At 34.7% G+C, this 57,289-nt stretch carries 61 protein-coding genes, 2 pseudogenes and 3 riboswitches (1 of these 66 cut by a window edge); of the genes and pseudogenes, 39 read left to right on the top strand and 24 right to left on the bottom strand.

The genetic code is table 11. From position 1 onward, the window contains the following. The 3 genes in view from nagA to phnF are tightly spaced (at most 4 nt apart) and all read left to right on the top strand, a layout consistent with a single transcriptional unit that may run on beyond the window. On the top strand, positions 1-56 hold the 3' end of the coding sequence (gene nagA, locus DM800_RS07755) for an N-acetylglucosamine-6-phosphate deacetylase (protein WP_002107769.1). Its footprint begins 1,087 nt before the window's first position; the window shows 56 of its 1,143 coding nt (coding positions 1,088-1,143); the start codon falls outside the window, past its left edge; its stop codon occupies positions 54-56. Between the two features lie 4 nt (positions 57-60). Then, positions 61-849 carry a glucosamine-6-phosphate deaminase gene (gene nagB, locus DM800_RS07750; protein ID WP_001024205.1) on the top strand — a complete coding sequence of 263 codons (789 nt, stop codon included), beginning with the start codon at positions 61-63 and terminating at the stop codon, positions 847-849. Beyond that, positions 779-1,510, top strand: coding sequence for a phosphonate metabolism transcriptional regulator PhnF (gene phnF / locus DM800_RS07745; RefSeq protein WP_002194085.1), 732 nt, complete (start codon positions 779-781; stop codon positions 1,508-1,510). Before nagB ends, phnF begins: the two co-directional genes overlap by 71 nt. Before the next feature lie 70 nt (positions 1,511-1,580). Here the strand turns inward: phnF and DM800_RS07740 are convergent, their stop codons facing one another. Further along, positions 1,581-2,387, bottom strand: a complete 807-nt coding sequence (locus tag DM800_RS07740) for a Cof-type HAD-IIB family hydrolase (protein WP_046956417.1) — start codon at positions 2,385-2,387, stop codon at positions 1,581-1,583. Positions 2,388-2,552: 165 nt separating this feature from the next. On the opposite strand from DM800_RS07740, the gene glcT reads away from it, so the two are divergent. The 4 genes from glcT to ptsP all read left to right on the top strand — a co-directional run bounded on the left by glcT (position 2,553) and on the right by ptsP (position 7,915). Continuing rightward, positions 2,553-3,401 carry a glucose PTS transporter transcription antiterminator GlcT gene (glcT, locus tag DM800_RS07735; protein WP_001067321.1) on the top strand — a complete coding sequence of 283 codons (849 nt, stop codon included), beginning with the start codon at positions 2,553-2,555 and terminating at the stop codon, positions 3,399-3,401. Between the two features lie 339 nt (positions 3,402-3,740). Next, complete coding sequence (gene ptsG / locus DM800_RS07730; protein ID WP_000473194.1) at positions 3,741-5,804, top strand: PTS glucose transporter subunit IIABC; 2,064 nt, start codon at positions 3,741-3,743, stop codon at positions 5,802-5,804. A 135-nt stretch (positions 5,805-5,939) separates the two neighbouring features. After that, positions 5,940-6,203, top strand: coding sequence for a phosphocarrier protein HPr (gene ptsH, locus DM800_RS07725; protein WP_000411080.1), 264 nt, complete (start codon positions 5,940-5,942; stop codon positions 6,201-6,203). After that, positions 6,203-7,915 carry a phosphoenolpyruvate--protein phosphotransferase gene (gene ptsP, locus DM800_RS07720; RefSeq protein ID WP_088059565.1) on the top strand — a complete coding sequence of 571 codons (1,713 nt, stop codon included), beginning with the start codon at positions 6,203-6,205 and terminating at the stop codon, positions 7,913-7,915. Before ptsH ends, ptsP begins: the two co-directional genes overlap by 1 nt. A gap of 97 nt (positions 7,916-8,012) precedes the next feature. Here the strand turns inward: ptsP and DM800_RS07715 are convergent, their stop codons facing one another. The 3 genes from DM800_RS07715 to DM800_RS07705 all read right to left on the bottom strand — a co-directional run bounded on the left by DM800_RS07715 (position 8,013) and on the right by DM800_RS07705 (position 9,704). After that, positions 8,013-8,381 (bottom strand): DUF3915 domain-containing protein, encoded by a 369-nt coding sequence (locus tag DM800_RS07715; RefSeq protein ID WP_048562405.1) that lies wholly within the window; start codon positions 8,379-8,381, stop codon positions 8,013-8,015. A 196-nt stretch (positions 8,382-8,577) separates the two neighbouring features. Beyond that, positions 8,578-8,796 (bottom strand): hypothetical protein, encoded by a 219-nt coding sequence (locus tag DM800_RS07710; protein WP_000100492.1) that lies wholly within the window; start codon positions 8,794-8,796, stop codon positions 8,578-8,580. Between the two features lie 290 nt (positions 8,797-9,086). Then, positions 9,087-9,704 carry a nitroreductase family protein gene (locus DM800_RS07705; protein WP_000180385.1) on the bottom strand — a complete coding sequence of 206 codons (618 nt, stop codon included), beginning with the start codon at positions 9,702-9,704 and terminating at the stop codon, positions 9,087-9,089. Between the two features lie 330 nt (positions 9,705-10,034). Here DM800_RS07705 and DM800_RS07700 point away from each other — a divergent pair, with 330 nt between their 5' ends. The 4 genes from DM800_RS07700 (at position 10,035) to DM800_RS07685 (ending at position 13,775) form a co-directional block, all read left to right on the top strand. Beyond that, positions 10,035-11,327, top strand: coding sequence for a GGDEF domain-containing protein (locus tag DM800_RS07700; protein ID WP_147786677.1), 1,293 nt, complete (start codon positions 10,035-10,037; stop codon positions 11,325-11,327). Positions 11,328-11,417: 90 nt separating this feature from the next. Continuing rightward, complete coding sequence (locus tag DM800_RS07695) at positions 11,418-12,554, top strand: serine hydrolase domain-containing protein (protein ID WP_147786676.1); 1,137 nt, start codon at positions 11,418-11,420, stop codon at positions 12,552-12,554. A gap of 4 nt (positions 12,555-12,558) precedes the next feature. Further along, positions 12,559-13,437: an NAD(P)-dependent oxidoreductase gene (locus tag DM800_RS07690; protein WP_088064338.1), complete on the top strand. Its 879-nt coding sequence runs from the start codon at positions 12,559-12,561 to the stop codon at positions 13,435-13,437. A gap of 5 nt (positions 13,438-13,442) precedes the next feature. Next, a complete protein-coding gene (locus DM800_RS07685) occupies positions 13,443-13,775 on the top strand; it encodes a DUF3909 family protein (protein WP_147786675.1) in 333 nt (110 codons plus the stop codon). 51 nt (positions 13,776-13,826) lie between these two features. On the opposite strand, the gene DM800_RS07680 is transcribed toward DM800_RS07685, so the two are convergent. The 6 genes from DM800_RS07680 to DM800_RS07655 all read right to left on the bottom strand — a co-directional run bounded on the left by DM800_RS07680 (position 13,827) and on the right by DM800_RS07655 (position 18,851). Then, entirely contained in the window at positions 13,827-14,102 is a 276-nt protein-coding gene (locus DM800_RS07680) for a hypothetical protein (protein WP_000054671.1), read from the bottom strand. 310 nt (positions 14,103-14,412) lie between these two features. Then, a complete protein-coding gene (locus DM800_RS07675) occupies positions 14,413-14,925 on the bottom strand; it encodes a 1,2-dihydroxy-3-keto-5-methylthiopentene dioxygenase (RefSeq protein WP_147786674.1) in 513 nt (170 codons plus the stop codon). Then, positions 14,903-15,541, bottom strand: a complete 639-nt coding sequence (locus tag DM800_RS07670) for a methylthioribulose 1-phosphate dehydratase (RefSeq protein ID WP_000811328.1) — start codon at positions 15,539-15,541, stop codon at positions 14,903-14,905. Before DM800_RS07670 ends, DM800_RS07675 begins: the two co-directional genes overlap by 23 nt. Further along, positions 15,538-16,197, bottom strand: a complete 660-nt coding sequence (locus tag DM800_RS07665) for a 2-hydroxy-3-keto-5-methylthiopentenyl-1-phosphate phosphatase (protein WP_147786673.1) — start codon at positions 16,195-16,197, stop codon at positions 15,538-15,540. Before DM800_RS07665 ends, DM800_RS07670 begins: the two co-directional genes overlap by 4 nt. Next, the gene (gene mtnW / locus DM800_RS07660) at positions 16,194-17,438 is read right to left on the bottom strand and encodes a 2,3-diketo-5-methylthiopentyl-1-phosphate enolase (RefSeq protein ID WP_147786672.1); all 1,245 of its coding nucleotides are present in this window, start codon (positions 17,436-17,438) and stop codon (positions 16,194-16,196) included. Before mtnW ends, DM800_RS07665 begins: the two co-directional genes overlap by 4 nt. Before the next feature lie 64 nt (positions 17,439-17,502). After that, a riboswitch (SAM riboswitch) is annotated at positions 17,503-17,608 on the bottom strand. A gap of 64 nt (positions 17,609-17,672) precedes the next feature. Beyond that, positions 17,673-18,851: a pyridoxal phosphate-dependent aminotransferase gene (locus tag DM800_RS07655; RefSeq protein ID WP_147786671.1), complete on the bottom strand. Its 1,179-nt coding sequence runs from the start codon at positions 18,849-18,851 to the stop codon at positions 17,673-17,675. Positions 18,852-18,865: 14 nt separating this feature from the next. Here DM800_RS07655 and DM800_RS07650 point away from each other — a divergent pair, with 14 nt between their 5' ends. The 4 genes from DM800_RS07650 to DM800_RS07635 all read left to right on the top strand — a co-directional run bounded on the left by DM800_RS07650 (position 18,866) and on the right by DM800_RS07635 (position 22,479). Next, positions 18,866-19,729 carry a carbon-nitrogen family hydrolase gene (locus DM800_RS07650; RefSeq protein WP_179955666.1) on the top strand — a complete coding sequence of 288 codons (864 nt, stop codon included), beginning with the start codon at positions 18,866-18,868 and terminating at the stop codon, positions 19,727-19,729. 71 nt (positions 19,730-19,800) lie between these two features. Next, positions 19,801-19,943: riboswitch (SAM riboswitch) on the top strand. A gap of 91 nt (positions 19,944-20,034) precedes the next feature. Continuing rightward, the gene (mtnK, locus tag DM800_RS07645; RefSeq protein WP_147786669.1) at positions 20,035-21,216 is read left to right on the top strand and encodes an S-methyl-5-thioribose kinase; all 1,182 of its coding nucleotides are present in this window, start codon (positions 20,035-20,037) and stop codon (positions 21,214-21,216) included. After that, entirely contained in the window at positions 21,213-22,274 is a 1,062-nt protein-coding gene (gene mtnA / locus DM800_RS07640; RefSeq protein WP_147786668.1) for an S-methyl-5-thioribose-1-phosphate isomerase, read from the top strand. Before mtnK ends, mtnA begins: the two co-directional genes overlap by 4 nt. A gap of 67 nt (positions 22,275-22,341) precedes the next feature. Next, entirely contained in the window at positions 22,342-22,479 is a 138-nt protein-coding gene (locus DM800_RS07635; RefSeq protein WP_000393345.1) for a YvrJ family protein, read from the top strand. A 94-nt stretch (positions 22,480-22,573) separates the two neighbouring features. Here the strand turns inward: DM800_RS07635 and DM800_RS07630 are convergent, their stop codons facing one another. Next, on the bottom strand, positions 22,574-23,350 hold the full coding sequence (locus DM800_RS07630; RefSeq protein ID WP_000258444.1) for a 3-hydroxybutyrate dehydrogenase: 777 nt from the start codon (positions 23,348-23,350) through the stop codon (positions 22,574-22,576). Between the two features lie 195 nt (positions 23,351-23,545). Here DM800_RS07630 and DM800_RS07625 point away from each other — a divergent pair, with 195 nt between their 5' ends. The 4 genes and pseudogenes from DM800_RS07625 to DM800_RS29830 all read left to right on the top strand — a co-directional run. Then, positions 23,546-23,878, top strand: coding sequence for a PadR family transcriptional regulator (locus DM800_RS07625; protein WP_000107987.1), 333 nt, complete (start codon positions 23,546-23,548; stop codon positions 23,876-23,878). Next, positions 23,878-24,644 (top strand): annotated as a pseudogene (locus tag DM800_RS07620) (DUF1129 domain-containing protein). The gene DM800_RS07625 and the pseudogene DM800_RS07620 overlap by 1 nt, the downstream one beginning before the upstream one ends. A gap of 13 nt (positions 24,645-24,657) precedes the next feature. Next, entirely contained in the window at positions 24,658-25,419 is a 762-nt protein-coding gene (locus DM800_RS07615; protein WP_088064332.1) for a DUF1129 domain-containing protein, read from the top strand. Between the two features lie 10 nt (positions 25,420-25,429). Then, positions 25,430-25,566: pseudogene (locus tag DM800_RS29830) on the top strand (DNA-binding protein); the annotation flags it as partial. A gap of 15 nt (positions 25,567-25,581) precedes the next feature. Here the strand turns inward: DM800_RS29830 and DM800_RS07605 are convergent. Beyond that, a complete protein-coding gene (locus DM800_RS07605) occupies positions 25,582-26,199 on the bottom strand; it encodes a DUF955 domain-containing protein (RefSeq protein ID WP_097917836.1) in 618 nt (205 codons plus the stop codon). Between the two features lie 160 nt (positions 26,200-26,359). Here DM800_RS07605 and DM800_RS07600 point away from each other — a divergent pair, with 160 nt between their 5' ends. The 3 genes from DM800_RS07600 (at position 26,360) to DM800_RS07590 (ending at position 28,528) form a co-directional block, all read left to right on the top strand. Next, complete coding sequence (locus DM800_RS07600) at positions 26,360-26,653, top strand: DUF3928 family protein (protein WP_000288327.1); 294 nt, start codon at positions 26,360-26,362, stop codon at positions 26,651-26,653. Positions 26,654-26,763: 110 nt separating this feature from the next. Further along, positions 26,764-27,213 carry an NUDIX hydrolase gene (locus DM800_RS07595; RefSeq protein WP_147786667.1) on the top strand — a complete coding sequence of 150 codons (450 nt, stop codon included), beginning with the start codon at positions 26,764-26,766 and terminating at the stop codon, positions 27,211-27,213. A 139-nt stretch (positions 27,214-27,352) separates the two neighbouring features. Further along, on the top strand, positions 27,353-28,528 hold the full coding sequence (locus DM800_RS07590; protein WP_000552069.1) for an acetyl-CoA C-acetyltransferase: 1,176 nt from the start codon (positions 27,353-27,355) through the stop codon (positions 28,526-28,528). Between the two features lie 31 nt (positions 28,529-28,559). On the opposite strand, the gene DM800_RS07585 is transcribed toward DM800_RS07590, so the two are convergent. Together DM800_RS07585 and DM800_RS07580 are read right to left on the bottom strand one after the other, a co-directional pair. Beyond that, positions 28,560-29,285 (bottom strand): AAA family ATPase, encoded by a 726-nt coding sequence (locus tag DM800_RS07585; protein ID WP_147786666.1) that lies wholly within the window; start codon positions 29,283-29,285, stop codon positions 28,560-28,562. 10 nt (positions 29,286-29,295) lie between these two features. Next, positions 29,296-29,565 carry a hypothetical protein gene (locus DM800_RS07580; protein WP_000059857.1) on the bottom strand — a complete coding sequence of 90 codons (270 nt, stop codon included), beginning with the start codon at positions 29,563-29,565 and terminating at the stop codon, positions 29,296-29,298. A 148-nt stretch (positions 29,566-29,713) separates the two neighbouring features. On the opposite strand from DM800_RS07580, the gene DM800_RS07575 reads away from it, so the two are divergent. Together DM800_RS07575 and DM800_RS07570 are read left to right on the top strand one after the other, a co-directional pair. Next, the gene (locus tag DM800_RS07575) at positions 29,714-30,442 is read left to right on the top strand and encodes a DUF4184 family protein (protein ID WP_147786665.1); all 729 of its coding nucleotides are present in this window, start codon (positions 29,714-29,716) and stop codon (positions 30,440-30,442) included. Positions 30,443-30,478: 36 nt separating this feature from the next. Continuing rightward, on the top strand, positions 30,479-31,243 hold the full coding sequence (locus tag DM800_RS07570) for a CREC-EF hand family protein (RefSeq protein WP_048546181.1): 765 nt from the start codon (positions 30,479-30,481) through the stop codon (positions 31,241-31,243). Positions 31,244-31,289: 46 nt separating this feature from the next. Here the strand turns inward: DM800_RS07570 and DM800_RS07565 are convergent, their stop codons facing one another. Continuing rightward, positions 31,290-31,721: a DUF3997 domain-containing protein gene (locus DM800_RS07565; protein ID WP_000758773.1), complete on the bottom strand. Its 432-nt coding sequence runs from the start codon at positions 31,719-31,721 to the stop codon at positions 31,290-31,292. Positions 31,722-31,852: 131 nt separating this feature from the next. Here DM800_RS07565 and DM800_RS07560 point away from each other — a divergent pair, with 131 nt between their 5' ends. The 3 genes from DM800_RS07560 (at position 31,853) to DM800_RS07550 (ending at position 33,162) form a co-directional block, all read left to right on the top strand. Then, entirely contained in the window at positions 31,853-32,308 is a 456-nt protein-coding gene (locus DM800_RS07560; protein WP_000769076.1) for an RDD family protein, read from the top strand. A gap of 181 nt (positions 32,309-32,489) precedes the next feature. After that, positions 32,490-32,588, top strand: a complete 99-nt coding sequence (locus DM800_RS07555; protein ID WP_000145657.1) for a hypothetical protein — start codon at positions 32,490-32,492, stop codon at positions 32,586-32,588. A gap of 64 nt (positions 32,589-32,652) precedes the next feature. Beyond that, entirely contained in the window at positions 32,653-33,162 is a 510-nt protein-coding gene (locus DM800_RS07550; protein WP_000218424.1) for an SDR family NAD(P)-dependent oxidoreductase, read from the top strand. Between the two features lie 66 nt (positions 33,163-33,228). Here the strand turns inward: DM800_RS07550 and DM800_RS07545 are convergent, their stop codons facing one another. Continuing rightward, positions 33,229-34,329, bottom strand: coding sequence for an ABC transporter ATP-binding protein (locus DM800_RS07545; protein ID WP_000818929.1), 1,101 nt, complete (start codon positions 34,327-34,329; stop codon positions 33,229-33,231). A 262-nt stretch (positions 34,330-34,591) separates the two neighbouring features. Here DM800_RS07545 and malL point away from each other — a divergent pair, with 262 nt between their 5' ends. Further along, positions 34,592-36,268, top strand: a complete 1,677-nt coding sequence (gene malL, locus DM800_RS07540) for an oligo-1,6-glucosidase (protein ID WP_147786664.1) — start codon at positions 34,592-34,594, stop codon at positions 36,266-36,268. Between the two features lie 40 nt (positions 36,269-36,308). Here the strand turns inward: malL and DM800_RS07535 are convergent, their stop codons facing one another. After that, complete coding sequence (locus tag DM800_RS07535; protein WP_088064328.1) at positions 36,309-38,069, bottom strand: alpha-glycosidase; 1,761 nt, start codon at positions 38,067-38,069, stop codon at positions 36,309-36,311. Positions 38,070-38,392: 323 nt separating this feature from the next. Between DM800_RS07535 and DM800_RS07530 the strand changes: the two genes are divergently transcribed. The 4 genes from DM800_RS07530 (at position 38,393) to malR (ending at position 43,176) form a co-directional block, all read left to right on the top strand. After that, positions 38,393-39,652, top strand: a complete 1,260-nt coding sequence (locus DM800_RS07530; RefSeq protein WP_147786663.1) for an extracellular solute-binding protein — start codon at positions 38,393-38,395, stop codon at positions 39,650-39,652. Positions 39,653-39,716: 64 nt separating this feature from the next. Then, on the top strand, positions 39,717-41,018 hold the full coding sequence (gene malC, locus DM800_RS07525; RefSeq protein WP_001194989.1) for a maltosaccharide ABC transporter permease MalC: 1,302 nt from the start codon (positions 39,717-39,719) through the stop codon (positions 41,016-41,018). Next, positions 41,019-41,861 (top strand): maltosaccharide ABC transporter permease MalD, encoded by an 843-nt coding sequence (gene malD, locus DM800_RS07520; protein ID WP_001022607.1) that lies wholly within the window; start codon positions 41,019-41,021, stop codon positions 41,859-41,861. Positions 41,862-42,144: 283 nt separating this feature from the next. Beyond that, positions 42,145-43,176: a maltose operon transcriptional repressor MalR gene (gene malR / locus DM800_RS07515; RefSeq protein ID WP_048546170.1), complete on the top strand. Its 1,032-nt coding sequence runs from the start codon at positions 42,145-42,147 to the stop codon at positions 43,174-43,176. Positions 43,177-43,180: 4 nt separating this feature from the next. On the opposite strand, the gene DM800_RS07510 is transcribed toward malR, so the two are convergent. Together DM800_RS07510 and DM800_RS07505 are read right to left on the bottom strand one after the other, a co-directional pair. Next, entirely contained in the window at positions 43,181-44,344 is a 1,164-nt protein-coding gene (locus DM800_RS07510; RefSeq protein ID WP_147786662.1) for an aminotransferase A, read from the bottom strand. A gap of 123 nt (positions 44,345-44,467) precedes the next feature. Then, a complete protein-coding gene (locus DM800_RS07505; RefSeq protein WP_000929285.1) occupies positions 44,468-44,668 on the bottom strand; it encodes a hypothetical protein in 201 nt (66 codons plus the stop codon). Positions 44,669-44,977: 309 nt separating this feature from the next. On the opposite strand from DM800_RS07505, the gene kinB reads away from it, so the two are divergent. Then, positions 44,978-46,252, top strand: a complete 1,275-nt coding sequence (gene kinB, locus DM800_RS07500) for a sporulation sensor histidine kinase KinB (RefSeq protein ID WP_000420378.1) — start codon at positions 44,978-44,980, stop codon at positions 46,250-46,252. 52 nt (positions 46,253-46,304) lie between these two features. Here kinB and DM800_RS07495 read toward each other — a convergent pair whose 3' ends face one another. Next, positions 46,305-47,054, bottom strand: a complete 750-nt coding sequence (locus DM800_RS07495; protein ID WP_000387495.1) for a DUF3967 domain-containing protein — start codon at positions 47,052-47,054, stop codon at positions 46,305-46,307. 236 nt (positions 47,055-47,290) lie between these two features. Between DM800_RS07495 and nucA the strand changes: the two genes are divergently transcribed. Both nucA and comJ read left to right on the top strand, forming a co-directional pair. After that, positions 47,291-47,725, top strand: coding sequence for a DNA-entry nuclease (gene nucA / locus DM800_RS07490; protein ID WP_147786661.1), 435 nt, complete (start codon positions 47,291-47,293; stop codon positions 47,723-47,725). A gap of 36 nt (positions 47,726-47,761) precedes the next feature. After that, entirely contained in the window at positions 47,762-48,151 is a 390-nt protein-coding gene (gene comJ / locus DM800_RS07485; protein ID WP_000424016.1) for a competence protein ComJ, read from the top strand. Positions 48,152-48,188: 37 nt separating this feature from the next. Here comJ and metE read toward each other — a convergent pair whose 3' ends face one another. Continuing rightward, on the bottom strand, positions 48,189-50,477 hold the full coding sequence (metE, locus tag DM800_RS07480) for a 5-methyltetrahydropteroyltriglutamate--homocysteine S-methyltransferase (RefSeq protein ID WP_088064326.1): 2,289 nt from the start codon (positions 50,475-50,477) through the stop codon (positions 48,189-48,191). A 128-nt stretch (positions 50,478-50,605) separates the two neighbouring features. After that, positions 50,606-50,793, bottom strand: a riboswitch (cobalamin riboswitch). A 354-nt stretch (positions 50,794-51,147) separates the two neighbouring features. On the opposite strand from metE, the gene DM800_RS07475 reads away from it, so the two are divergent. After that, positions 51,148-51,579 (top strand): NUDIX hydrolase, encoded by a 432-nt coding sequence (locus DM800_RS07475; RefSeq protein ID WP_046957439.1) that lies wholly within the window; start codon positions 51,148-51,150, stop codon positions 51,577-51,579. 190 nt (positions 51,580-51,769) lie between these two features. Here the strand turns inward: DM800_RS07475 and DM800_RS07470 are convergent, their stop codons facing one another. Both DM800_RS07470 and DM800_RS07465 read right to left on the bottom strand, forming a co-directional pair. After that, on the bottom strand, positions 51,770-52,327 hold the full coding sequence (locus DM800_RS07470) for a PadR family transcriptional regulator (RefSeq protein WP_060488391.1): 558 nt from the start codon (positions 52,325-52,327) through the stop codon (positions 51,770-51,772). 91 nt (positions 52,328-52,418) lie between these two features. Further along, on the bottom strand, positions 52,419-53,960 hold the full coding sequence (locus DM800_RS07465; RefSeq protein WP_088064325.1) for an MDR family MFS transporter: 1,542 nt from the start codon (positions 53,958-53,960) through the stop codon (positions 52,419-52,421). A gap of 425 nt (positions 53,961-54,385) precedes the next feature. On the opposite strand from DM800_RS07465, the gene DM800_RS07460 reads away from it, so the two are divergent. Beyond that, the gene (locus DM800_RS07460; RefSeq protein WP_147786660.1) at positions 54,386-54,886 is read left to right on the top strand and encodes a hypothetical protein; all 501 of its coding nucleotides are present in this window, start codon (positions 54,386-54,388) and stop codon (positions 54,884-54,886) included. A gap of 31 nt (positions 54,887-54,917) precedes the next feature. Here DM800_RS07460 and DM800_RS07455 read toward each other — a convergent pair whose 3' ends face one another. Further along, the gene (locus DM800_RS07455; protein WP_000939452.1) at positions 54,918-55,151 is read right to left on the bottom strand and encodes an SPP1 phage holin family protein; all 234 of its coding nucleotides are present in this window, start codon (positions 55,149-55,151) and stop codon (positions 54,918-54,920) included. Between the two features lie 163 nt (positions 55,152-55,314). Between DM800_RS07455 and DM800_RS07450 the strand changes: the two genes are divergently transcribed. Next, positions 55,315-55,956 carry a diguanylate cyclase domain-containing protein gene (locus DM800_RS07450; protein WP_087985096.1) on the top strand — a complete coding sequence of 214 codons (642 nt, stop codon included), beginning with the start codon at positions 55,315-55,317 and terminating at the stop codon, positions 55,954-55,956. Positions 55,957-56,615: 659 nt separating this feature from the next. After that, positions 56,616-57,278 (top strand): YkyA family protein, encoded by a 663-nt coding sequence (locus tag DM800_RS07445; RefSeq protein WP_088608085.1) that lies wholly within the window; start codon positions 56,616-56,618, stop codon positions 57,276-57,278. The last annotated feature ends 11 nt before the right edge of the window (positions 57,279-57,289 follow it).

Raw genomic sequence — 57,289 nt, 5'->3', positions numbered from 1 at the left:
ATTTACATGTATATGATACGGTTCGTTTAGGAATTCATATGAAGGAAGGGAAGTAATTAAATGAATATTCTTGTTGTAAAAACTCCAGAAGAACTAGCAGAAGCAGGATATAAATTAATTGAAGAAGTTGTAAAAACAAAAGAAAATCCAACATTAGGAATGGCTACAGGAAGCTCTCCATTAGGTATTTATGCAGAAATGCGAAAAAATAAACTTGATACAAGCCGTGTAACCACTGTAAACTTAGATGAGTACGTAAATTTACCACATGAAGATAAAAACAGCTATCACTATTTCATGCAAGAACAGTTGTTTGATCATCTTCCATTTAAACAAACTTATGTACCAAACGGGATGGCAAGTGATTTAGAGGAAGAGTGCAAACGTTACGAGGGCATTCTAGCTGCTAACCCAGTTGACCTACAGATTCTTGGAATCGGTGAAAACGGTCACATCGGATTTAACGAACCAGGAACACTGTTTAATTCTCCAACAAACATTGTTGAATTAACAGAATCTACACGCCAAGCAAACCTTCGCTTCTTCGAAAAAGAAGAAGATGTGCCAACGCATGCGATTACAATGGGAATTGGAAGCATTATGAAAGCGAAACAAATTCTACTTGTTGCTATGGGTTCTAAAAAGGCAGAAGCTGTGAAAGAATTATTGCAAGGTGAATATAGCGAAGCGTGTCCTGCTACAGTTTTACAACGTCATCCGAATGTAACCGTAATCGCTGATCAAGAAGCTCTATCTTTATGCAGTGAGGCGATTGCTGATGAACATCGACAAGTATTCACCATTTCCGATCTATTATCAGATTCAAGAGTGGGTGAAACAGCTAATTGAGGACGGCGAATGGAAGCCGGGAGATAAAATCCCATCTGAGAATGAACTTTGCGATAAGTTCGAAGTGAGTCGTATGACAATCAGACAGGCGATTAATAATTTAGTGGAACAAGGTTATTTATATCGGAAACGTGGAATCGGTACGTTTGTCCAACTTCCGAAAGTGGAACAAAAATTGCAAGGAATGACGGGATTCACAGAAGATATGATTTCTCGTGGGATGAACCCAAGTAGTCAATTACTTAGTTTCCGCCTAGTTCCAGCTACTGCGAAAATAGCAGACCGGTTGAGAATACAGGAGGGAGAGTCGGTTTATGAAGTGAGGCGTATACGTTTAGCTGATGATGAACCGATTGCTTTTGAGACGACATATTTGTCGCCAGCTCTTGTAAAAGATATTAACGAAGAAATATTGCAACAATCTTTATATGAACATTTAGAGAAAAAACTGGGCTTTAAACTTGTTAGCGCTACTCAATCAATTGAAGCTTCAATTGCAACGGATAATGAAGCTGAACATCTGCATATTCCTAAAAAGGCGCCAGTGCTTGTAATGCGTCAATGGTCATATTCAGAAGGTGAAGTACCGTTAGAGTATGTGAAATGTATTTATCGTGGGGATCGTTATAAGTTTATTACAAACATCGCACGTAACAAATAATATATTTCAGTTCGTGAAGTACAGTTAATGTCAAATTGTTTAACATGTAAAGAAAAAATACGACTCATCCTTACAAGGAGTGAGTCGTATTTTTATTATGAGTAATTACGTGGTTAACAGCATCTTTAACTGTATTTACTACATAGTGAGCGTGTTCTTTTACTGCTTCATCTGCTTGAGACATAGCAAAACTGTGAGGAGTTAAAGAAAACATCGGGATATCATTATAAGAATCCCCTATGCAAGCAACTTCCTCTGGTTGTAGTTGAAACTCTTTTAATAAAACAGAAATAGCAGCCCCTTTACTAATATTAGGTGGCATTACATCTAAACATTGTTCTGCTGAAATGAATGTACTAACTTTTCCATGGAATTTTTCATCAATTTTTTTCTGAAGGAGTTGTAAGCTTTCCTTTGTTCCACCGACAGAGATTTTATTTGGGAAAATTGTATCATCAATTTTCTGTAATAGATGCGGTTCTTCAACAGAAGTCATCGTTACTTGTTGTTCAAGCTCATGAATGAACGGTGTTTTCTCTTCAATGTAATAATTATGCTCATCACTTACATAACGAAAATAAGGATCTTCATTTGTCATTGCTAACAGATCAGGTAGAATACTCGAATCAAATGTTGCGGATAATAGTTGCTTGTTTTCATGTGTGTACACGAAAACACCATTTACACTAATACGATGGAAATTTGTATTTACAGCTTTCATTAAGTCTGCAATTTCATTATCCAATCGGCCAGAAGCGAAACAAAGAATAACATTTTGCTCAGCAAGACTACGAAGTGCTACAATATCTTGTTCGTCAATTAAACCTCCGTGTTGCATCATTGTACCATCGATATCACTTACAAACATTTTAATCATGTTGTTATCTCCTTTCTATGTACAGTTGCTCTTACATTATACGCATCATATATAAACATGTCTAAAAAATGAATTTTTATGAAATGGTAGATGTTTTACATTGACGACAAAGAAGAATGTTCTGTAACATAAAAGCAGGCTATTTAAGTACGAGGGTGGTGTTATATGAATAATTATCTAGAAATTAAAAAAGTTTTAAATAATAATGTCATCATTGCTAGCCATCCTGAACATGAGGAAGTAGTAGTGATTGGTAAAGGAATTGGATTTGGGAAAAAAGCGAAAGATGTATTGGAGCAAGAACAAATTGAAAAAATGTTTGTTTTAAAAAATGAACGTGATCGTGAACAATACAAACTGTTAGTGCCGCATGTGAGTGAAAAACTAATTGAATTAATGAATGATATTATGTTCTACATTCAAGAAAAAGCAAAATCACCATTGAATGAACATATTCATATCGCTTTAACAGATCATATTTCTTTTGCGATTAAGCGGTTAAAACAAGGACTTACAATTGATAATCCTTTTTTAGTTGAAACGAAAATGCTCTATCCAGAGGAATATGAAATTGCTGAAGGTGTTGTAGACCTTTTAAATTCTCGTTTGCAAATTACATTGCCAGAAGGAGAAATTGGTTTTATTGCACTCCATATTTACAGTTCGCTTACAAATTCAGATTTATCTTCAGTTAATCAAAACTCCCGTCTCATTGCACAGCTCGTATCTTTAATTGAGACAAACTTACAAATTACATTAGACCAAGAAAGTATCCACTATTTACGCCTTATCCGTCATTTACAATACGCAATTGAACGGGTAAAAAAAGGGGAAAAAGTAGAGGAATCACAAAGTTTTGCTGATTTATTAAAGGCAGAATATCCTGTCTGTTATAATTTAGCTTGGAAGCTAGTTAAGGTCATGCAAAAAGAATTGCAACTTCCTGTGTATGAAGCAGAGAGCATATATTTAACGATGCACCTGCAGCGCTTAGTGAAAGCAGAGCATGTGTAAAAAGACATATATTTTTGTCTAAAATGAAAACGTTAAAAAAAATCATTGAATCGCTTACAATAGTTATGTATAATAACTATTGCAAAGTTATACAAATTTCGACAAACACATTAAGGTAAGTAACGAAAACGTTTGCCTTAATTATAGTGAACTTATACGTAAACCTATTTTTGACACGTGTTACTGATTCGATCAGGCATGAGTGGAGAAAAGTAAGGAATGTAAGCTAGAGAAAGGGATATACTACCCTTTGTATAGCTATCGTTCTATCTTTTTTTCCTCATGTCTTTTTGGCGTTTGTCGGAAGGTATCAATATAGATAAGAGAGGAAGGGTTTCCATGTTTAAGAAGATCTTTGGTGTTCTTCAAAAAGTCGGAAAAGCGTTAATGCTTCCAGTAGCGATTTTACCGGCAGCAGGTATTTTACTTGGATTTGGTAATGCATTTCAAAATCCACAGTTAACAAATGTTATTCCTGCTTTAAAAGCAGATTGGTTCGTAATGGTAGCAAAAATTATGGAACAATCTGGTGATATTATTTTCGCTAACCTTGCATTATTATTCGCAGTTGGGGTAGCAATTGGTTTAGCTGGTGGAGACGGAGTAGCTGGATTAGCAGCGTTCGTCGGTTACTTAATTATGAATAAAACGATGAGTGTGTTCTTAGAAGTAGATAAGCTAGTGAAAGTAACAAGTTCTGGAGCAGACCCAGTAAAAATTGGATTTACAGATCCAGCATATGCAAACGTATTAGGAATTCCAACGCTACAAACGGGAGTGTTTGGTGGTATTATCGTCGGTATAGTAGCAGCATATTGCTACAATAAATACTTCAACATTGAATTACCATCATACTTAGGCTTCTTTGCAGGTAAGCGTTTCGTACCGATCGCAACTGCAACATTCTCTTTAGTAGTAGGTATAATCATGTGTTTCATTTGGCCATACATTCAAGGTGGCTTAAATACGTTCTCACATCAAATGATTGATGCGAATAGAACATTAGCAGCATTCATATTCGGTTTAATTGAACGTTCATTAATTCCATTTGGATTACATCACATTTTCTATTCACCGTTCTGGTTCGAATTCGGTCAGTATACAAATGCAGCTGGCGAATTAATCCGTGGTGACCAAAAAATCTTTATGGCACAGTTAAAAGACGGTGTAGAATTAACAGCAGGTACATTTACAACTGGTAAGTATCCGTTCATGATGTTCGGTCTTCCAGCAGCAGCATTAGCAATGTACCATGAAGCACGTCCTGAAAATAAAAAATTAGCAGCTGGTATTTTAGGCTCTGCTGCATTAACATCTTTCTTAACAGGTATTACAGAACCACTTGAATTTTCATTCTTATTCGTAGCACCAGTACTATTCGGAATTCACGCAGTATTCGCTGGTCTATCATTTATGACAATGCAAATTTTAGGTGTTAAAATTGGTATGACATTCTCTGGTGGTTTAATCGACTTTATGTTATTCGGTGTACTACCAGGCCGTACAGCATGGTGGTGGGTAATTATTGTTGGTCTTGTACTGGCAGTTATTTACTACTTCGGATTCCGCTTTGCAATCCGTAAATGGGATTTAAAAACACCTGGTCGTGAAGTAGCAAATGCGAATGACGGCGCAGGTAAAACAGAAGCAGGAGAACTTCCACGTGAAGTATTAGTAGCACTTGGTGGTAAAGAAAACATTGCTTCTTTAGACGCTTGTATTACTCGTTTACGTGTTCAAGTTAACGAACAAAAGAATGTAAACAAAGATCGCTTAAAAGAGCTTGGAGCAGCTGGTGTACTTGAAGTTGGAAATAACATTCAAGCTATTTTTGGACCGAAATCTGACACATTAAAATCACAAATTCATGATATTATGTCAGGTCGTACACCTCATGTTGAAAAAGAAGAGCCTGTAAAGGTAGAAGAAACTCCTAAACAAGTTGATGAAAACGAAACAATCGTATCACCAATTGAAGGGAAAATCTTACCGATTACAGAAGTACCTGATCAAGTATTCTCAGGAAAAATGATGGGAGACGGATTTGCAATCGAGCCAACAGAAGGAACAGTAGTTTCTCCAGTTAACGGTGAGATCGTCAACGTATTCCCTACAAAGCATGCGATTGGTATTCAATCTGAAGGTGGAAAAGAAATTTTAATCCACTTTGGTATTGATACTGTAAAATTAAATGGTGAAGGTTTTGAAGCACTTGTAGCACAAGGCGACAAAGTGAAACAAGGACAACCATTATTAAAAGTAGATCTTGCATTTGTAAAAGAAAATGCACCATCTATCATTACACCAATTGTCTTTACGAATTTACAACAAGGACAACAAGTCGAATTGAAAAAAGATGGAAATGTTAAGAAGGGCGAAAACGCTATTATTGACATTCAGTAGGAATTTGACGCAAAATGTTTATAATTATAATAGGCGATGTGGTTGACCGAACATCGCCTATTATATACAATAGATGATGTAGTACTCACGTCTATACAACTAAAAAATACTGTAATTTAAAGGAGATAAATTATCATGGAAAAAATCTTTAAAGTAACTAGCGACTCAGGAATTCATGCTCGTCCAGCAACTCTACTTGTAAACACTGCAAGCAAATTTGGTTCTGACATTAACTTAGAGTATAACGGAAAAAACGTTAACTTAAAATCAATCATGGGCGTTATGTCTTTAGGCATTCAACAAAACGCAGAAATTAAAATCACTGCAAATGGTGATGATGCAGCTCAAGCACTAGCAGCTATCGAAGAAACTATGAAAAACGAAGGATTAGGAGAATAATGACTCTTAACATTCAAGGGATCGCTGCATCAAGTGGGATTGCTATTGCAAAGGCTTTCAGACTTGAGAATCCTGAATTTAACATCGAAAAGAAATCAATTACAAACGAAGCTGCTGAAATTGCACGCTTAGACGCTGCGCTTGAGAAAGCAAAAACTGAATTAGAAGCAATTAAGGACCATGCTTTTGCTGAGCTGGGTGCTGATAAAGCTGCGATCTTTGAAGCACATTTATTAGTGTTAAATGATCCAGAACTAGTAAACCCAGTAAAAGATAAAGTAAATAGTGAAAAAGTAAATGCTGAATTTGCAATGGATGAAGTTGCATCAATGTTTATTTCTATGTTTGAAAACATGGATAACGAATATATGAAAGAACGTGCTGCGGACATTCGTGACGTAACAAAACGAGTTCTTGCACATTTACTAGGAATTAACTTCTCAAACCCTGGTACAATTTCTGAAGAAGTAATCATCATTGCTGAAGACTTAACACCATCTGATACAGCTCAGTTAAACCGTAAGTATGCAAAAGGTTTTACAACTGATATCGGTGGACGTACATCTCACTCTGCAATTATGGCTCGTTCTATGGAAATTCCTGCAGTTGTTGGTACGAAAGTTGTTATGGAGAAAATCCAAAACGGCGATATCGTAATCATCGACGGTTTAGATGGAGAAGTAATTGTAAATCCATCAGAAAAAACTCTTCGTTCTTTTGAAGAAAAGAAAGCGAAATTTGAAGAGCAAAAAACTGAATGGGCAAAATTAAAAGACCAAGCTACTGTAACAAGTGATGGACATCACGTTGAGCTTGTTGCAAATATCGGAACACCAAATGATGTACAAGGTATTATCGATAATGGCGGAGAAGGCGTTGGTTTATACCGTACAGAATTCTTATACATGGGCCGTGACAATCTTCCAACAGAAGAAGAGCAGTTCGAAGCGTATAAAGCAGTTCTTGAAGGTGTAAAAGAAGGTCAACCTGTTGTTGTTCGTACACTTGACATCGGTGGAGATAAAGAGCTTCCATACTTACATTTACCAAAAGAAATGAACCCATTCTTAGGATACCGTGCAATTCGCTTATGTCTTGATGAGCAAGATGTGTTCCGTACACAACTTCGTGCATTACTTCGTGCTAGCGTATACGGTAACTTAAAAATTATGTTCCCAATGATTGCAACTCTTGATGAGTTCCGTCAAGCGAAAGCAATCTTATTAGAAGAGAAAGCGAAACTTGTAGAAGCGGGTACAACTGTTTCTGATTCTATTGAAGTGGGTATGATGGTTGAAATTCCAGCTTCAGCAGTATTAGCAGATCAATTCGCAAAAGAAGTTGATTTCTTCTCTATCGGAACAAATGACTTAATCCAATACACAATGGCTGCAGACCGTATGAACGAACAAGTAGCTTACTTATACCAACCATATAACCCATCTATTTTACGTCTTGTAAAAATGGTTATCGATGCGGCTCATAAAGAAGGCAAATGGGCTGGTATGTGTGGTGAGATGGCGGGAGATTCACTTGCTATCCCATTATTATTAGGATTAGGTTTAGATGAGTTCAGTATGAGTGCAACATCTATTCTTCCTGCAAGAACACAACTAAGCAAGTTGTCAAAAGCAGAAATGGAAACATTAGCAGAAAAAGCATTAATGATGTCAACTGCTGAAGAAGTTGTTGAACTAGTTAAAAGCATATAATCAATAAAAAAACCTGAGTCGATTTGAAATCGGTCTCAGGTTTTTTCTATGAGAAAAGTAAATCTTATTTTCTTACTATAGAGGATAAGGAACAGAATTAGATAGCGATAGCAACGATATCAGTTGGGCATACACGTAAAATACCATTAAAAGTATTACGTTGACGGTTCTTATCATCTTTGTCGTCGTCTTTATTATCTTTGTCATTATTATTACGAGCTAAAGCAGAGAAAAGAGCAACACCGTTAGCGAAACCTTCAAAAATTACATTGTTGAAAGATCCGATACCTTTAATGCTTAAAAGAGAAAGCTCTGTTCCAACTGAAATGCTAGCAAGTACGTTACATACAGCTGGTTGTTGTGGTTTTACCTCTCTCTCTTTCTCGCGATGGTCACGATGGTCGCACTCTCTTTCACGATGATGACAGTCTCTAAAGTTATCACAGCATCCAAATGATCCAAACATAATCCTCATCACCCCCTTCACACTTATAATCTATGTAAGTTTGGTAATGAGTGACTGGACAGAGAGTGGAATTTTTTCTGGGGGATTTTCTCATTTTAAAAGACTAGCTGGGTATTTAGTACGGAATGATGTTTAAAATAGGGGAAATATCACAAAAAAGTGTAAAGACCACCGAAATGAATGAAATAGGTAGGCTTTACACTTTTTTACTTTTATATAAAACGATGATATATACAGGGAGAGCTAAGAGTAGTGGTGCAATGGATCTTGCAGTATGTTTTTCTGCGTCTAATTGGAACGTTTCTTCTTTTGGGAATTGTAACACTGATATGTTTGTAGCATCACCAATAAAATATAACAGCAGTACAGTTACTATGTAACTTAAAAGTGCGATAAAGCTTCCGTATGAACTCAATGAAAATCCCTCTCTTGTTATCTATTTGTTATCATTGTATCATAATTGTAACAAAAACACACGGTTATATTTCGATGCTTTAACAAAATTCGACACGAAACGCCATTTGTGTGTATGGGAATAGCATGAAATTTACTATTTTTTTATGTATAGATGTCGAATAATACATTGTAATATTACGGATGTGTGACAGAAGAAAAAGAAACGAAGGTAATGAAATTACCTTCGTTTCTTTTTTATCCCGTATTAACAGGCAGTAAGCCCCTCACATTGATTAAAGGTTCACTTTATTATTTTGCCCATTCACTCACTTGTTCTACACTCATTCGTGGTGCAGGATGACCTTTTAAAGTTGATTCACCAATTGTAATAAGCATAATTGGTACGTAACGAGATGAAACATTGAATTCTTCTGTAAGTGCTTGTGGGTTGAAACCACCAATAGCACAAGTATCCCAGCCAGTTGCTTTAGCCGCAAGCATAAGTTGCATTGCTGCTAAAGATGCATTTGAAAAGGCTGCATCTCTTGGGAATTGCTCACGAGCATATGCAGACTCAATATTTTTAGCTAAGCGCTCTTTTGCTTCTTCTTTCATAAATCCTTGTTCTACAATTGGACCATAAACTGGTTCAACGTTTTTATAAGCTTCTAAATCACCTAAAATAGCGACTACAGCAGAAGCATCAAGTATTTGTTGCTGGTTATAAGCAATTGGATGCAATCGTTTCTGTACATCTTCACCTTGGAATACAAGGAATTTCCAGTGCTGCAAGTTCCAAGCAGAAGGTGCTTGAGCAGCTCCCTTTAAAATCTCGTGTAACTCTGTAGATGAAATTTCTTTCTCTGGGTTGAATGCACGTGTAGATGTGCGTTCGTATAGAACATTAAAAAAGTTGTCGTTTGTCATTATATATCCTCCAAGTAACATATCAAATTATAAAAAAATACATGTAATATATTCTACTTACATTTTGTAAGTTGTCGAATTTAAGAATATAATATCTTTATTTTAATTGTCAAGTTTTAAAGAGGAAGCTAGGGCATTCATACAAACGATACAATTCCTATAATCATACACTAAAAAAGGAATTTATAGAGAAAAAGCGAAGAGAGCATTCTCAATTAGCTTGTTAATATGTATCCCTCACTCATTAAAGTATTTAGAGAACAGTCTTTTTATAAAATGTTTGTGAGGAATGCAGTAGAACAAGATATATGAAGTGAGTGAAGACTAGTGATGAACATACTACATTTTTTATTAGAGAATACGGTTTTCCAAAATGTATTACAAGATCTTCAGTTAAATGTCCTTTATATAGAAAATGGATGCACACATCAACAAACGATAGAAAATATTCATCCAAAATGTATGTTTATAGCAAATAGTTTTGAAGAAGGAGAATTATTGTATCAGAGGACTAAACCACATATTGTAATTATGTATGTAACAGATTTTTCTCAAATAAAATATATAAAGAATATGTATAATCCACAGAGTACATTTATTGTCATTTGGGATCAACAGATAACAAGCGAGTTTGCAGAGGTGCTTACGTTAGGAATACGTAATATTGTGATAGCCCCTGTGACCCCACAAATGGTGTTAGAGGAAGTGAATAAGAGTTTGTATCAGCTTTCTTTAGTGCGGCAAGTAAGTTTGCAACAAGAACTACTTCAAACGATGTTTGATTTTCAAAATGATCTATTATTTATAGTAGAAGACGATGAGATTGTTGATTGTAATACAAATTTTTTAGAGTTTTTCGGATATGAAAATTTATTTGCCTATCGTGAGCAACATTTAGTATTTGCTGAACATTTTATTAGAGAAAACGGATACTATTCAACAACTCACGATATAACATGGTTAGATGATACATTATCATATGATAGAAGAATTAAGATGTCCAATTATGAAGGGGAAGTGTCAACTTTTTTATTGCGCGCGACACCACTGCCAGAAGATTTATCAAGATTTATTGTGAAGTGTACAGAGATTACAGAATTAGATGAAATCTATCAAGAACAAGAAAGGCTTGCTATGATAGATTCGTTAACAGAGATTTATAATCGTTTGAAGTTCCAACAAATACTAGAGGCAGAATGGGATAATGCAATGCGTAACGATGAAAAAATAGCACTTATTTTATTTGACATAGATAATTTTAAAGCAGTAAATGACACGTATGGCCATGATTTTGGTGACTTAGCATTAATTCAGCTTGCAGAGCTTATGAAATCTAAAGTGGAGCAGCAACATGTATTTGCAAGGTGGGGAGGAGAAGAATTTATTATATTAGTAACTAACACAGTAGAAAAAGAAGCATTTCAGGTTGCGGAATCATTACGATTTTTCATTGAAACAAAGCAGTTCTCCGGAATTTCGAAATTAACAGCGAGTTTTGGAGTCGCGTTATATGAACAAGGGATTACAAGAGAAGAATTAATGCAACGAGCGGATATTGCATTATATGAAGCGAAAAAAAATGGAAAAAATCAAGTGTGTGTATATAGAAAAGAAAAAATGTAATTTTTCGCAACAAATTGTTGCGATTTTTTTTTATTGTTTGATAATAGAATAGGAGGACAATTTTTAGCGAAGGAATTATGGAGGATTAATATGATAAAAAAAGTAATGGTCATGGCTTCACTGTCTGCTATAGTTGGCGGCGGAGTATACTATTTTCTTGTTAACCCCAATATAAAGGAAAACACTGTATTAACAACTAAAGTGAATCCTACTATTGAAACGGAAGTACAAGGGAATATAGAAGAAAAAGAAGAGCAACAAATTGATTATGTTAGCATATCTCAAAAATTAGATCAATATTTAGTCGGAAAGCAATTCAATGGAACAGTTTTGGTAACAGATAAAGAGCATGTTATATTGAATAAAGGATATGGGTATGCTGATGTTCAAAATAAAATAGAAAATACGCCTCACACAAAATATCGTATCGGTTCTATTACGAAAACAGTTGTTGCCACATCTATTTTACAGCTGCAAGAACAAGGGAAATTGAATATTCAAGATAATGTAAATAAATATATTCCTTCATTTCCGGAGAATAAAAATATTACGCTGTATCATTTATTAACGCATACCTCTGGTTTACCTGAACATGCAAAAGGCAATGTTAATGCTGCTTCCCGTTTACAGTTAATTAATTGGATTGGACGTCAAAATTTAGAATTTCCTGCAGGAACAGGTTGGAGATATACAGATTATAATTATATGGTGCTTGCTTATATAATAGAACATATATCGAAAAAACCTTTAGGAGATTACATAAAAGAAAACATATTTGTAAAAGCAGATATGCATGAATCTGGTATGGGAAATATGGTACCTGGAGATAAAAATTTTACAAAGGGTTATGTGAAAAAAAATCAAGAGCTTGTACCAGCGCAGAAGTTAGGCATGGATTGGCTATATGGTTGTGGTGAGATGTATACGACAGTTGGAGATATGAAGAAATTAGACGAAGCAATTATAAATGGAAAACTTCTTTCTGAACAAAGTATACAAGCAATGTTTTCACCTTCAGCAGAACGGAAATATGCATTTAGTTTTTATATATATCCAGATTATTTTCATAATCATGGTGTATTATCTGGTTGGAACACTTTCAATAATTTTAATAAAGAAAAAGGAACTTTTGTTATGTTATTTTCAAATGTGAAAAATAGTATGGATGATGACTTTAATAAAGAGTTCCGAAAGATGGTAAATGATTTATTAGAACAAAGGGGATGAGAAAATGGAACATAAAACTTTATCAATAGGTTTCATTGGTATTGGCGTAATGGGAAAAAGTATGGTTTATCACTTAATGCAAGATGGTCATAAAGTATATGTATATAATAGAACGAAAGCAAAAACAGATTCTTTAGTGCAAGATGGTGCACATTGGTGTGATACACCGAAAGAGTTAGTGAAGCAAGTTGATGTTGTAATGACGATGGTTGGGTATCCACATGATGTAGAAGAAGTATACTTTGGGATAGATGGAATTTTGGAGAATGCAAATGAAGGCACGATAGCAATTGATTTCACGACATCTACACCAACATTGGCAAAACGTATTAATGAAACTGGTAAAAGTAAGAATGTATATACGTTAGATGCACCTGTATCTGGAGGAGACGTTGGTGCGAAAGAAGCAAGGCTCGCAATTATGGTCGGTGGCGAAAAAGAAATATATGAAAAATGTTTACCGTTATTTGAAAAACTAGGGACAAATATTCAGTTGCAAGGACCAGCTGGAAGTGGACAACATACAAAAATGTGCAATCAAATTGCGATTGCTTCTAACATGATTGGAGTATGTGAAGCTGTTGCTTATGCGAAAAAAGCTGGACTAGACCCAGATAAAGTATTAGAGAGTATTTCAACGGGAGCAGCAGGTAGCTGGTCATTGAGTAACTTAGCTCCCCGAATGTTAAAGGGAGATTTTGAACCAGGGTTTTATGTAAAGCATTTTATGAAAGATATGAAGATAGCTTTAGATGAGGCTGAAAAATTGCAATTGCCAGTGCCAGGTTTAAGTTTGGCGAAGGAATTGTATGAAGAGTTAATGAAAGATGGGGAAGAGAATAGCGGAACACAAGTTTTATACAAAAAATACATAAGGGGGTAAATGAGATGGATCTTCAAAAATTTGATGAGATGATTGATACTGTTCAGCGAACAACTTGTATACAAATTAGCGCAAAACAAAAAGAAGCTTTTAAACAAAAATATGATTTTGAGCCGGAATTCGAATATGGAAGAGATGAGAAGGGGCATTATGTTATTCGAGCTTCAAAAAAGATGTTAGAAGAAATGGATTTTTATTTGGCATTGAAATATGATCGAGATGGGGTTGATCTTTATATGCAAGCAGAGATTGACGGTATATGTCACGTATCTGTTAGCTATAGTGAAGGTGTCCTACATTTACAAGAATTGTTTCAATTTCTAGAAGAAAATAAATAAAAGTCCTCATTTGAGGACTTTTATTTATTTAGGTATATTTAATTTTTATAATTATAAGCTAGAAGCTCGGCGGCATCGTTCAATTGGGAATGGAATAACTTGCGCGATGTGATTAGGACCAAATTGTTTTGCACGAGCATGGCGTACTATATAAAATGCACACAGAATTGAAACAGGAATAGCGCCGAATAAACCAAAAAATAAAGCGCTTACACAAGATGCGACAAAACCTAAAACACCAACTTCTAACTCTTCCATAATAGCTCCTAGAATAACAGGAAGTGCTCCACACGTAACCCCTAGTATAAGTGCGATAAGTAAACTCATGATTATCCCCCTCTGTTTGCGATATTCTTTTTCTTTTTATTTAATAGTAGTATACCATACATAAAACAGAATCTTCAGAAAAAATTCAAAAAAAGTTCAATAAATGTTCAAAAAGTGTTTAGAAATACACTTAAAAAATAGAAGGGGAAGGTTGTTTTTTTTGAACGAAAGGAATCGTATAGTTAGGTACATAAAAAATCAGGCTTATTTCATTTTTTGAAATAAGCCTGTTCCATAGGAGGATGTATATATGTAGAGTGAATAAAAGGTTGGAAAAGGGGATCCAAGTCCTTTTATTCAACTAACTACCTTAATAAATTGGAACCCAGCCTTCAGTTGTAACAAAAATACGAATAGCTACAACTTGACGATCATCTTGCAAGGTAAAATAGTGTCTTGCATTTTCTGGAACAGATATGAGATCGCCTGGCTCAAGTTCAACGTCAAAGAATTTGCCATCTTTTCCTTCAATGGCAAAGACGCCATGTCCACTAACAATAAAGCGAACTTCATCATCGGTATGATGGTGTTCTTTTTGGAAATTAATTAATAATTCGTCAAGGTTAGGTGTGCTATTTGAAAGTGAAATTACATCATGTGCTTTATAACCTCGGCGCGCTGAAACATCAGCGATTTCTTTTGAAAACACAGCTAATATTTCAGCCTTGTTTTCATCTGTTAACGAATAATTTTCATTTAAATAAGTAGGAAGTTTAGAGATGTTCCATTTCTCATATAAAACGCCTTCCTCTTGTAGAAATTTAGATACTTCTACTTCATTTTCTATGCGAGTATTTACTTCATGAATACGAATTTGCGCCATTAGAAACGCCTCCTTGAATTGATAATAGTTTTATATGAAATTGGAATAAAAACTCATAAGCTTCTAATCTTTTCTTTGCATCAAAGCTATCTCGGCCCCATACGGTAATACCGTGGTTACGAATTAATACTGCTCCCGAATCTCCTTGTATGTGCTTTCGGAAGTTTTCTCCAAGCGTTGGGATATGGGCATGGTTTTCGATAATAGGAATGTGAATTGTTGCACCTTCTTCCCAAATATCGAGAGCTTTAATAATTTCTTGATTTTGAAGGGTGACTGCATCACTATATAAATTTGTGATGACATTATTATCAGTTGTATGAACATGAAGTACGCACCCAGCATTCGTATTGTTATAAATATGTGTATGCAATATTGTTTCTGCTGAAGGGCGTAATTCAGTCTCTAATACGGGAACCCCTAGATGATCTACTAATAGAAAATCATCTGGAGTAGTTTTTGTTTTATCTTTACCACTTGCTGTAATAAGAAAAGTAAGTGGCTCATGACTAACCTTTATAGAAATATTACCACTCGTTGCTGGAAACCAATTTCGTGTTGTTAATTCTTTTTTTATCTCGCTTAAGTCATACCATTGACGAAAAAGTTGTTTCATGATTTCACCTCCAACAAATGTTTTAATTGGGTTTGAACATCGTGAAATGTTTCAAACGGTGTATAAGCAATATAATTCTCTTCACACTTTGTAATAAGGAAGTCGCGAGCGAATACTTTATCTGCTTGTTTCGCAGCTTGTAAATCAGTAATTGAATCTCCAATCACAATATGGAAGTCATCCGTATCACTTAATTTACGGATTAAAGATGATTTGCATAATCCGCAATGATTTTGACAATGATGATCACAAGGATGAGGCCACTTAACTGTAATGAATTCACTTGAAAAGTCTGTTTCATTACAGTAAATTTGCTCTTTTGGAATGATTCCTTGTAAGAGTGGATAGACGAAGAAATCCATTCCACCTGATATAACGTAAAAAGAAATGTTATTTTCATTTACAAATTGTATAAATTCATGAAAACCACTACGGATTTCAGCAGTTTTTATTAAAAATTGAATCATATCATCGTGTAGACTAGTGGGTATTAATTGAAATAATTGAGAAACACCTTCTTGAATAGACAGCTCTTGTGATAAAATTCTATTCTTTACTTCTTCGGCTTCTGGTGGTGCGAATTTTTCCATAATGGACATAATGTTATCATTATTTGTAATCGTGCCATCGAAATCACAAAATACTTGAATACTCATAATTTCACCCCATGAGAGGGATTTCCCCATATTTGTAGTGCACTATGCAAATTTATGTCATCTACTTCATGGAGTGGTGTATTTTGCAAAGTAGCATTAATTGCAGTACGGAAAGCTTTACCGCCCCCTTGCGCCCCACTTGGATGTCCATGTATCCCGCCGCCAGCATTAATAACAACATCTTTACCGAAATCTCGTACAATAAAGGGAACGAAACCAGGGTGAATACCAGCAGACGGAACAGAAAAACTCTTCTTGAAAAATGCATCGTCTTCAGTTAAATGTTTTGAGATGGCAAGAGCCTCCTCTTTTTCTAGTGCAACACTTCCGTATGGAGATGGGAATAATGAAAAGTCAGCCCCAGCATAACGTAGTAGCTTTCCTAGTAATAATGGAGAGGAAACTCCATATAACTTGGATGATGAATAAGCACCACTTACAGCAGGGTGTGCCATAATAGGAACTGGGACTTCATCATCTTCTGCAAGTGATTGTAGTACATCTAGTCCGTAAGCAAATACATTAAATAATAGAATATCTGCCCCAGCTTGCACTGCGCGTTTCGCATTTTCTTTTAAATCAAAAGTTCGTCCTGTTAAATTTACGGCATATAACGTTTTATGTCCGTATGTTTCATATACGGATTGTAAAACTTCTTTTCCAGATACAATGCGTTTCGTAAGTGGTGTTAATGTATTCTCAAATAATATTTCATCATCTTTTACTATATCTACACCACCAATTGCTTGATCGCGTAATTGCGTTTTTAAATACCCAATATTTCGTCCAATCATTCCTTTAAAAATACTCATTAATAGAGGACGCTCATGCACTTGTAAAAGATTTCGAATACCATCTATCCCGAATTTTGGACCAGGGAAATATTGTTTTAACTCGTCTGAAAATGTTAAGTCGATTAATTTCACTTCACCATCAAGTGATAGCTTTCCGAATGTAGTTGTTAAAATTGCTGGTAAGTCCGGACTGAAGTTTAATAACGGATATTCGATTTTAATAATCCCGCGTTTAACTTTTTTACGTAAATAAGAATTGGTATGTTCTTGTTCAGCTAGTTCCTCAACATGAATGACGTTGCCTTTATGCTGTTTTAATTGTTCTTGCAATAAGTGTGGCAAATGAGTCCAAGAGCCAATTGTTAAACCGAGTGCAATTTGCTCGGCTTTTTTTTCTAAGTTATGTGAATCATCATGGATTAAATACGTTGCTATAATTCCGCTCATTGTTAAAACCTCCTAGTTAAATAAAAAAACCTCTCAGCTAAGGAGAGGTTTTTTTACAACCAGCTCCTTATCTGTCAGCATAATGCTGCGAGAATTAGCACCGTGTCTACAATTGTAGATCGGTTGCCGGGTTTCGTCGGGCTCGTCCCTCCACCTGCTCTTGATAAGAAGTATTTAGAAATGTTTAAATTTTTAAGATAACTGAATTTTGTCAGATATTTTTCATGTTGTCAATTACTTTTTGAAAAAATTTAATTTATCAATTCGATTAATGGCTTCTCGTAATCTATCTTCTGTATGCAAGAGACCAACACGGACATATCCTTCGCCATGTTCACCAAATCCAACACCAGGAGCAACTGCAACGTGTGCTTTTTCTAGTAAAATATCAGAAAATTGCTCAGATGTATATCCTTTTGGAACAGGAAGCCATGCAAAGAATGAGCCTGTTGGAATATCTACATTCCAACCTATTGAGTGACAAGCTGAAACAAGAGCGTTTCTTCGAGATTCGTAACTATTTACAAGGTCTATTACGCAAGACTGTGAACTTAATAGTGCTTCGCGGGCAGCATCTTGAACTGCACCAAAAATACTGACATACATATGATCTTGTAATAAGTTAATTGTCTCAATCACACGTTCATTCCCCACAGCAAAAGCGATGCGCCATCCAGCCATATTGAAAGTTTTCGATAGAGTGTAAATTTCAATACCTGTATTTTTAGCACCGTCTGCTTGCAAGAAACTAACAGGTTTTTGACCATCGAATCCAATAGCACCGTAAGCAAAATCATGAACGACTAATATATTATGTTTATTAGCAAAATGAATGGTTTCATCAAAGAAATCTTTTGATGCAGTAGCACCGGTAGGATTATTTGGATAGTTTAAAAACATTAACTTTGCACGCTTAGCGGCAGTGGCATCAATTTTTGTATAATCTGGTAAAAAATTATTTTCTGCAATAAGCGGCATTGTTTCAAATTGTGCTTTTGCTAAAGCAACTCCTGATAAATAATCTGGATAGCCTGGATCTGGAACGAGAATAGTATCACCAGGGTTTGTAAAACAAAGTGGTAATTCTACTAATCCAGCTTTTCCACCAAACAAAATAGCAACTTCTGTTTTTGGATTTACTACTACATCATATTCGCGTTGATAGAATGTTGCCACGGCTTCTTTTAAACTTTCGTGTCCGCGAAATGGTGGGTATTTATGATGAATGGTCTTTTCAGCAGCATCTTGTAAAGCTTTTACGATATGCTGCGGTGTTGGTTGATCTGGATTACCTTGACCTAGATTAATAACATCGTGACCATCTGCAACGACTTTGTTAACTTTTGCAACAAGTGAAGCAAAAAATTGTGTAGGCAATGATGTTACTATCTCAGAAGGTTGAAATAATTTCATACTTTCCACCTCTTTTGAAAGTTGTTACAATTCTAATGACAAATGATATAATCTTTCCAGTATTTTGTAAAGAAAAAATTAAGAATGGGGCTGACAAAATGAAAGTCGCATGTATTCAAATGGATATTGTCTTTGGAGATGTAGAAAAAAATATTGAGAATGCTAAAAATAAAATAAGCGAAGCGATGAAGGAAAGACCAGATGTGATTGTCTTACCAGAACTATGGACAACGGGATATGATTTAACGAGGCTTACTGAAATTGCAGATAGGGATGGATTGCAAACGAAAGAAAAGCTGAAAGAATGGTCGAAGCAATATGGTGTACATATTGTCGGTGGGTCTATAGCGAAGCAAACAGAACAAGGTGTTACAAATACAATGTATGTGGTAAACAAGGAAGGAGAACTAGTCAATGAATATAGTAAAGTGCACTTATTTCAGCTTATGGATGAACATAAATATTTAATCGCTGGAAATAGTACAGGTGAATTTAGGCTAGATGATGTAGGGTGCGCCGGCACAATTTGTTATGATATTCGTTTTCCAGAGTGGATGCGCGTTCATACTGCGAAAGGTGCAAAAGTTTTATTTGTTGTAGCAGAATGGCCATTGGTTCGTTTAGCGCATTGGCGTTTGTTATTGCAAGCAAGAGCAGTTGAAAATCAGTGTTATGTTGTTGCATGTAATAGGGCAGGAAAGGATCCGAATAATGAGTTTGCCGGTCATTCTTTAATTGTCGATCCTTGGGGCGAAGTTGTTGTAGAAGCGAATGAAGAAGAATCAATTTTATTTGGAGAGCTTCATTTTGAGAAAATTAAAGAAGTACGCAAAGGAATTCCAGTTTTTGCAGATCGTCGTCCAGAATTATACAAATAAAATGTTGACAAGTGATTTTTATTCTTGGTATAGTCTTCAACATAAAGTTAAAAATTCAAAAAATTATACAACTCTTATCAAGAGCAGGTGGAGGGATTTGGCCCGATGAAGCCCAGCAACCGACCGTAATACCATTGTGAAATGGGGCGTTTATTTACGCCAAAAGGCACGGTGCTAATTCCAGCAGAAAGTAAATCTTTCTGGCAGATAAGAGGGGAGAAGATAAACTTCAAACCTCTTTCTTTGTGGAAAGAGGTTTTTCTGACGTAGAAAAACCTCTGAATTAAAAAAAGGGGGAGAAGACGATGGGATATTATTCATTAACTGAAACGACAGTTATACAATATGCGAAAGAACACGGTTATTTTGAAAAGAAAGCAAATGTAGTTTGTCATGAAATTGGAGATGGAAATTTAAATTACGTGTTCAAATTAGATGATGGAGAGAAGTCTATTATAATAAAACAAGCACTGCCATATGCGAAAGTAGTTGGTGAGAGCTGGCCACTGTCTATAAAAAGAGCGACGATTGAAAGTAAAGCATTACAAATTTTTGCGAAGTATGTGCCGGAATATGTGCCAGTAGTGTACAGTCATGATGAAGAGTTAGCAGTAACGGTCATAGAAGACTTATCAAGGCTAACAATTACAAGAAAAGGATTAATAGATGGAGAGGAGTACCCGCTTTTATCCCAACATATTGGTCGCTTTCTAGCACATGTGTTGTTTTATACTTCAGATTTCGGTTTACAATCAGAAGAGAAAAGAGTGTTAGATAGTGAATTTGTTAATCCAGATCTTAGTAAAATCACGGAAGATTTAGTGTTTACAGACCCGTTTAGTCATTATGATACGAATGATTATGAACCAGAGTTACAACTAGCGGTGGATGAACTATGGAGTGACAAAAATTTGAAATTAAAAGTAGCACAGTATAAATATAAATTTTTAACGAGAAAAGAAGCGCTTATTCATGGTGATTTACATACTGGTAGTATTTTTTCATCACCTGCTGAAACGAAAGTAATTGATCCAGAATTTGCAACATATGGTCCATTTGGATTTGATCTTGGCCAATTTATTGCAAATTTATTATTAAATGCACTATCCCGTGAAGAGGAAAAAAGAAGTGTGCTATTTTTACATATTGAGAAAACATGGAGTTATTTTGTAGAAGCTTTTACGAAGTTATGGATTGGAGAAGGTGTAGAAGCATATACGAAAGAGAAACAATGGTTGCCAATTATTTTGCAAAATATTTTTACAGATGCCGTTGGATTTGCCGGATGTGAGCTTATCCGTAGAACAATTGGCTTAGCGCATGTAGCTGATTTAGATGGAATAGCAAATAAAGAAACGAGGATTCAAGCTAAGAAACAAGCGTTATCCTTAGGTAAAGAACTAATAAAATATGAATCTAAGAGTGCTGATATTCAACTGTTCCGAACATTATTTCAACAGACAGTTTCTGGAGGGATAAAAGCATGAGTACAATTGTTACTGTTCCGAGATCTGTCAGTTGGAAAGGTGATGCCATTGCAGTATTAAATCAAACAAAGTTGCCGCATAGTACAGAATACAAAACATTAACGACGATTGAAGAGGTATGGAAAAGTATTGTCATGCTAGAAGTACGAGGAGCACCTGCAATTGGAATTGTAGCTGCATTTGGCTTGGCACTTGCATCAAAAAAATATAATACTGTACATATGGAAGAATTTCAAAAGAAGTTTAATAGAGATTGTAATTATTTAGGAACGTCACGCCCAACAGCAGTCAATTTATTTTGGGCAATCGATCGTATGAGAGAATCCATTCGAGAAATTACTACAATAAAAGAAGCACAAAAAATATTAGAAGAAGAAGCGCTTCTCATTCAGAAAGAAGATGAAGCGGTATGCCGGAGTATTGGAGAACATGCATTAACATGCTTTAAAGACGGTGATAACATCTTAACAATTTGTAACGCTGGAAGTATTGCAACTGCTAGATATGGTACTGCATTAGCACCGTTTTATATTGGGAAAGAAAAAGGTGTACGTTTACATGCGTATGCGTGTGAAACGAGACCGGTTTTACAAGGCGGGCGTTTAACGACCTGGGAATTAAAACAGGCAAATATTGATGTAACACTTATTACCGATAATACGGCAGCTCATGCTATTCAAACGAAAGAAATAAACGCGATTATTGTAGGAGCGGACCGAATTGTCGCAAATGGAGATACAGCAAATAAAATCGGAACAATGAATTTAGCTATATTAGCAAATTATTTCGATATTCCATTTTACGTTGCAGCTCCGTTATCTACGTTTGATATTACGAAACAAACAGGTACAGAAATTGTTATTGAAGAAAGAGATGAAACCGAAGTTACGAAAATTTTTGGAAAACAAGTGGCGCCAATTGGAACTGATGTTTATAATCCTGCATTTGACGTAACACCGAATGAATTAATTACAGGTATTATTACTGAGAACGGCATCATACACGGAGATTATAAACGGGAAATTGCATCATTATTTGAAAGACAAGCTAATACATAATAGCTTGTTTTTTTATGCCTAAATGTTTTCTTTTCTCTTATTTATATAATGGAAGGAGGCGGAAAAGATGGAAGAGTGGATCAGGATGGTAGGTAATGTAGGGTTTCCGATTGTTGTAACATTATATTTACTCCATCGTATTGAAAGTAAATTAGATGGGGTAATTGTTGCAATCGAGAAACTCCCTAAACAATTACTAAAGTAGGAAGGTCCTCGCGATAGAAAGTAAAATAAAGTTTGCTCTTCGTGAGCAAACTTTATTTTTTACCCCGCATTAATGGGCAGTAAAAGCCTTCACTTTATTGAGCAGTATAACCACCATCGATAACAACGGCTTGTCCAGTTATACCTCTTGCTTTTTCACTCGCTAAAAACATAGCATAATCAGAGATTTCTTGTACTTGCAATAAGCGTTTTTGTGGTACAAGTGGATAAATAACATCTTCTAAAACATTTTCAAGTGGTACATTTCGTGTAGTAGCTAAATCTTGTAGTTGATTACGTACAAGTGGGGTATCGACATAACCAGGACAAAGCGCATTAACGGTAATTCCGTGAGTAGCGCCTTCTAAAGCGGCAACTTTTGTTAATCCGATTACGCCATGCTTCGCGCTATTGTAGGCGGATTTTCCTGCAAATCCAACGAGTCCATTAATGGAGGCTACATTAATAATTCGGCCATACTTTTGTTTTTTCATGATTGGGAAGGCATGCTTAATTGCGATAAAAGGAGCGATTTGCATAATTTTAATAAGTAGTTCAAACTTTTCAGTTGGAAAATCTTCAATTGGTGAAACGTGCTGCATTCCTGCGTTGTTAATTAATATATGTAATGAACCGAAATGAGTAACGGTTTGAGAAATTGCAGCGGTAATTTCTTCTTCAGATGTAACATCACATTTTAAACCGATAGCTTGATAGCCTTCTTTTTGTAATTGTTCAGCAGCTTCTTTTGCACGTTCTTCAAGACGATCGGTAATGACAACTTTTGCACCTTCTTTTGCGAAAGCGTTTCCCATTTCATAACCAATACCGCTTGCAGCACCTGTTAAAAAGACAACTCGATTTGTAACCATGGTGAAAAACATCCCTTCGTAATAAAATTCTCATATTGCTCTATTTAGAGAGGGGATAATAAAAATCCTGCAAAGATTTGGAAAAATATTGTTAGCTATCTTGTTTTGCAAAATAGTCTCTGCTATACTATTTTGTAAAGCAAGATACTTACGCTTATCTATCTTGTAAAACAAGATAGCGGGAGGATTTGAGTTATGTCGACAAGTCAAATGCTGAAAGGGATTTTAGAAGGATGCTTACTTGCTATTATTTCTGAAGGTGAAATATACGGTTATGAAATGAGTGAAAAACTAGCAAAGTATGGCTTTACTATGGCGAGTGAGGGAAGTATTTATCCGCTATTAATACGAATGCAAAAGGAAGGATTAATAACAAGTGTAATGAAGGAATCTCCATCTGGCCCAAAGCGAAAATATTATACATTAACAGAAAAAGGCGAGGAAGCACTTAATGAATTTATGGATCGCTGGGAAGCGATGCAAAGTAGTGTAGAGCGTCTACTTGAGGGGAAGGGGAGAAAAAAATAATGTTATCAAGTGAAGCACGAAAGTTTTTATTAGATATGAGATTATTTTTAGTGGCAAGGGTGTGAAAGAAAGCGATATTGAAAATTTTATAGAAGATGCAGAACTTCATTTAATCGAGGGTGAGAGTGATGGGAAAAGTGTAGAAGATATTTTCGGAAGCTCACCGAAAGAATATGCAAATGAACTTGTAAAAGTAATGGAAAGAGATAGACAGGAAACGTGGAGACAAATTGGTTTTACAGTAATGAATATCGTATCGTTTTGGATTATTGCTTCTATCCTAATAGTGAATAACGGATTATTACAGACCTCACTTATTCAGTGCGTTGGGTATAGTTTGTCATTGATTTTAGTTGTTATAGGTCCTAATTTTTTACTTCGCAAAATGACCTTCGTAACAAGCTTTACAAAAACGTGGTTTTCTATGTGGTTTTTAGTTATGGTAGCGCCAATGTTTTTAATGGGGGCTGTTACGATATTAGATGTAATCTATCCTACCAAAACGTTTACATTCACCCAAACGCAAAGTTATATATTAGCTGGAGCTATTTTTATCATCACAGTAGCGATAAATATATATTTTGAAGGATGGTTTAAAAACTTATATTTAATTATTTCACTTTCGATTATGTTACTGTTTAAAACATTTACATCAGAAGATCTCGTGCCAATGTTATTTCAAATTATATGTTTATACGGAAGTTTGTTTATTTTAATTTTCCTTGAAATTATGATGAAGACGAATAGAAGAGAAACGGTTAACTAAGGGAGGGGTTATCATGCAGATTTCTAAAGAAGGAGAAAAGTTTTTAATCGATACGAAAGTGTATTTAATAACAAAAGGAATGAAAGAAGAAGATGTGGACGCTTTTATAGAAGATGCAGAGCTTCATTTAATAGAAGGTGAGAAAGAGGGAAAGACGGTAACGGATATATTTGGTGATTCACCAAAAGAGTATGCGGAAGAATTGGCGAAAGAGATGGAGAAGGATAAAGGTGGGAGTATAAAGAGTATTCTTGCGATGATAATTGGTATTGGCGGGTATTGGATATTAACTCATATTTTATTTAATAATCCAAATCAGCAATTTACACTAACGAATATACAGTTAATTGGCTATCCTATCGTCTTAATCATTACGATTATTGGAACCATTGTTGCGTTTAGAATGTCTTCTTTTAAAAATAAATTTGTAGAGTTCGGAATTATTTACATAATAGTAATGGTTCCCATTTTATTATTAGTATTATTGATGTTTGTTGATAAATGGTACGGTACACCTATTTTGCAATTATCGACAATGCAAACATATATATTAGCAGCAAGTATCTTTTTATTACTTTTCGTTGGAGAAGTGTATGTCCTTGGTTGGATGGGTGTTTTGGTGCTAATTGTTCCTTTAGCGATTATGTTTATATTTAAAGGATTAGAAGAAAAAAATGTATTTTGGGGAATTGCAAAGATATTACTTATGTATGGAAGTATATATGGGTTAATGAGATGGTCTTTAAAAATTGAAGAGAGAAAAAGTGTAAACTAGTATTTCAAAAAAGTGGCTGCTCTGGATATACAAAAAATTATTTCCAAAGAAATACTATATTTTGATTTTTAGAGGGATTCGTTTTAGGTGTATAGTGTATCCTTTGCAGCCGGTGTATCGTTTATTAATTGGAATAAATTGTTTTAAACAGTAACATGACAGTTACTGTTTTTTTCTTTGTAATAAAGAACTTTGTAAAGAGAGTGCTTTTTGTTCGTTTGTTAATAGGGATTGAATATGGACGTTTTCAGGACGAGGTACGATAGGGTACATAAGATTTGTTGGAGAAGGATGGTGCTCCGAGCCAGTTGGGGAATGAGGATCTGCGTGAGTAAGTTTTCCATGAACACGTCTTGTAAATAAAATATGACCGACTTCGTGAGCGAGCGTATATATATTTTTCATGGGAGCAGCCGAATTTGTTAAAACGATATAACCAGTAAGTTGCTGTTGTTTGGCTAAAGAGTACGCGCAGGCAATTACGGCTGTTTCTTTGAAATAATCACTGCCAATATAACAAATGTAAAGGTCGCATGCAGGAGCTTCATTTACACATGTTTGGAAAAAGGATGCTAATTTTTCCTGACTTTGAATAGAATTTTTATAACTAATTTCACGGTCAGAAAAACGAAAAAGTTCATTTAAAATAATTACGTCTTTAATTTGAAATGTAATGGGGTGCCAAATTGATTCTGCAACTGCTAAATCTTTTGCAATACGGTCATCAGAAATATCGGCGCCTGGAGTAATGCAAATACATATATTGACGTATGGATCCATAAGGAACACCTCAACTGAAAAAATTCTTTCTATAATATATGTTGGGAAAAGACCCTATGTATGGATAAAAGCCTTGTTTATTACAAGTCGAAAAAATTTCATAGTTCTATAACATGGTGTGGTCATCTTTTTGATATAGTAAAGAAAAGGGGGAGAATATATGTATACATTAAAAATCGTTTCAGACAGAGAAGCACTTTATCAATTTGCGAGTTATGTAAGAGTTGTACAAGGGGTTGAAGATGTATATGTAGAGGTGGGAGAACCTTTATATGAACATCCATTAATGAAGTTTTATGTACATATTAAGCTGGAGGAAACATATGAGCAACATAAAGCGTTACAAGAAATAGCAAGATTAGTAGAATTAGGGCGTTTTACATACGTTCATTATCGTAATGATGAAATTGAAGAAGCTTTTGAAGCTGTAAAATATGAAAGTTTTAAGAAATAAAAATGGAAAAAAGGAAGCGAAAGCTTCCTTTTTTTTCTTGGAAATTACATCAACAAAAGGAGAAGAATTTTGTTATGATAAGGGAGGGTGAGGAAAGGAGAATTTACATAATGGGGTATATTGAAGAGTTACGCAAAGTTGTTGGGACAAGACCACTTATTCTCGTTGGATCAGCAATAATTATACTAAATGATAATCAGGAAGTATTGCTTCAATATCGTTCAGATACATATGCTTGGGGTGTACCTGGCGGCGCGATGGAACTAGGAGAAACGACGGAAGAAACTGCTCGCCGAGAATTATTCGAGGAGACGGGATTAACTGCAAAAATAATGCAATTTCTAGGTGTCTTATCAGGAAAAGAAGTATATTTCCGTTATCCTAATGGGGATGAAATCTTTAATGTTATTCATCTGTATCAGGGGCATCATGTGAGTGGAGAATTAAGGCTTGATCATGAGGGATTGAAGCTTCAATATTTTCCGGTAGATAAGTTACCAAAATTGAATGAAACGACAGAGAAAATTTTACAAAAATTTTTATATGCATTAACAGAATAGAAGGTTAATTCCTTCTATTTTTATTATATTAAATATTTTGATTTTTTAGTATGTTTATAGTATGATAGATGTAGACATACATCTTATGGAATTTCACCTAAAAACTGACTAGGGTACATAAGAGAGGGGCAAGTGCAAAATGCATAATGTTGTTATTACAGCTGCAGTTCGTTCGCCAATTGGAACTTTTGGAGGAGCGCTAAAAAATGTAACGCCAGTAGAATTAGCGGTTCCTGTACTTCAGGAAGCTGTAAAACGAGGCGGGGTAGAACCACACGAAGTTGATGAAGTAATTTTAGGTCATTGTATTCAAAGAACTGATGAAGCAAATACTGCAAGAACAGCTGCATTAGCGGCAGGATTTCCTGACACAGTTACGGGTTATACAATCCAACGCCAATGTTCTTCAGGTATGCAAGCAATTATGTCAGCTGCAATGCAAATTCAATTAGGTGTAAGTGATGTTGTTATTGCAGGTGGAGTAGAAGCAATGAGTTCAAGCCCTTATGCATTAAAACAGCACCGCTGGGGACAACGTCTACAGCACGGAGAAATTCGTGATACGGTGTGGGAAGTACTAGAAGATCCGATTCACCATATTATGATGGGTGAAACGGCTGAAAATTTAGTTGACCAATATGAAATTACAAGAGAGGAACAAGATGAAGTTGCGCTTCGTAGTCATACATTGGCACTGCAAGCAATCGAGTCTGGATATTTTGACGAGCAAATTGTTCCTATTACGATAAAAGAACGTAGAAAAGAAATAGTATTTTCGAAGGATGAACATCCACGTGCAGATATTACAGCGGAAAAATTAGCAGGATTAAAACCAGCTTTCCGTAAAGATGGATCTGTAACGGCAGGGAATGCATCTGGCCTTAATGATGGAAGTGCGGTTCTAGTATTAATGAGCGAAGAAAAAGCGAAAGAAAAAGGCTTACAACCGTTAGCTAGAATTGTTGGATATTCAGTAGCTGGAGTAGATCCGAAAATTATGGGTATTGGACCAGCACCAGCAATTCGTAAAGGGTTAGAAAAAGTAGATTGGTCATTAGAAGATGCTGATTTACTGGAAATTAATGAAGCTTTCGCGGCTCAATACCTAGCTGTAGAGAAAGAATTAGGTTTAGACCGTGAAAAAGTGAATGTAAACGGTAGCGGTGTAGGACTTGGACATCCAATCGGTTGTACAGGAGCTCGTATTACTGTAAGTTTAATTCATGAATTGAAGAGACGCGGTTTAGAAAAAGGAATTGCTTCTCTATGCGTCGGTGGCGGTATTGGGGTAGCATTATTTATAGAAGCACTATAAAAAAGAAGCAGCAATCGCTGCTTCTTTTTTATTAAGAATCAAATAAATGATGAAATAATCGATCACGATTTTCAAAGAAAAGTTTTGTCGTTTGGTAATGCTCGGTTTCTTCTAATGTGGATTCATGAATCCCTTCTTGTGTTAAAGAATATATAGTGGATTCAGGATAAGCCATTAAAATAGGAGAGTGCGTCGCGATAACAAATTGTGAACCTTGTTCCGCTAGTTCGTGCATTCGAATAAGCATGGAAAGTTGCCTCATTGGTGATAGAGCGGCCTCAGGCTCATCTAAAATGTATAAACCTTGTCCTGAAAAACGGTTCATAAATAAGGAAAAGAATGATTCACCATGGGATTGTTCGTGAAGTGAAACACCGCCATAAGATTTTATAGCGTCTATCTCATCAATATAAGAAGCAACGTTATAAAATGATTCAGCACGAAGAAAGAAACCGTCGTTTGGTGTATTGAAACTTTTAGAAATTCGAAGGTATTCATGTAAAGATGAATGTGAATCGTTTGTGCTAAAGCGGAAATTCTTCGTTCCACCTTCTGCATTAAATCCTAAAGCGATTGCAATTGCTTCGAGTAATGTTGATTTTCCCGTTCCGTTTTCTCCAATAATGAATGTTACATTTGGATGGAAGGCAAGTGATTGTAAAGTTCGGATAGCGGGTAGACAGTAAGGATATGCGAAAAAACTAGGGATATTTTCTTTTTTTAATGTGACATTTTTTAAAAAGGGTACGTCAATCAATATATAAACCTCAATTCATAACGGATTTTGATTCTAAAAAAGCAGCAAATACAAGGGTAAGACAGCTTGCAAATAGTATTGTATATTGAAGTGCGCCAAAGCCAAGACCTTCCCAGCCTAAAGTCATTCTCTTCCATATGAAAATAAAAAGAACGCTTATAAAACCAACGAGAGCAGGCATATATTTTATAATTTTTAAGTGCTTCCACAGAAAAAAGCCGATGTATGTAAGTACAAAGAAGATAAGCAGAATGAGAAAAAAGGCAAGTGTTAATGACACGTGAACCTCTCCTTATTTTCTGAATATTTTATGTGGATTATAACATGTAAACTATCATATTCCAATGTGAAAATAAATATTGCATCAAGATCAATTCTCTCGTTATGATAGATGGTATTCTATTGAAGATATGAAAAGGAGTTAAAACATGCCGTTTACATTTGCGCATCCAGCAGCAGTTCTTCCTTTTGTGAAAAAACGTTCTCAATATATTTCAGTAACGGCTCTTATATTAGGCAGTATGGCGCCTGATTTTGAATATTTTTTACACTTTAGACCGTATGGTGTTATTGGGCATACATGGCTTGGATTCTTATATTTAAATTTACCACTTGTATTTCTGTTAGCATATATGTATCATTACATTTTAAAAAAGCCGTTTATAACACATTTACCTAAACCATTTGCTGGCTATTTTGCATATGCAGTAGATGAGAGGTGGGGGCTTCATACATGGAAGGATTTCTTTGTATTTTGCTATTCTGCTTTATTTGGTATGCTCACGCATGTCGTTTGGGATGCATTTACTCATAATACAGGCTATTTTGTTACGAAGATAACATTGTTACAAAGAGGATTACATAGTATCCCAGTATATAAATATATGCAACACGGGAGTACATGTGTTGGTTTCTTATTACTATTATATGTACTATGGAAGTATAAAGATGAAACAGGGAAAGATATTATGATAGCTTCAGAAAAAAGGAAGTATTGGGTTTCGGTAATCATTTTCGCAGCTCTAGTATTTATCGTTCACGCATTCGTAGATCCCTATTTTCATATTTTCCAAATAGGGGGTATAATAGTATCTGGACTGACAAGTTCCTTTTGTGGAATTCTCATTGTTTCTATAGTCTACAAAGCAAAGGACTAATTTATATTAATGAATGATAGTGTTAGGAGAAATTATATGATGAAAGCATGGAAAAATATTTTTGTTTTATGTAGTTTTCTTCTTATGTTAAGTGGTTGCTTCCATCAAGAAGAAAAGAAAGTTGAACCGAAGAAGAAAGAATCTATTCCTGAAACAAAAGAATATGGTGGGCGTGAGCTGAAAAAAGTAGGACAAAAAGTGAAAGAAACAGGGTGGGGTACTTTTAAGTTAGAACAGATTCAATCTGTAAATCAAACATTTGAAGTAGCACCAATGAAAATTCACATACAAGATGTAAAAGTAATCTCTTTATCGCAGATGAGTAAAGATGCAAAAAATGCATTAAAAGTATTTACGGCATTAACTCCTGAAGAAGTAAAGCGTAGATTAGGAGATAAAGTAAGTCAAGAAGATGCGGAGTTATATGCATCGATAAGTGGTACAGAGATTAGTGATACGATTCGTTACGTTGAAATTACATATAAGGTGGAAAATAGCGGGAATAAAAATATGCAATTTTTCTCTATGAATGATGTTACGATTAATGATAAGCAACATTTTAAAGTAGCAACTCAAAACTTTTTATATGATGAAGATACGCTCGTTGGTACAAAAAATGTATCAAGGGAAGACTATAAGCCTGGTGAAACAAGAGATGGTATTATCGGCTTAATACTTGATGATGGAAAAGAAAAGGTAAAGGATATTAAGTTTACAACAGATAATGTAGTCGCAGCAGATACAGAAACGCAAGATGTTGTAAAAGAGGCACAAACTTTTAATATCTCACTTTCTGAGTAGGGGATTTTTAAAAACATAAAAGAAAAAACAGTCAGCGTTAAAAATATTATGCTGACTGTTTTTTCTTTTCTTTTATGTATGAATCTACATTTTGAAAAGGTACCTTAATTTTAAATGCATCTTTTTGTTCATTAAATTGCTTTTCATTATAAGGACCAAAACGTTTATTATGCTTTACGTCAATAATCCAATAATGCTCACTTTTTTTATTTGCAATTGCTCCGTCAGGGTTATTCGGATCTGACTTTTCCTCAATTTGTTTTGCAATAATGTATTTATCATCCCAAGCTATGTCTGTAATTTTTGCAGGAATGTATTGTGTGGCATATACAGCATCTTGCGATGGGAAAAGTTCAAATGCATTTCCAGAAGTACGTATGAGTTCGTATTCATCGTTAATCGTATAAGTTATATGATTTGTATTTCCAGCACAACCGGCTAATAGGAATGCGACGAATAGGATTATCCATTTTTTCAATATGGGAACCTCCTTTACAATGCTGTTGTAACACATTGTACAAGAAAAGTAAGAGAAACGCTAGTTTACAATGTTTTTTAGAAGTGGTACGATGAGACGGGTAAAGAAGGATATGAAGGAGTCGACATAAAATGAAGTTAAAGATGCATCGTCCAGCGCTTGTAATGAATCGCATAGGTGCTTCCCTAATTGACATGTTTTTAATCTCGGTTATGTATGGTGCAGTAGTAGCTATTATGACCGGAAATTATAGTGCTATTTTTAATCGCTTTAATATTAGTTTTGGTGATTATAGATATGATCTCGCAGTAGTTTTTATATTAATGGCGATATATTTTATTTTGGTACCCTTTATTTGGAACGGTGTTACACTTGGTAAAAAGGTAACGAGAATAAAATTAATTTCATTGAAGAGTGAAAAGTTAACATTACAAACATTAATTATAAGATTTTTTGTATTGTTATTACCGAACATATTGCTACTTGGAATTCCGATATTATGTAACGTATATATGATGTTATTCCGCAAAGATAATTGTGGTTTTCAAGATTTAATTACAAAAACAAAAGTGATAAGTCTTGTATAATAAAACAGAGACCTTTTTATACATAAAATAAGAAGGTCTTTTTTAATTATATAAATATATTTTAAAGGATATATAATAAGAAAAAGTTAATCCATATCATTTTTGGTTTCAATAGATTGAAAATTAAGAAAATGTTATAATGATTAAAATAATATCTTTATATAATAAGGGGGAAATTGAAATGACTGGGGGTAGCGTAATCTTTTGGGGGATTTTAATTTTCATCGGTTTAGTTTTCGATCAGCGTAATAGTAAGAAAAAAGAAGGAGTAAAAAAGTAATCGCTTACAAATTAATAAGCAACTTTTCTTGCTTGCAGACTAATCTCATAAAGGAGTATACTGAATGACGGTAAGACTTATAGAAGGGGTAATGAAAATGAAGCTTGCAGGAAAAGTTGCTATCGTAACTGGCGGTGGCATCGGTATTGGACGTAATACAGCTCTTTTGTTGGCTAAACAAGGCGCAAAAGTAATTGTGACGGACATTGATCAAGAAAGTGGACAAGCAACAGTGGAGGAAATTACGAATCTAGGCGGAGAAGCACTTTTTGTATCCTATGATATGGGAAAGCAAGGAGATTGGCAACGCGTTATCAGTATTACTTTGAATGCATTTAGTCGCATTGATATGCTTTTTCAAAATGCTGGTTTATATAAAATAGATTCTATTTTTTCTCGCCAACAAGAGAACGATTCCAATGTACTTTGTATTAATGACGTTTGGATAGAGATAAAACAATTAACGTCATCTTTTATGAAACAGCAAGAAGAAGTGGTGCTGAGTGACTTACCGATTTTCGGTATTATTGGCACGAAAGGACAATCATTTCATACAGTAGAAGCCCTCGTATAATAATGAAAACCGCCCTCAAAGTATGTGGACGGTTTTTTTGTATGTTATACAGAGGAAAATTATTTTTTAACGAATACGTTGTTCAGTTTGACTATCAAAGAAATGCGCTTTATTCATATCAAATGCTAGTTTAATTTGATCTCCAGGTGAAAATGTATGTCTTGCATCAACACGTGCTGCAAAATCTTGATCTCCAAGTTTCATATATAAAATAGATTCAGCACCTAGTAACTCAGCAACTTCGATTTTTGTTGTGAAGGCAGTAGATTGTGAAGCTTCTAAAAATAATAGTTCATCATGAATGTCTTCAGGACGAATACCTAAAACAATTTCCTTATTTACATAGCCTTGTTCACGTAACATCTTCATTTTTCCTTCAGTTACTTTGACTTTTAATGAATTATCTATAACGAAATCGGTTTCAGTCAATTTACCACGGAAGAAATTCATTGCTGGAGAGCCAATAAATCCACCAACGAAAATATTTTCAGGTGTTTCATATACTTCTTTTGGAGTTCCGATTTGTTGAATCTTTCCGTCTTTCATAACAACGAGACGTGAAGCCATTGTCATTGCTTCTGTTTGATCATGTGTTACGTAAATTGTTGTCGTTCCAAGACGGTGATGTAATTTAGAAATTTCTGAGCGCATTGCAACACGTAATTTAGCGTCTAAGTTGGATAAAGGCTCATCCATTAAGAATACTTTCGCGTCTCGAACAATCGCTCTCCCTAACGCAACACGTTGACGTTGTCCACCAGATAACGCTTTCGGTTTTCTATCTAAATATTGTTCCAGTCCTAAAATTTTTGCTGCATCTTTCACACGACGATCGATTTCATCTTTTGGTATTTTTCTAAGTTTTAATCCAAATGCCATATTATCATACACGCTCATATGTGGATATAAAGCATAGTTTTGGAAGACCATTGCGATATCGCGATCTTTTGGAGGGACATCATTCATTAGCTTACCATCAATTGAAAACTCTCCTTTTGAAATATCTTCAAGTCCAGCGACCATTCGTAATGTTGTAGATTTTCCGCATCCAGAAGGACCGACAAATACGATAAACTCTTTATCTTGAATGTGTAAATTAAAATCTGTTACAGCTGTTACATTATTATCATATATTTTATAAATGTTTTCTAATTTCAATTCTGCCATGGTATTGCCCCCTAGAAAAATTATGCAAACGTTTTCTTTGAGTTCATTATAAACTAATAGATTCAAAAAATAAACAAAAAAAATAAAACGTTTTCATTTATTAGAGGAATATTAGTAATTTGCGTATGTTTTCTTAGAAAAATAAGAATAAAAGTTGTAAGCGCTATTTTAAATTAAGATAGAATCTGTTATCATTCATTAATGAAAACGTTTGCGCCTTAAAACAGAGAAAATCGAATTATTAATGAAATGGGGTAGCATAATGGAAAAACAGTGGTGGAAAGAAAGTGTAGTATATCAAATTTATCCTCGTAGCTTTATGGATAGTAACGGTGATGGTATTGGGGATCTTCGTGGGATTATTTCAAAGCTAGATTACTTAAAAGAATTAGGGATTGATGTCATTTGGTTATCACCGGTCTATGAATCTCCAAATGATGATAATGGTTATGATATAAGTGATTATTGTAAAATTATGAATGAGTTCGGAACAATGGAAGATTGGGATGAGCTATTACATGAAATGCATGAACGTAATATGAAACTTATGATGGACTTAGTTGTTAACCATACTTCTGATGAACATAATTGGTTTATTGAATCACGTAAATCAAAAGATAATAAATATAGAGACTACTATATATGGCATCCTGGAAAAGAAGGAAAAGAGCCGAACAACTGGGGAGCAGCTTTTAGTGGATCTGCATGGAAGTATGATGAAATGACAGATGAATATTATTTACATCTGTTTTCTAAAAAACAGCCGGATTTAAATTGGGATAATGAAAAGGTAAGACAAGATGTTTATGAAATGATGAAGTTTTGGTTAGAAAAAGGAATTGATGGCTTCCGTATGGATGTTATTAATTTTATTTCTAAAGAAGAGGGATTACCAGCTGTTGAAACCGAAGAAGAGGGGTATGTTTCAGGTCATAAGCATTTTATGAACGGTCCAAACATTCATAAATATTTACATGAAATGAATGAAGAGGTATTGTCTCATTATGATATTATGACGGTTGGTGAAATGCCTGGTGTAACGACAGAAGAAGCGAAAATGTATACTGGAGAAGAACGAAAAGAACTGCAGATGGTATTCCAATTTGAACATATGGATTTAGATTCGGGAGAAGGCGGAAAATGGGATGTAAAACCATGCTCACTTCTTACTTTAAAAGAGAATTTAACGAAGTGGCAAAAAGCATTAGAGCATACAGGGTGGAATAGCCTGTATTGGAATAACCATGATCAGCCACGCGTTGTATCTCGTTTTGGTAATGATGGAATGTATCGCATTGAATCTGCGAAAATGTTAGCGACGGTGCTTCATATGATGAAAGGAACACCGTATATTTATCAAGGAGAAGAAATCGGAATGACGAACGTTCGATTTGATTCGATTGATGAATATCGAGATATTGAAACGTTAAATATGTATAAGGAAAAAGTGATAGAGTGCGGTGAAGATATAGATAAAGTGATGCAGTCTATTTATATAAAAGGCCGAGATAATGCTAGAACACCGATGCAGTGGAATGATAAAGAACATGCTGGATTCACAACAGGTGAGCCTTGGATTACGGTAAACCCTAACTACAAAGAAATCAATGTGAAACAAGCAATCCAAAATAAAGATTCAATTTTTTATTACTATAAAAAATTAATTGACCTACGCAAAAATAATGAAATAGTTGTGTACGGATCATATGATTTAATATTAGATAATAATCCTTCTATTTTTGCATACGTAAGAACATATGAAGAAGAAAAACTTCTTGTTATTGCAAACTTTACGGCGGAAGAATGTGTATTTGAATTGCCTAAGGACATTAGTTATAGTGAATCAGAGTTATTAATACACAATTACGACGTAGAGAGTGGATCGATAGATAACATTGTATTACGTCCATATGAAGCGATGGTATTTAAATTAAAATAAGAAAAATCCTTATGCCACACCTTGGCATAAGGATTTTTTATTACCATTTTAAGATTGAGAATCCATATGGAGGAAGTGTAACTTGTAATACACTTGCTTCCGCTGAAAATTCTTCGTTTGTATAAATGTTAATAATTTTCTTTCCAGTAACATGGAGAGGGAGTGAAGCTGTAACATCACTGTTAGTCGGATTTAAAACGAAAAAGATAGTTTCATCTTCATATGTTTTCGTATAAGAAATGTAATTATGTTCATCATTTGCTTCGATGAATTGGAAAGTACCATGTCCTCCAAATGCTTTATATTGCTTTCGTAATGAAATTAATGTTTGTATATGTGTAAATAATAGATGATCTTGTTCTTTCGTATCCCAAACCATACATTTGCGACAATCTGGGTCCATACCACCGTCCATACCAATTTCGTCTCCATAATAAATACAAGGAGAGCCGATGAAGGAAAGATGGAATACATAAAGTAACTGTAACTTATTTTTATCTCCGTTACATGTTGTCAATATTCTTGGTGTATCATGACTGTCTAATAAATGAAACGCTGCTTCATTTACATTCATAGAGTAGGAATGTAGAGATTCTGTAATTTGTTTCATAAATTCATTTGCTTTAATGGAATCATTAGCAAAGTAAGACAGTAGAGCGTTTGTAACAGGGTAGCTCATTACAGCATCAAATTGATCTCCTTGTAGCCATGGAAGTGCATCGTGCCAAATTTCTCCTAAAATATATACTTCAGGATTTAATGCCTTTATCTCACTGCGGAATTCTCTCCAAAAGCTGTGGTCTACTTCATTTGCTACATCAAGGCGCCAACCGTCTATATTGAATTCTCTTACCCAATAACGCCCTACTTCAAGTAAGTATTCTTTTACATCTGGGTGTGCTGTATTTAATTTAGGCATATACGGTGTAAACGCGAAAGTATCATAATTCGGGAGTGGCTCCGTTACAATTGGAAATTCATGAATATGGAACCACTCTTTATAAGCAGACTTCTCACCGTTTTCTAGTACGTCTTGGAATTTATCGAAAAAGTATCCACTATGATTAAACACGGCATCGAGCATTACTTTTATACCGTGTGTATGACATGCCTGAACGAGTTCTTTGAACGTTTCTTTCGTCCCGAATTGCGGATCGATTTCCATGTAGTCAATTGTGTCATATTTATGGTTTGAATGTGCTTTGAAAATAGGTGTGAAGTATATTCCCGAAATTCCAAGCTTAACAAGATAATCGAGGTTTTGAATAATACCAGCAAAATCTCCGCCGAAAAAATTAGTTGGAGTTGGCTCAGCGCTTCCCCAAGGAAGAGTGTTTTCTGGATTTAGTGCACGATCTCCATTAGCGAACCGTTCTGGGAAAATTTGATACCAAACGGTGTCTTTAATCCAAGAAGGTGCTTGAAACACATCATTTGCATGAATAAATGGCAAACAGAAAAAGTTACCAACGTCATCATTTGGAATACTGGAAAAAAATCCTCGCTCTGCATAAATAAGCGTTTCTGTATCATTTTTTAATTCGAATCCATAACGTAAGCGCTTAAATTTAGGCTCGATGGAAATGGACCAATAATCAAACAATGCAGTAGAACCAGTTTTTTTCATCGGTGTGCTTGATGTAATCCATTTCCCGTCTTTCCATTCATAAGGATCACCGTAAATAAGAGTGGCGCTTTGAACATCTTCTCTTTTAGTACGTATTCGGATATGAATCGTTTTTTCATCATAAGCGTATGCGTAATTATCTTTTGGCCTATGATAAATAGCTTCTTTAAGCATATAGAAAATCCCCCTTTAATATCTCCATGCATATTGTTCCCTTAAGTATAATAATAAAGTATATGTTGCAAACGATTGCTTTTTGCATAGCTTTAATATTGCTTATAAGAGTAGTATTCATTTCATATAAAGTCAATGTATAAGGAGTGTAGTAATAATATTTTAAAATTAATATTTGCAAAATGAATAAAAGAATGTATAATGAGAGACAAATAGCGCAAACGTTTTCATAGATTGAGATATTGTTTGTGCTTCTATTAAACCATTTAATGCAAACGTTTTCAATTAGTAAGGTACATATACAATTTAGGGAGGTTTTTGGGATGAAGAAAGCATTATCATTATTAACGGTTTCAGCATTATTAATTGGTATGTTATCTGCATGTGGACCGAAAGATTCAGGGAAGAAAGAAGAAAGTAAAGCGAAGAAAGATTACGATCTTCTCGTTTGGGAAGATGATAAAAAAGGTGTTGGTTTAGAACCAGCAGTGAAAAGTTTTGAGGAAAAATATAAAGTAAAAGTAAAAGTCGTTGAAATGCAAATGACAGATCAAGTGAAGAAGTTACGCCTTGATGGACCAGCGGGGACGGGACCAGATGTTGTAACATTGCCACATGATCAAATTGGAAACGCAGTAACAGAAGGTTTACTTTCTGAAGTGAAAGCTGATGATGCTGTGAAGAGTAGATTTACTGAATCATCAATAGAAGCACAGACATATAACGGGAAATTATATGGTTTACCAAAAGCAATTGAGACACCAGTCTTTATTTACAATAAAAAATTAATGCCAAAAGCACCAGAAACGATGGACGAGCTGTTTAACTTCTCAAAAGAATTTACGAAGGATGGCAAGTATGGGTTTTTAACACTAGGAGATAACTTCTACTTTGCTAATGCATTCATGGCAGGTATGGGTGGTTATGTGTTTGGTGAAAAAGATGGAAAGCCAAATGCAAGTGATGTTGGATTAAATAATAGTGGGGCAGTACAAGGTGCTGAATATCTTCAAAAATGGTACAAAGAAAAGTTATTCCCGAAAGGTATTATCGGTGAATCGGGTGGACCTGCTGCTGATGGACTATTTAACGAAGGAAAAGCAGCATCTATCATGAATGGTCCATGGGCGTTCCAAGCAATGGAAAAGAACGGAATTGATTATGGCGTTGCTCCAATGCCGAAATTACCAAACGGTCAACCAATGAAAACATTTGTTGGGGTTAAAGGGTGGCATGTAACAAGTTTCTCTAAACAAAATGATTTAGCTACAAAGTTCACTGAATGGGTAACAAATGAAGAGAACGCAAAAATTCGATTTGAGAAAACAAAAGAAATTCCTCCAGTAAAAGCAGTAATGGAAGATTCAATCATTAAAGATAATGAAGCTGCAAAAGCAGTTGCAACACAATCTGAAAATGGAATTCCAATGCCGAACATTCCAGAAATGCAAGAAGTATGGAAACCAGCTGGAGATGCGCTTCAATTAGTTGTTACGGAAAAAGAGGCACCAAAAGCAGCACTTGACAATGCAGTGAAGCAAATTAAAGGTAATATTGAGGCAAATCATAGTAAGAAAAAATAAGGTGAAATTCGTGCCTCTCATATGAGGGGCATGAATTCTCTCCCAGAAAAAAGGGGGAAGGAACATGCAAACATCTATGGAACCAGCAAACGGTTTAAACGGTTCAAAGCATAGGAAAATGGCAACCATGTTATCTATCATTCCAGGCGTGGGCCAAATGTATAATAAGCAATTTGTAAAAGGGCTTATTTTTCTAGTATTAACAGGTTCATTTATTGTAGCCTTTGCTGATTTATTAAATATGGGATTATGGGGAATTGTAACGCTAGGTACAGAAGTTCCACGTGATCATTCTGTCTTTCTATTAGTAGAAGGAATCTTGGCACTCATCGTCATCGTTTTTGGACTCGGAATATATGCATTTAATTTATATGATGCATACCAAAACGGGAAGAAACGTGATATAGGAACACCTTTAAACTCTGTAAAAGAGCAATACCGTAATTTACTAGATCAAGGTTTTCCATATTTAATGGTTTCACCAGGTTTTCTATTACTTATCTTTGTAGTTGTATTTCCAATCATCTTCGTAATTTTAATTGGATTTACGAATTATGATTTATACCACTCTCCTCCAGCTAAATTAGTAGATTGGGTGGGCTTCAAAAACTTTATTGATATCTTTACATTACCGATGTGGAGAGAGACATTTTTAAGCGTATTTTCTTGGACTGTCATTTGGACATTCGTTGCAACGACATTACAAGTTGCGCTTGGTATTTTCTTAGCGATTATCGTAAATCAGCCTGGTATTAAAGGGAAGGCAATTATTCGAACAATCTTCATTTTACCGTGGGCGGTTCCAGCATTCGTATCTATTCTTGTTTTCTCTGGTATGTTTAATGAGACATTTGGAGCAATTAACAATCAAGTATTAGCTTTATTTGGAATCGAAAAGATTGCTTGGATGACAGATCCATTTTGGGCAAAAATTGCTTTAATTATGATTCAAACGTGGCTTGGATTCCCGTTCGTCTTTGCAATGACAACAGGTATACTGCAATCGATTCCAGGGGAATTATATGAAGCTGCTACAGTAGATGGAGCTACAGCTTGGCAACAGTTTCGTAAAATTACATTGCCACTTGTTCTATATGCAACAGCACCAATATTAATTACGCAATATACGTTTAACTTTAATAACTTTAGTATCATCTATCTATTTAACGGCGGAGGTCCTGCTGTAGCTGGACAAGACGCAGGTGGAACAGATATTTTAATTTCATGGATTTATAAGTTAACGATGACTTCGGCGCAGTACGGGAAAGCGGCAGCTCTTACAATGATCTTATCGTTAATCGTTATTACAGTTGCGTTATGGCAATTTAAGAGAACAAAATCATTCCAAGAAGAGGATATGATGTAAATGAATATTAAAAGACAAAAGATGTTACGTCTCTCATTAAGTTATCTCGTTATTTTCGTAATGTGTGCCATCATTTTCTATCCATTATTATGGATTATTGGCTCATCGTTTAATCCGGGTGATAGTTTATCTGGATCAAGTATTATTCCGCAAAATGCAACGTTAGATCATTATCGTAAGTTATTAGATTTAGAGAATAGTAATTATTTACTATGGTATAAAAACACATTAAAAGTAAGTGTTATAACGATGATTTTCTCAGTGTTAGCAATTAGTTTTACTGCTTATGCATTTTCAAGATACCGTTTTGTTGGAAGAAAAAATGGTTTATTAACATTTTTAATTCTGCAAATGATTCCAAACTTTGCGGCGCTAATCGCTCTATACGTATTAGCACAGTTAACAGGGTTAATCGATACGCACCTTGCATTAATTTTAATTTATGTAGGCGGGGCAATTCCAATGAATACATGGCTTATGAAAGGATATTTTGATACGATTCCGAAAGAATTGGATGAGTCAGCTCGTATGGATGGGGCAGGACATTTCCGTATTTTTTGGCAAATCATTATGCCACTTGCAAAGCCAATCGTAGCGGTTGTGGCGTTATTCACTTTCATCGGTCCATTTACAGATTTCATTTTAGCGAGTGTTATTTTGCGCACACCAGAAAATTATACGTTAGCAGTTGGGTTATATGAAATGGTAGCGAAGAAATTTGGTAATGAATTCACAACGTTCGCAGCGGGTTCAGTATTGATTGCAATCCCAATTTCAATTTTATTCCTATCACTACAAAAATACTTTATCTCTGGTTTAACTGCTGGAGGTACGAAAGGATGAAAAATGGGACATTATGTCCCATTTTTCTTTTCATCTCCCTATAAAAAGCTTTATAGGGAGATGAAAAGAGATTTGACATCACATATGAAAAGAAGTGAAATAAATAGTATATTATAGTATAGGAAAAAAGAGCTATATCCCTTACAATACATGGAGAGGGAGAATATGATAGGTATTACAAGATAGAATCAATGAAAGTTTATGATTGCTCCTATTACTTGCAACGGGTGCAAGATTAAAATATATAACAAAATGGCAGAGAAGTGAGAGGAGGGGGATTTTTATGACAGTTACAATTAAAGATGTGGCGAAGAAGGCGAATGTAGCACCATCTACCGTTTCTCGTGTAATTGCTGATAATCCAAGTATAAGTGAAAAAACAAAGCGTCGTGTTCGGAAAGTAATGAGTGAACTAGGGTATCATCCCAATTTAAACGCAAGAAACCTAGCTAACCAAACAACAAAAACACTTGGTCTTGTTATGCCAAGTTCTGCAAGTAAAGCTTTTCAAAATCCGTTTTTCCCAGAAGTTATAAGAGGGATTAGTTCATTTGCACATGTGGAAGGGTATGCGCTTTATATGTCGACAGGTGAGACGGAAGATGAAATTTTTAATGGTGTTGTAAAGATGGTACAGGGGCGCCAAATTGGTGGCATTATTCTTTTATATTCAAGAGAGAATGATCGGATTATTCAATATTTGCATAAACAAAATTTCCCGTTTGTTTTAATTGGGAAACCGTATGATCGAAAAGATGAAATTACATATGTAGATAATGACAATTATACAGCTGCAAGAGAAGTAGCAGAATATTTGATTTCATTAGGTCATAAACAAATCGCGTTCATCGGCGGTGGATCAGATTTACTTGTAACGAGAGATCGTTTGGCTGGTATGAGTGATGCTTTAAAATTAGCGGACATTGTATTACCAAAAGAGTATATTTTACATTTTGATTTTTCGAGGGAAAGTGGTCAACAAGCCGTTGAGGAGTTAATGGGACTACAGCAACCACCGACAGCAATTGTGGCAACGGATGATTTAATTGGACTTGGTGTGTTAAGTGCTCTTTCTAAAAAAGGATTCGTTGTACCAAAGGATGTTTCCATTATAAGCTTTAACAATGCTTTATTATCAGAAATTGCGAGTCCGCCACTTTCGACAGTTGATGTGAATATTTATCAACTAGGATATGAGGCAGCAAAAGCTTTAGTGGATAAAGTAGAGAATGCAGAGTCTACTGCAAAGTGTATTATTATTCCTCATAAATTACTAAAGCGCCAAACTTGCGATCATTATGCAACAAAAAGCTGAGAGTTTAACTCTTAGCTTTTTGTTGTAGAAAGGCCTCTAATCGATCACAGCCTTCTTTTAAAGTTTCAATACTATACGCATAGGACAAGCGAAGATAGCCTTCACCATATTCAGAAAATGCAGTTCCAGGAACGACAGCTAGTCCAGCTTCTTTGACAAGGTCAAGTGCAAAATCAAATGATGAAGATGTTAAATGACCAACATATGGGAATAAGTAAAATGCACCTGTTGGCTTTTCAACTGTTAAGCCCATTTGAATGAGTCGATTATATACATAATCGCGGCGTTTCTTGTATTGATGACGCATCATTTTTGGTGCATCTTTAGCAGCTGTTAATGCTTCAATTGCAGCATATTGAGCGATTGAAGTAGCACACGTTACGTTGTATTGATGAACTTTTAGTATATGTCCTGCTAAATAGCTTGGTGCGAATAATAGACCGATACGCCAGCCAGTCATAGAATGAGATTTTGATAAACCGTTAATGACGATAGTCTTTTCACGCATTTCTGGGAAATGAGCGATAGATGTATGCTTTTGTTCATATACAAGTTCGCTATAAATTTCATCAGAAAGGACGAAAATATTTTTATCTTTTAAAACAGTTACAATATCCTGTAATTCTTCTTTTGATAAAGTTACACCAGTTGGATTAGAAGGATATGGCAGTACGACGCATCTTGTTTTTTCTGTAATAGCATTTTCTAGCGCTTCGGCTGTTAAACGGAAGCCAGTTTCACGAACATCGATAAAAATAGGTGTAGCACCGCATAATCGAATAATTGGTTCGTATCCTGGATAAATAGGGACAGGTAAAATAACTTCTGTTCCTGGCTCTAAAATCGTTCGGAATGCAATATCAATTGCTTCACTAGCACCGATTGTAACGATGGTTTCGTTTTCAGGTGAATACTGTAAATCGTAGTTATCTTTTACAAAGTTACAAGCTGCCTTGCGTAATTCTAGTAAACCAGCGTTATGTGTATAGCTTGTATAATTTTCTGTAATAGCCCGTTTTGCCGCTTCTTTTACGAGAGAAGGCGTAGGGAAATCGGGTTGTCCAATTGTTAAAGAGATAAGATTATCATAGTTTTGAATCATGTTAGAGAATTGACGGATTCCAGAAATTTGGATGTCCTTCACTCTAGGATTAATGAATTGTTCCATTGTATCTCCCTTTCTTCCGTTTGAAAATTAATTTCATTTTAACATATTTTCTATGATTTCGCTTGCGTATATGTTATGTAGAAAGAGAGGGATAATAGAAAAAAAGCCGCTGTAAGCGACTTTTTAATATCCGTACTCCCAATCTATTTCATCTTCATTCCAAAGTACAGAGGATACTTTGCCAAGGTGAACAACTGATTCATTCACAGCACATGTGCAATTTTCTTCTCCGGTTTTATGCTGTAACTCTTCATATACTGATTTTTCAACATTTTCTAGAACGACCAAATTTTCTTCTTTTAAAACAAGCGTAGTACCCGCCATATTTATCTTCCTCCTACTAAAATAATGATCACTTATTTGTAAACATAGATAGTATGGATTATATGCTGTATTTTGCTATAGTTGTCCGTCTCATGAAGTATTTTTTATTTTCTTTGTAATCCGTATTCATTGTATACTGTCAGGCAGAAATTTGGTACAGGGTTTACATTCATTTCGAAAATCTGTAACAATTATTATGTGCTGTTAACAAAGAATTAACAAATATGTTAAGAAAAATCAAAATTTTAAAACAAATAAACCCGTAAAATGATATAATCATATCAAAATACATATAGGGGATGAGAGGCTATGGAGCTGATCCGTGATTTAATGATCCAAATTGCCATCATTATTTTGCCACTATTTTTATATGAAGCGATTCGTTTAAATCGTTATCAAGAAATGCCTCCGAAGCCGAACCGCTACTTTATTATGTTTTTATCCAGCATTACACTCATTCTCTCCATGACATACTCTATTTGTTTTGGTGACATTTGTGGGTATAATTTTCACCCAATCCCGATTGTTAGTGGTTTTTTATATGGTGGGATTGTTGGTTTAATCCCGGCCGTTATTTTTGTTGCATATGAATGGGCGCTAAAGGGAATGAGCCTTCTTCCGGTCATAGAAGTAATATTTCTATTGATAGTTCCATTATTTTTATCAAAGAAATGGTCTCTATTTTCAAGGGATAAGAAGCTAATTTTAGCATTTATGATTTCATCATTGTACGTACTTGTTTCTTTAGTGATTGGTATGATTAACGTTCTGTTAGAAACGGGGTTTACACCACACATTTCACACTTATATAGCGGATATATATTTGCTTCGCTTATTATGGTTATGACTATGGTATTTCAAGTGTACTTAACAGAATATTTAAACGAAAATGCAATATTACGTACAGAGATGCAAAAGTCAGAAAAGCTTAATATTGTAAGTGAGTTGGCAGCAAGTGTTGCACATGAGGTTCGAAATCCGCTCACTGTTGTTCGTGGTTTTATTCAATTGTTAGAAAGTACGGAAGATGTGAAGAATAAGGATTATATGCGTCTCGTATTAGCCGAATTGGATCGGGCAGAACAAATTATTTCAGATTATTTGAATTTAGCAAGGCCGCAAATTGAGAAAAAAGAACACATTTGCTTATCCGCTCAATTAATTGAAATGACAACTCTTATGTCATCATTTGCAGCGATGCAAGGTGTATATTTGCAAGTTGAGATTTCTGAAAGTCTTTATACGATCGGTGATAAGACGAAATTGAAGCAAGCTATTATGAATGTTGTTAAAAATGGTATTGAAGCAATCCAAGGAAATAAAGGATATTTAAAAGTAACGGCTATGCAAAAAGATGAAACGATAGTAATAAGAGTTAAAGATAGTGGTGTTGGAATGACGAAAGAACAGTTAGTAAGACTGGGACAACCGTATTATTCTTTAAAAGAAAAAGGGACAGGATTAGGACTTATGGTAACATTTAGTATTTTACAAGCGCATAATGGTACGCTGGAATATAAAAGCGAAAGTGGGAAAGGAACTGAAGCGATTATTATATTGCCAGCTGTAAGAAATAAGGAATAAAAGTTACCGATGGCAGGTAACTTTTTATTTTATATAGGAAAAAAATATTATTTTATTCAGATGTTTTTTCTTGTTTTGATCGGCTAAATAAACTTCTAAATGATTGAAAAAAACTTTGTTCTTTCGAAGCTGCGACTAATCTTTTTGTTTCTTGAATTTCGCGAATCACTTGCATAAGTTGTGCATCCCGGTTGCTGTCTTTATTATAAATTTGATTTACGAGTTTATTCATTTTTTCCTCTTGCTTGGATTCTCGTTTATACATATGATTCATTAATAAGTCCATCTTTTCTTTTTGCAGGGCATCTGTTTGAGCGGCATGATCTACTAACTCTTGTAGCATTTTTTCTTGAGAGCCTTCTTTTACATAAACTTGTTGCATCAATTCATCTAGCTTTTCATCTTTTAAACGATTTTGGGTAATAAGGGTAGAATTTTGATGAATAATTGCTTCATTTAATTGAGCGAGCATTTCAAGTTTTAACATGAACTCCTCAAAGTTACGCCCATCTTCTTTTTCTTTCGTTTGTATTTCTTGCTTATCTTGTATAGCGGGTACAGGCGGGGCCTCTTTTTCTTTTAAAATAATAGGTATCGTTTCTGAAATATCTTCTTGCAGTTTAGCAGCTCTTTCATGTATAGATTTCAATAGTTTTAAATCATCCAGTTTATAAATACGAGCATCAGCTGTTTTTGAAATGATATAACCATGTTCCTCTAACAGTTGGCTATATTTACGGACTATATGTTTTGGGATGCCTGTTTTATTCGTGACATCTTTCGTTTTATAGATAGCTTCCATGTTATTTCCTCCCCAAAAAGTATCGTATATATCATTTCAATCTTTTATGAGGACTTCCTTTAAAAAAGAATGTCGGAAGGTTATTAGTTTTCTACAGCATTAGTGAAAAGATGAAGAAAAATGAGAGTTTTTGGCGGAATGGCGAAGAAGAGCTAAAATAATGTCTGAAAACATATACAGGAGAAGTTTGTTATAATAACTGAGGAAAAGAAACTGGTAGAAGCATGGAGGTATACATGAAGCAATTAAAAGGTATTATCATTTCAATTATTGCAATTCTTTCTATTTTAGTAGCGGTTTATGAAGTACTTGTTCCAGAGGAAACAAGTATCAAAAAAACGAATGCATATGATCAAGTTCTAGAATTTCCGAAAGAGCGATATCCAGAGACAGGGAAACATATTACGGATGCTATAAAAGAAGGACATTCAGAAGTTTGTACAATCGACCGTGGTGGTGCTGCGGATAGAAGAAAATTATCGTTAGCTCCATACCCATCAAAAAAAGGGTATGATCGTGATGAATGGCCAATGGCGATGTGTAAAGAAGGCGGAAAAGGAGCACATATTGAATATATAAGTCCAGCAGATAACCGCGGAGCAGGGTCTTGGGTAGGAAATAAGTTAGATAAATACCCAGATGGTACGCGTGTGAAATTTGACGTAAAGTAGTAGTTGCATATTTCATAATGAAGGAGAAGGGGAACGATGGAGTTAACAATTTCTTATTCGCAATTAATGTTGATGAACTATGACGGTGATCAGCCTTACGTAGACTGGACGGATGAAGATTTTGAAAGAGGTTATGCGAAGGCGGATGGAACTGTTATTTTTGAAGCACTCTCTGATTATACTTGTGAAGTAAAAGTGACCCCTGGGAAACATATTGAGAAAGAAGAGGTGATTAGAACGGTTACAGTTCCTTTTACAGTTAAAAATGAATGTATCGTTGTAACAAGTATTCTTTCGAATAAATTCCAAATCCCTATTCCGAATGGTGAGTATACGGTTGTATTACAGGCAACTCCTCTTGAAGAACCAACAGATGATGAATTATATAAAATACAATACGAATTCTTTTTTGAAAGTAAAGAATAAAAAATGGGTTATCCTTTTTGAGGATAACCCATTTTTGTTATGCGTTTGTTTTTAGCAGGGAACGAGCATCTTTTGCTGCTTGCACCATGTGTTCTAAAGCCGGGATAACTTCTTCCGTTCTTCTCGTTTTTAAACCACAATCAGGATTAATCCAGAAATATTTAGGATCACATACTTCTAAAGATTGTTCTACGATTTTATACATTTCATCTTTACTCGGTACACGTGGGCTATGAATATCATATACACCTAGACCGATGCCTTTTTCGTATGTTGTATGTTTTAATGTGTCAATAAATTCACCGTGACTTCTTGATGTTTCGATAGAAATCACATCTGCATCTAATGCGCGAATCGCATCAACAATATCTTCGAAGTTACTGTAACACATATGCGTATGAATTTGTGTTTCATTTGCTACAGAAGAAGTTGCTAAAAGGAAGGATTGTACTGCCCATGTAATATAAGCATCCCAATCTTTTTCTTTTAGTGGCATTCCTTCACGAAGTGCTGGCTCATCGACTTGGATTACTCGAATTCCGGAAGATTCAAGTAGTTCAATTTCGTGACGAAGAGCTAATGCAATTTGATACGAAACTTCTTTTCTTGGAATGTCATTTCGAACGAAGGACCAATTTAAAATCGTAACAGGTCCAGTTAACATTCCTTTTACAACTTTCTCTGTTAAGCTTTGTGCATAAACTGTTTCCTTAATAGTCATTCCGTTAATAAAGGCAACATCGCCATAAATAACAGGTGGTTTTACGCAGCGAGAACCGTATGATTGTACCCAACCGTTTTTAGTGAATGAGAAACCAGCAAGGCGCTCACCAAAATATTCGACCATGTCAGTTCTTTCGAATTCACCATGTACAAGAACATCAAGACCAATTTCTTCTTGGTAACGAATCCATTTTTCTGTCTCTTTTTCAATAAATTGTTCATATTGTTCATTTGAAATAACACCGTTACGCCATTCTTTTCGAGTTTGACGAACTTCAGTTGTTTGCGGGAAGCTACCAATAGTCGTTGTTGGTAATAACGGTAACTCCAGGGCAACTTGTTGTAATTCGTATCGTTTTTCAAATGGAAGAGGACGTGAAAAATCTTCTTCTTTTAGTGCTGTTCGTGCTGCTTTAACATCTTCTCGGTTACGTGCAGCAGATGAACGAATTGTATGATGTACATTTCGGTATGTTTCCAGCTCATTACTAATGCTTTCTGTACCTTGAGTAAGAGCGGAATGAATAAGAACTAACTCTTCTAATTTTTGATTTGCAAATGCTAACGCATCGAATAGCTCAGTGGATAAGTGAGTTTCTTCTGTTTTATCAATTGGCGTATGCAATAAGCTACAAGAAGGCTGAACGATGAAATCTTTCGTTTGGACTTGTTTTTGTAACGTTGTAAATAACGTCAGAACTTCATCAAGGTCAGCTCTCCAAATGTTACGGCCATCTATACAACCGACAGCTAAAGTTTTATCAGCTGGGAATCCATATTTTGAAATAGCATTTAGATTACCTTCTTTACCATGAACGAAATCTAATCCAATACCGGATACAGGGAATGTAATAATTTCTTCATAGTTTTCTTCTACACTATCAAAATATGTTTGTAAAAGAAGATTCGCATTTGGAACTTCTTTACGAATAGCTTCATAAATTTCTTTTGCTTGTTGAACTTCTTCTTTCGTTAAAGAAGCAAAAATCGGTTCATCAACTTGAATGACTTGTGCACCAGCTGCATGTAGTTCTGAAATCAGTTGTACGTAAGGTGCAACTAACTGTTTTAAAATCGTAGCAAATTGCTCTTGTGTGTAGCCTTTAGCTAATTTTAAGAAAGTATATGGTCCTAAAATAACAGGTTTTCCATCTACTCCTAATTCTTGTTTTGCCTCTTCGTATAAGCGAAGTGGACGATTATCTTTTAAAGAGATTTGTAATCCCTCTTCATATTCAGGAACGATATAATGATAGTTTGTGTTAAACCATTTTGTCATTTCAGAAGCTACGTGATCTTTAGAGCCACGCGCCATTGCGAAATATACATCAAGGTAAGATGTAAACTCAGAAAAACGTGATGGGATAAATCCTAGCATATAAGCAGTATCCAAAACGTGATCATAATATGTAAAGTCGCCAATTGGAATGAGTTCAATCCCTTTTTCTTGCTGTACTTTTACGTGTTGAAGGCGAATTGTTTTCATCTTTGTTAAAAATTGTTCTTCATCGATTTTATTGGACCAAAAAGCTTCCAATGTCTTTTTCCACTCTCGTTGTAGTCCGATACGTGGATAACCTAAGTTACTTGTTTGAATTGCCATTTTAAATTCCTCCCTAATTGAAAGTAAGCATTTCCGTTTACTAGGAAATACCTATAACAAAAAGCATAAAGGCATAGAAAATAAGCCTTCCTTTTTGTTTTAACACCTCATCATCATCCGTGAATCTATCAGTGTTGTTAAAACAGGCAGGTCTCCTGACTTATGCTTCATATAACCTCTTTTACCTTCCCGTTTTCACAGTGGCATAGAAAAGAAATCTCAGCATTTACAGTGGCGGGACCGTGTTGGAGTTTCACCAAGCTTCCCTTTTAAACACGAAACAAAATTTTCGTGTACCTATTTTCCTTTTGAAAGGAAGTTAACAAGCGATATGATATTGAAACAAATTCTAACACAATTTTTGGAATTTTGTCTACTGTTTTAAAATAAGAAAATTCTAAAGTTTTTTATTTTTATTATTCTGATTATTCTGGTTTTTATAAGGCGAAGAAAAGTAAGAGGAATTGAAAGTAAGTACGATTAAACATACAAAGAAGTATGTACTTGTACAGAGCTAAGATGCTAGTTATGTTATTTGAAAATTAATCCATGTTCTGGAATGAGGAAGGGGATTGAATGGTTCATTTTGAAATAGTAAGTTATCACAAGAAAGAAAAAGGTTTCTGTATAAAGATACATATACTAAGTTTATAGAAATGGGGAATTTCAATTGGAACAAAGTACACAAAATATTTATTCACCACCAAAACATATAGTTTCAGCAGCGACAATTGTAATTAATGAACAAAAAGAAATCTTATTAATTAAGGGACCTAGAAGAGGATGGGAAATGCCAGGTGGACAAGTTGAAGAAGGAGAGTCTTTGAAGGATGCTGCAATAAGGGAGACTAAAGAGGAGACAGGTGTTGATATTGAAGTTTTAAAATTTTGTGGGGTATTCCAAAATGTGAACCATTCAATATGTAATACGTTGTTTTTAGCTAGACCAGTTGGAGGTAAATTAACGACTACACCAGAAAGTTTGGAAGTAGGGTTCTATCCTATTGAGCAGGCGTTAGAGATGGTGAATTTTATGAATTTCAGACAAAGAATTGAATACAGTTTGGATGAAAATCAACAACCTTTTTATATAGAATTTTAAGAAATAATCTTCTATTATGGGATGCCGGTGATAAATAAATCTTTGTTATATTTTTGAGTGCAGTGAAATAAGTATCTTATAGCGAAAATAAAACAAGCATCCCCCGTCCTAAATTAGAACGGGGGATGCTTGTTTTAGGGTGTAAAAAGAAATAACTTTATTGTCTTTTTATAGTTTCTTCTTTATAAGTTTAATTTGTATCTATATCAATTTCCGACAGTCGCCCTGCAACTGCATCTGTAAGGAGGGTGTTTAACCATTGCAATTCAACTGTAATATGTTCAATAACGCTTTGTAAAATATATAGTTGTGCACGTGGAATTTGTCCTTTACTACAATCATATATAGTTTGCATTTTATGTAAATATTGAACGGTATCATTTTTCTTTTTTTCTAAAATAGGAATTAACTCTTGATCATCACCAAAATGAGCGAAAGAGAGTGCTGAATAAATTGGTTTATATATTTGATTTTTTGCCTCGAATTGTTTTAATAGTAACGTGTGAAATAACCGTTTACCTTCTTCTGTTATATGAAAGATTGTTTTATCGGGTCTATTCGTATCTCGAACAATCGTGGTAATACGAATTGCACCCTGCTTTTCTAATTGCTCGAAGGCGTAGTAAAGTGATCCTTTTGCATATTTAATATAACAATCCATTTGTCGTTCTTTCATGATGTGCTGCACTTCATATGGATGTTTATCCCCTTCGAGTAGCAAGCCGAGAATGACTAGTTTCATGCTCATGCTGTCTCAACTCCTATAAATAAAAACTTTATACATAGTATAAACGGCATATCCGTTTTCATAAAGGGATATGCCGTTTCTTTTCTCTATATTAACTTACTTGCTTTTGTTTTTGTTTCGTTTTTGGACCTGTAAAGAGGCGTTCATTTCCCATAAGTAAAATACAAATAACACTTAGTACAGCCGGGATCAGTGCCCAGAAGAATGTACTGGCAATAGAGGTAGCGAGAGCATCTTTAATACCAGTTAATATTTCAGCTGGAATCTTCTCGGTAGCACCTTGTGATAATAAGAAACTTGTGTCTCCGCCTTTTGGAGCTAATTTAGCTAGTTCTGGAGGGAACACAGTGTTTAATTTAGTAGTAAAAATATGGTTTTGAATTGTACCAAAAATCGTTACACCAAGAGTCATACCGAGTGAACGGAAGAATGAGTTTGTTGATGTAGCAGAACCACGGTCTCGCATTTCTAACTTGTGGATAGAAGACATACTTAAAACTGAGAACGAGAAACCAACTCCAAGTCCAGTGAGAACCATAAATAGCGTTACAAGTAGACGAGGTGTATCCATTGTTAAAGTGCTTAGTAAATAAATACCAATTACGAAGAAAATGCCAGATACCATCATGATGTTACGATAGCTTGTTCGAGAAGCTAACTGTCCACCTGTTTGACTTCCAATTACAGAGCCAACCATCATAGGTGTTAAAATTAATCCAGCATTGGAGGCTGAACCACCGAGAACACCTTGAACGAAGATTGGGATATAAACTGTACAGATAATAAAAGCGGCACCATAGAAAAAGGCAACGCCTTGGCTAGCTGCGAATAAAGGTTTTTTAAATAGATGGAAAGAAATGATAGGCTCAGTTGCTTTTCGTTCTACGAAGAAGAAAATAATAAGCATAATAACAACTGTTGTAAATAAACCGATAATTACAGTGGAATTCCATGCGTATTCTTTACCACCAAGTTCTAAGGCGAACATTAAGCAAACGATACTAATAACAAGTGTAATAGCGCCAGCCCAATCAATTTTTTGTTTTCTAAATTCTAGAGATTCACTGTAGTATTTAGTAATGAAGAAGAAGGAGATAATTCCTAATGGAATATTAATATAGAAGACCCAATGCCAACTTATATAGTCTGTAATATAAGCACCTAATAAAGGGCCAAATACACTAGATGTCCCGAAAACCGCACCAAATAGCCCTGTCATTTTTCCTCGCTTTTCTGGTGGGAATATATCGTACATAATCGTGAAGGCGATAGGCATAAGAGCACCGCCACCGATCCCTTGAATTGCTCTATAAATACTTAGTTGCTCAATACTAGATGCTGTCCCGCAAAGTGCAGAACCGAATAAGAAAAGAATGAGACCACCAATATAAAAGCGTTTCCGTCCGTACATATCAGAAAGTTTTCCGAAGATAGGCATCCCTGCCATTGTTGCTACCATATATGCAGACGTGACCCAAACAAACTTGTCAAATCCTCCTAGGTCTCCAACAATCGTTGCCATTGCTGTTGCAACGATTGTATTATCCATTGCCGCCATTAAAATACCAAGTAATAAACCTGCAACAACAAATTTTGTATTGTTGGAGTCTTTTTTTGATAATTGAGATTCCAAATATAACCCTCCTTTAATAATAAGTAAACTATATGAAGTTTTGAGTGCAGCGCATAAAAATTTGAAATATAGTTTTTTAAATTAATTTACATAAGTGCACTGACAAAGCCATAAAGAATATTATAGTCAAATTTGACTAAAAGGCAAACTTTTTCTTCCGCCAAAATATTCTGTTGTATGGACAGAGAAAGAGTGAGCAATACTTAGTATTGGTGTAAAGTCAATGAAGGAAATTGTAAAAAAATATTTCAGTAAGAATACCTTCTGTTAACAGAGGAAAAATGGTTTTTTCTTTATATTGTCGAATAGGATAAAAGAAAGAGTAATAACTATATATCGTTTGTAACAAGCTTTATTAATATTGTGTGGAGAGGCAGAATAAGGTCGTATGGATATGATGCATCTGAAATGGGGTGAATATTATTATGAAAATATGGAAACGAATTTCAGATCAAGGTAGGCGTTCAATGCCGCTACAACCGGTGTTATGGATTGATGGCTCAAAAAAAGAAAATGAATGTCCTAATGTAGCAGTTACATTGCAAATCCGTAGTATGTATAAAGAAAAATTTTCATATGAAATGACCTATGATGTAAATGACATACTTATTATTCGAATTGAAGTTGAAAATAAAGGAATGGAAATGATTTCACGAGTTGTAGTAAGTCATATGATTCGAGATTATTTTGCCTATATTCCAAACTCATTAAAGGCTGATAAGGGGATGAGTGAGTTCCTGTTCCAGCTTGTAAGGTGGCGGATTGATAATTTATTACCGAATGAGAAGGTAGAACTAATTTGTAAAATAAAAGCAAATAAAGATAAAGCACTTAAAAACGCATTATTTCAGGCTACATATACATTTCAATATAAAGGAGTATCATATGGTCCACTGCAAACAAATGAAGTTGTTGTGCGGCAATGATAAAAAGGAACCTGTAAGAAAGGTTCCTTTTTTAATGAAGATTGTGTTTTTTGAGTACTTTTTTTTGCTCGATTCCTTTTTTTCCTACATAATTATTTTTATAACCAAAATATAAAATGAAAAGAAAGGAAGCAACATTTACAATAGCATCAATTTGATCGTTTGTAATAAAGTTCACTCCGAAAGAATTAAACAGTAATTTTAATGATAATAGAAAACCTGCTAGTAAACGTATAATATCTGATAGATTCTCTTTTTGTAGCATATAAGTCACCTCTTTCTAAAACGATATATAGTATATATATGAAATAGAATAGAAATGGTAGACAAGCTTAAGCGGAAATGTACACTCAATATGTACATTTTTTATTTTGTAGAAAAACATAATTGTTATAGAAACATATATTGGTATAGAAAGGAGGAGAAGTATGAAACATAAAGGGAAAATTAGTGGGTTATTACTTGGGAATACAGTGGCAGTTACAGAATGGATTGCGCTTCAGGATGTAATTACAAAACTGGATTCGCGATCATTTTATACCGTCTTTATTATTTATATATTGCAAATGATACTCAGCTATTATTTTGGACATTGGTATGATAAAAGAGCGAGTGGGCGTATGGATACGGAAGTAGGGGGAATGGCAAGTAATGATTTTGTAGTTGATTTCTTTGAGAAAGTAGCTGCTTTATCAGAACGGGATTCTCATAATATTACAGTGTACATTCTTTCTGTGAAAGAATGGAAAGAACTAAAAGAAACAGTGCAAGAAAAAAAATTGGAGGTGTTAGTACAAAAATTGGAGAGTACGATTGTAAAGACAATTCGTAAAGGAGATGTCGTTACTAGGTGGGATGAAAATAAGTATGTTATTGTGGCGATTGATAACGGACATGAAAAGTCGACAATAACAAATCGATTAATGAAAAATATTGAAAGTGAAATAGAAAATGGTTTGTTAAGTATGACGCTATTATTTGGAGCTGCTAGTTATCCAATAGGAGGAAAAACTTTTGAAGAATTGTTAAGAAAGGCACAAAATCAATTGTACCAGCATAGGGATTTGTAAGAAAATGAGTGAAACTTTGATTTAAAGAAATATGATATGAAGAAGTTTTTAATGTAACATTTTTTTGACTTTTATTACAAAAAGAACTTTTATTGTAATAAAAGTCTTTAAAAATATATGGAATAAGCATATAATTATGATGGATGTGTCAATGCATTTTGCACAATGTGTTTCATTTTAAAAGTGTAGAGGGAAGCATGCTCTACACTTTTCCTTTTTAGGGAATGACAAGAATAATTGTAAGTTGTTGCAAGTTAGCATTTAAACTGTGTAAAATGAACAAAGAAATTATTTGATGGAAAGCGGAAAGGGAATGATAGAATGATAGACGTGAGAGAACAACGAACATCCTTTATCAGGTGAATTATTACTGTTGTTCTTCAAATTATTATGGCTGTGATGAATTCCGTTGTACTTTTATGTAATACATAGTATGAACAAGTTTTAAAAAGTACCAAGTAAAAGTATATGTAAAGATGGATACGAAACTGCTATTGAGTTCAAAGACGTAAAATGTAATTTCAAGTAATACAATTTGACAAGTATAATAAATAATATCAATGATTTTCGTAAAAAAGGTGCGAGTGTGGAGTTTATAGAAGGGTATATAATTTTCATAGCTTTTTACACGATGATCGTATATAAGTAGGAGGAAAAAGATGTTGAAGTATAGTAAATTAGCAATTGTAACTGCATTATCAATGACTTTATTAGCCGGTTGTTTCGGGCCGAAACCAGAAGAGGAATTATATGTTGCGTTTGAAAATGCTGCAAAGCAAGAAAAAACAATGTTTGAAGATGCAAAGAAACTTGAAACTTTAGAGAAAGAAGGACAAGAATTATATAACCAGATTGTTCAAGAAGGAAAAGATAATAATCAAACTGTTAAGGAAAAACTGAACCAAGCAGTGAAAAATACAGATGAACGAGAAAAAGTGCTAAAAAAAGAAAAAGAATCTTTAAATAAGGCACAAGAAGAAGTGAAATCAGTAGATAAATATGTGAAGAAAATTGAAGATAAGAAATTGAAAGATCAAGCAGGTAAAGTGAAAAGCACATATGAGAAACGACAAGATTCATTTAACAAGATGTATGATAGCTATAATAAATCGTTAAAACAAGAAAAAGAATTATATACAATGTTACAAGATAAAGGTACAAAATTAAAAGATATTAGTGAAAAGGTAAAAGTAGTAAATCAATCTTATAAGGATATTGAATCAGAAAAAGACAAGTTTAATGAATTTACGAAATCTTATAATACAGAAAAAATAGCTTTTTATAAACAAGCAAATATTAAAATTAAAGAAGAGAAAAAATAAAACAGTTTGGC

It is taken from the genome of Bacillus sp. AY18-3 (assembly GCF_008042305.1).
Lineage (GTDB): Bacteria > Bacillota > Bacilli > Bacillales > Bacillaceae_G > Bacillus_A > Bacillus_A wiedmannii.
The sequence above is the reverse complement of the archived record's forward strand: the minus strand, read 5'-3'. Positions and strand labels throughout refer to the sequence as shown.

Excerpts from the sequence above, each read along its gene's own strand:
- ptsG (WP_000473194.1), top strand. The coding sequence starts at position 3,741 with ATGTTTAAGAAGATCTTTGGTGTTCTTCAAAAAGTCGGAAAAGCGTTA.
- DM800_RS07695 (WP_147786676.1), top strand. The coding sequence starts at position 11,418 with ATGATAAAAAAAGTAATGGTCATGGCTTCACTGTCTGCTATAGTTGGC.
- DM800_RS07630 (WP_000258444.1), bottom strand. The coding sequence starts at position 23,350 with ATGGTTACAAATCGAGTTGTCTTTTTAACAGGTGCTGCAAGCGGTATT.
- mtnW (WP_147786672.1), bottom strand. The coding sequence starts at position 17,438 with ATGAGCGGAATTATAGCAACGTATTTAATCCATGATGATTCACATAAC.
- DM800_RS07545 (WP_000818929.1), bottom strand. The coding sequence starts at position 34,329 with ATGGCAGAATTGAAATTAGAAAACATTTATAAAATATATGATAATAAT.
- DM800_RS07575 (WP_147786665.1), top strand. The coding sequence starts at position 29,714 with ATGCCGTTTACATTTGCGCATCCAGCAGCAGTTCTTCCTTTTGTGAAA.
- nucA (WP_147786661.1), top strand. The coding sequence starts at position 47,291 with ATGAAGCAATTAAAAGGTATTATCATTTCAATTATTGCAATTCTTTCT.
- DM800_RS07605 (WP_097917836.1), bottom strand. The coding sequence starts at position 26,199 with ATGGATCCATACGTCAATATATGTATTTGCATTACTCCAGGCGCCGAT.
- comJ (WP_000424016.1), top strand. The coding sequence starts at position 47,762 with ATGGAGTTAACAATTTCTTATTCGCAATTAATGTTGATGAACTATGAC.
- DM800_RS07560 (WP_000769076.1), top strand. The coding sequence starts at position 31,853 with ATGAAGTTAAAGATGCATCGTCCAGCGCTTGTAATGAATCGCATAGGT.
- DM800_RS07685 (WP_147786675.1), top strand. The coding sequence starts at position 13,443 with ATGGATCTTCAAAAATTTGATGAGATGATTGATACTGTTCAGCGAACA.
- DM800_RS07445 (WP_088608085.1), top strand. The coding sequence starts at position 56,616 with ATGTTGAAGTATAGTAAATTAGCAATTGTAACTGCATTATCAATGACT.
- DM800_RS07590 (WP_000552069.1), top strand. The coding sequence starts at position 27,353 with ATGCATAATGTTGTTATTACAGCTGCAGTTCGTTCGCCAATTGGAACT.
- DM800_RS07570 (WP_048546181.1), top strand. The coding sequence starts at position 30,479 with ATGATGAAAGCATGGAAAAATATTTTTGTTTTATGTAGTTTTCTTCTT.
- nagB (WP_001024205.1), top strand. The coding sequence starts at position 61 with ATGAATATTCTTGTTGTAAAAACTCCAGAAGAACTAGCAGAAGCAGGA.
- DM800_RS07495 (WP_000387495.1), bottom strand. The coding sequence starts at position 47,054 with ATGGAAGCTATCTATAAAACGAAAGATGTCACGAATAAAACAGGCATC.
- malC (WP_001194989.1), top strand. The coding sequence starts at position 39,717 with ATGCAAACATCTATGGAACCAGCAAACGGTTTAAACGGTTCAAAGCAT.
- DM800_RS07595 (WP_147786667.1), top strand. The coding sequence starts at position 26,764 with ATGGGGTATATTGAAGAGTTACGCAAAGTTGTTGGGACAAGACCACTT.
- phnF (WP_002194085.1), top strand. The coding sequence starts at position 779 with ATGAACATCGACAAGTATTCACCATTTCCGATCTATTATCAGATTCAA.
- DM800_RS07680 (WP_000054671.1), bottom strand. The coding sequence starts at position 14,102 with ATGAGTTTACTTATCGCACTTATACTAGGGGTTACGTGTGGAGCACTT.
- DM800_RS07450 (WP_087985096.1), top strand. The coding sequence starts at position 55,315 with ATGAAACATAAAGGGAAAATTAGTGGGTTATTACTTGGGAATACAGTG.
- malL (WP_147786664.1), top strand. The coding sequence starts at position 34,592 with ATGGAAAAACAGTGGTGGAAAGAAAGTGTAGTATATCAAATTTATCCT.
- DM800_RS07505 (WP_000929285.1), bottom strand. The coding sequence starts at position 44,668 with ATGGCGGGTACTACGCTTGTTTTAAAAGAAGAAAATTTGGTCGTTCTA.
- DM800_RS07460 (WP_147786660.1), top strand. The coding sequence starts at position 54,386 with ATGAAAATATGGAAACGAATTTCAGATCAAGGTAGGCGTTCAATGCCG.
- DM800_RS07530 (WP_147786663.1), top strand. The coding sequence starts at position 38,393 with ATGAAGAAAGCATTATCATTATTAACGGTTTCAGCATTATTAATTGGT.
- DM800_RS07535 (WP_088064328.1), bottom strand. The coding sequence starts at position 38,069 with ATGCTTAAAGAAGCTATTTATCATAGGCCAAAAGATAATTACGCATAC.
- DM800_RS07600 (WP_000288327.1), top strand. The coding sequence starts at position 26,360 with ATGTATACATTAAAAATCGTTTCAGACAGAGAAGCACTTTATCAATTT.
- ptsP (WP_088059565.1), top strand. The coding sequence starts at position 6,203 with ATGACTCTTAACATTCAAGGGATCGCTGCATCAAGTGGGATTGCTATT.
- DM800_RS07690 (WP_088064338.1), top strand. The coding sequence starts at position 12,559 with ATGGAACATAAAACTTTATCAATAGGTTTCATTGGTATTGGCGTAATG.
- DM800_RS07715 (WP_048562405.1), bottom strand. The coding sequence starts at position 8,381 with ATGTTTGGATCATTTGGATGCTGTGATAACTTTAGAGACTGTCATCAT.
- DM800_RS07550 (WP_000218424.1), top strand. The coding sequence starts at position 32,653 with ATGACGGTAAGACTTATAGAAGGGGTAATGAAAATGAAGCTTGCAGGA.
- mtnA (WP_147786668.1), top strand. The coding sequence starts at position 21,213 with ATGAGTACAATTGTTACTGTTCCGAGATCTGTCAGTTGGAAAGGTGAT.
- DM800_RS07625 (WP_000107987.1), top strand. The coding sequence starts at position 23,546 with ATGTCGACAAGTCAAATGCTGAAAGGGATTTTAGAAGGATGCTTACTT.
- glcT (WP_001067321.1), top strand. The coding sequence starts at position 2,553 with ATGAATAATTATCTAGAAATTAAAAAAGTTTTAAATAATAATGTCATC.
- DM800_RS07655 (WP_147786671.1), bottom strand. The coding sequence starts at position 18,851 with ATGAAATTATTTCAACCTTCTGAGATAGTAACATCATTGCCTACACAA.
- DM800_RS07740 (WP_046956417.1), bottom strand. The coding sequence starts at position 2,387 with ATGATTAAAATGTTTGTAAGTGATATCGATGGTACAATGATGCAACAC.
- DM800_RS07455 (WP_000939452.1), bottom strand. The coding sequence starts at position 55,151 with ATGCTACAAAAAGAGAATCTATCAGATATTATACGTTTACTAGCAGGT.
- DM800_RS07675 (WP_147786674.1), bottom strand. The coding sequence starts at position 14,925 with ATGGCGCAAATTCGTATTCATGAAGTAAATACTCGCATAGAAAATGAA.
- malR (WP_048546170.1), top strand. The coding sequence starts at position 42,145 with ATGACAGTTACAATTAAAGATGTGGCGAAGAAGGCGAATGTAGCACCA.
- DM800_RS07470 (WP_060488391.1), bottom strand. The coding sequence starts at position 52,327 with ATGAGCATGAAACTAGTCATTCTCGGCTTGCTACTCGAAGGGGATAAA.
- DM800_RS07635 (WP_000393345.1), top strand. The coding sequence starts at position 22,342 with ATGGAAGAGTGGATCAGGATGGTAGGTAATGTAGGGTTTCCGATTGTT.
- DM800_RS07665 (WP_147786673.1), bottom strand. The coding sequence starts at position 16,197 with ATGAGTATTCAAGTATTTTGTGATTTCGATGGCACGATTACAAATAAT.
- metE (WP_088064326.1), bottom strand. The coding sequence starts at position 50,477 with ATGGCAATTCAAACAAGTAACTTAGGTTATCCACGTATCGGACTACAA.
- ptsH (WP_000411080.1), top strand. The coding sequence starts at position 5,940 with ATGGAAAAAATCTTTAAAGTAACTAGCGACTCAGGAATTCATGCTCGT.
- DM800_RS07555 (WP_000145657.1), top strand. The coding sequence starts at position 32,490 with ATGACTGGGGGTAGCGTAATCTTTTGGGGGATTTTAATTTTCATCGGT.
- mtnK (WP_147786669.1), top strand. The coding sequence starts at position 20,035 with ATGGGATATTATTCATTAACTGAAACGACAGTTATACAATATGCGAAA.
- DM800_RS07700 (WP_147786677.1), top strand. The coding sequence starts at position 10,035 with ATGAACATACTACATTTTTTATTAGAGAATACGGTTTTCCAAAATGTA.
- DM800_RS07670 (WP_000811328.1), bottom strand. The coding sequence starts at position 15,541 with ATGAAACAACTTTTTCGTCAATGGTATGACTTAAGCGAGATAAAAAAA.
- DM800_RS07705 (WP_000180385.1), bottom strand. The coding sequence starts at position 9,704 with ATGACAAACGACAACTTTTTTAATGTTCTATACGAACGCACATCTACA.
- DM800_RS07615 (WP_088064332.1), top strand. The coding sequence starts at position 24,658 with ATGCAGATTTCTAAAGAAGGAGAAAAGTTTTTAATCGATACGAAAGTG.
- DM800_RS07510 (WP_147786662.1), bottom strand. The coding sequence starts at position 44,344 with ATGGAACAATTCATTAATCCTAGAGTGAAGGACATCCAAATTTCTGGA.
- malD (WP_001022607.1), top strand. The coding sequence starts at position 41,019 with ATGAATATTAAAAGACAAAAGATGTTACGTCTCTCATTAAGTTATCTC.
- kinB (WP_000420378.1), top strand. The coding sequence starts at position 44,978 with ATGGAGCTGATCCGTGATTTAATGATCCAAATTGCCATCATTATTTTG.